Source organism: Hahella ganghwensis DSM 17046, assembly GCF_000376785.1.
Taxonomy (GTDB): domain Bacteria; phylum Pseudomonadota; class Gammaproteobacteria; order Pseudomonadales; family Oleiphilaceae; genus Hahella; species Hahella ganghwensis.
The window spans coordinates 1-57,671 of the sequence record NZ_AQXX01000103.1 but is presented as its reverse complement, the minus strand read 5'-3'; the positions used below and the strand labels follow the sequence as shown (position 1 = coordinate 57,671).

Sequence of the window (57,671 nt, the reverse complement as noted above, 5' to 3'; positions counted from 1 at the left end):
AGTTGAAAAGTGCTTTCAAGAAGTCGCGGAACAGTTTGGCCAGATTAATGCGTTAGTGAATAACGCTGGAATCGTTGCACCTTCAAGCCGCCTTGACAGTTTTACACCCGAAAGAATTGAGAAAGTCTTTGCCACGAATGTTTATGGCTCTATTTATTGCTGTCAGTGCGCGGTTCGACAAATGTCCAAAAAGTTTGGTGGTAGTGGCGGTGTGATCATCAATGTTTCCTCGGTGGCCTCTAAACATGGGTCCCCAGGTGAGTATATTGATTATGCTGCATCGAAAGGAGCCATAGATAGTTTAACTGTTGGGTTGGCCAAGGAGGTGGCAGAGGAAAATATTAGGGTCAATGCTGTCAGACCAGGAATTATCTATACAGAGATTCATAGGGATTCGGGAGATATCAATCGACCAGACAAACTCAGCCAGGGTATTCCAATGAAGCGTCCGGGAAACCCAGAGGAAGTTGCTCAGTCGATCATGTGGCTAGCCTCTGAAGAAGCTAGTTATGTCACTGGGGCTATTCTGGATGTTTCTGGAGGGCGTTAGTCATTTCGAATATATCATTAATTTCTTTTAACCTGATGAAGCGCTTGTAGGTTGTCGAGACAGGGTCTAGCATGATGGATCTTGACTGTTGACTGCAAAGCAGTTGTCGTACCGCAGACCAGTCTTTATCAAAGATTTGAAACTGGAGATGACTTTATGACTTTGCGTATTAATTCCGAGGCCCCTAACTTTACAGCCGAAACAACGCAGGGACGGATTAATTTTCATGAATGGATTGGTGACGGCTGGGCCATTCTGTTTTCTCATCCAAAAGATTTTACCCCAGTCTGTACGACTGAATTGGGCTATATGGCAGGACTTGAAGATGAGTTTACCAAGCGTAACTGCAAGATTATCGGTTTAAGTGTTGATCCTGTAGATAGCCATAAGGACTGGGAAAAAGATATCGAAGAAACTCAGGGGCATGCAGTTAAGTATCCCATGATTGGTGATACAGATCTTGCGGTCGCCAAACTCTACAATATGCTGCCTGAAGATGAAGCCGGAACCTCCGAAGGACGGACAGCAGCAACCAATGCCACTGTTCGTTCGGTGTTTGTGATCGGGCCGGATAAGAAAATTAAACTGATGATGACTTATCCGATGACAACCGGACGTAATTTCGACGAAATTTTACGGGCCTTGGATTCGATGCAACTTACGGCCAAGCATCAGGTTGCGACGCCTGTTAATTGGAAGAGTGGGGAGGATGTTATCATCGTTCCGGCAGTAAGTGACGAAGAGGCTGCCAAGAAGTATCCGGAAGGTTGGACGACAGTAAAACCCTATCTGAGAATAGTTCCTCAGCCCAAATAGCATTTCTTTATTGATATCTTTACAAGCTTATTGATCGATCCTTACCCAACACTGCCCAAGAGTGTTGGGTAAGTTTTTAGTGAAAATCCCTCGATCTTGATTCAAGACGCATAAGCTGATGTGTTAAGTCGAAAAGCTTATAGGCGACCACATGAATAACTTCGCCACCGGCATCTTTATCAACTTTTCCGTAGACTTTCAGTAACCGGGCTTTTACCAGGTCTTTCATTTGGTTCAGAGCTGTCTGTAGCCAGACAATGACATTAATGGAACCGGTTTCATCCTCCAGTGTGACAAACGTGACTCCAGCGGAAGTTCCGGGCCGTTGTCGGTTGATCACGACGCCGGCAACATAGATCTCCTTTTCAGGGGCAATATGGTAGAGATCCTCTGCTGATACACAGTCCTCCAGAATAGAATGCTCGCGTAAATAGGCCATGGGATGGTCATTCAGGATGACTCCGGTACTGCTATGCTCCTCGATGATTTCGTCCAATCTGTTTGGAGCAGAGAGAGGCTGGCTTGGTGGCTCAAGATTCATGAATAACTGATTATAAAAGTGATGAGCAGATGCCTCCCAGCGCTGTTGGTAGCGATGCTTTCCCAGTCCTTGAAAGGCATTGGCCGATGCAAGTGCTTCCAGGTCTTCGCGACTGATTCCCGGCAGGTTCATTACCTCATTCATTGTCTGATAACCCTGTTCGGGACGGTTGTAAGTCAGAGTATTGGCAGAATGTTGGCTTAAGCCTTTCACTGAGCGGAACCCGAGGCGTAGAGCTCCTTCCTCCGGGGAGTTCTGGTGAGGCTGTAATTGATGATCCCAATGGCTGTGATTGATATCTACCGGCATCACAATGACGCCATGGCGTTGGGCGTCCTGTACCAATTGCCAGGGACGATAAAAGCCCATTGGCTGGCTGTTGAGCAACCCGCAGAGAAATGCTGCAGGATAATAGTATTTAAGCCAGGCCGAGATATAAGCCAGCAGGGCAAAGCTCGCTGCATGGGATTCAGGAAATCCATACTCTCCGAAGCCTTCAATTTGCCGGCAGAGTCTGTCGATATAATCCTGATTCACCCCTTTGCCGAGTAGTCTCTCTGTTAATTTTGTACGCAGTTGATTCATGTGCCCTTGTTTTTTCCAACTGGCCATGGAACGACGCAGGTCCTCTGCCTCGTCGGCGGTAAAATCCGCACCTACCATAGCAATGGCAATCACTTGTTCCTGGAATATGGGCACGCCAAAGGTCCTTGCGAGAATAGGGGTGAGCTCCTTAAGCGGAACCTCCTGCTTTTTTCCTTCGTTTTTTCCCTTAAGATAGGGGTGGACCATATCGCCATGAATAGGGCCTGGACGTACGATGGCGACCTGTACAACCAGGTCATAGTATTTCTCTGGTCTCAGACGCGGAAGCATGTTCATCTGGGCGCGTGATTCCACCTGGAAAAGTCCCACGGTATCTGCTTTCTGCAGCATTCCGTAGACTTTATCGTCACCATCTTTTGGGATGTCGGCCATGGTAAAGTCATATCCTTTCCGCTCAGAAATGTATTCCAGAGTCTTACGAATGGCGGTTAGCATCCCCAGAGCCAAAACATCCACTTTCATCAGTTGCAGCGACTCCAGGTCTTCTTTGTCCCACTGGATCACCGTGCGGTTTTCCATGGCGGCATTTTCAATCGGAACAAGTTCAATCAGCGGTCCCTGGGAAATCACAAAGCCTCCCACGTGCTGAGACAGATGACGGGGAAAGCCAAGCAACTGGGGAAGCAAGGTACGCATACAGCTCAATGTGTGATTGTTCTGGGAAATCTGTGGCGTAATCACTTCATCTATCCAGTCCTTGCCACGATAACGCCAGCCATAGTTGGCAATGACATTTTCCAGTTGCATCAGGTCGACCCCAAGCGCCTTTCCTAAATCCCGGACAGCACTTTTGGCTCTATAGGTGATCACAGTGGCCGCAATAGCGCACCGATCCCGTCCGTAGCGTTCATAGATGTACTGAATTACTTCTTCCCGGCGGGCATTTTCGAAATCAACGTCTATATCTGGTGGTTCATTACGCCGTTTGGAAATAAAGCGCTCAAACAACAGGCTGGCCTTGGTGGGATCCACTTCGGTAATTCTCAGGCAATAACATACGACTGAGTTCGCTGCAGAGCCGCGTCCCTGGCACAAAATACCGATTGAGCGTGCATATTTGACGATGTCATAAATGGTCAGGAAGTAGTATTCGTAATTAAGCTCGTCAATGATGCGTAATTCTTTTTCTATCAGAGCTTTTACACTATCCGGGATAGCATCCGGGTAACGAGTGTGAGCTCCCTCGTAGGTGACTTTGCGCAAGTAAGATTTGGCGGTAAATCCTTGGGGAACGGATTCCTCTGGATACTGGTAGTGGAGTTCGCTTAATTCAAATGAGCACTGGTCAATAATGTTCAGCGACTCGGAAAGGTGTTCCGGTTTGTGGAGTGCCTTGAGTTTTTGCAATGATCTCAGATGGTGTTCCGCATTGGGTTTGAGGTGAGACGCGATCTGACTGACGGGGGAGTTGAGGCGTATTGCCGTCACTGCATCATGTAACATTTTCCGATCAGGGTGGTGCATGTGGGCATAGTTGCTGGCCACAATGGGGAGTTTGAGTTTTTGTGAGAGCGATTCCACCAGACAGAGTTGGGCAAAGTCCTGTTCGACCAAATGTTGTTCCAGCAATAACCAGAGTCGTTGCGAAAAATGCTTAATCAGAGCGGTCAGCTCATCAGGTATCTGTGACGGGGTGTCCGGCTTCGGATGCCACAGTAGCAGACAATGCTGAAGCTCCAGTAAGTCTTCTGGCTTGAAAATATATTGACCTTTTTCTGCGCGTCTGCGGCAGCCGGTGATCAGACGGCAGAGTTCCCCGTATCCCTTTCTGTTTTGGCAAAGAACGACAAAGCAATGGCCATTGCTTTGAAACTCACTTCCAATGATCAGTTTGAAATGTTTCAGACGATGCTTTTGTATCTCATTCCATGCTTTGACCACGCCGGCCACGGAGCATTCATCGGTAATGGCAATTCCGCGGTACCCCTCTTTGATGGCTTGTTGTACCAGTTCTTCGGGATGGGAGGCGCCACGTAGAAAGCTGAAGTTGCTGATGCAGTGGAGTTCGGCAAAACTCATGGGATGATTCCTGTCACCAGATCTGGTATTAGGTTCAGGCAAAAATGCCATGTAGGAACCACTGGCTTGGCGGGGTCTTGAACAACCAGTGCAGGGCTGCTGGGTTCTGCCCGGATGTTGCTGCAATATAATAATCCCGTGAAGCCGTTACACTGTCCCACCAGCCAGAATTCATACGTAAAGGACCGCGAATGACTTGGTATCGACGAATATTGATTTGCAGCGGGACCTGTAGCAACCATAGTGGGCTCTGGGCTGTCAGGTTATCGGGAAGTGCTTCTGGTGGTAGTGGCTGTGAACTGAACAGGGTTTGACGTTCCGGGCGGTAGTCATCGCTCAGACCGATAAAGTGAATCTGATCGGCACCAACGCGGGCCGCAAGCCGATTAAGAAGGTAGGCTTTTTTATCTTCATGGGTATTGGCTGAATCCTGGAACAGGACGAAAGATGTGGGAGGGATGTCCTCAAAATCTGAGGCTTTGAGCTCAAATCCGGTCACCGGAGCAGGCAATACCACTCTGTCTATCTGCATGCTCAGCATGTACACCCAGCTATCCACTCGGTTGTCGGCTGTGGCCAGATGGATTGAGAAAGTGGTTGCCGGGTGAGTCCGGTGAATCAGTCTTAAAATCAGTTGCTGACTGACAAGACAACGGTTTTGCATAAAACGACAAAACCTCTTAACGGCAGAGGCCATTGGGAACAGGAGGGGGTTGAGTGATTCAAATTCCTGTTCCACGTCGATTTTAAGGCGAAAACTCTCAGGAAGATGAAAAGGTTCCGGTTTCCAGTCGGATTGCCCCAATGCCTGAGCCAGGTTGGTGGCAAGCTCTTTGTCCACACGATAGCTGAGATCACCCGGGGGTAGATTGGCTACATCCTGTACTGATCTCATGCCTAATTTCTGTAGACGTATCAGAATAGGCGCGGGCAATTCGAGGCAATCTACGGGCATTTGTTTCAGTGCCTGTCTGAAACGTTGTTTATCGGCACAAAGTTCAATGCCGCTCCTGGCCAGTATACGGGCGGCTTTTGGTGTGGGGGCGGCCGCAATATGAAAGTCATACCCAAGTTCCCGAAACAATTCTTCAATACCGGCTTTCAATTGCGGTAGCCCGCCAAAAAACCTGCGCATTGAAGCGACTTCCAGATAAAGCCCGTCGGGTTCATCCAGGCCCACCCAGCCGGAAAAGCGGTAGGCAAATCTGGCAACCCGTTTCAGTGCCTGGATTTCCTTATGTGGGAGCATGATATGGATATCCATTTCCGGAACCAGACAGAAGGCTGTATTAACAAGCATGTTGCGCTCAATACCTTTAGCACGGGCAGAGTCATTGGCGTCAGCAACGCAGTTGTCCTGCTCTCTGGCCAGAATGACCGGATGTTCCCGCTCAAAAGGTGAGTGCCAGGTTTCCCCATACAGATGAGGGAAGTGCATATAAAACCACTGCATGATTGATCCATCCGTACCATCAGAAGCCAGCGCTAGCATGTAGCGCTGGCGGTAGAGGCGTTTTCTGATATCTGTAACGAGGGCAGGAGCGTATCTGTAATCTGAACGGTTCAGTCGGCCAGCCTCGTTTGCGTTTCAGTATCCTGACATCAATCCATTCATGATCTTGTGCCCGGATATGGATACGAAGAGCGCAAGGAGTGGCCGTAGCCCCGTTTTCCCGGAACAGGAAGCAGGGAGTCCGGTACTGGGCGGCGATAATCTGCAGTCTGCGTACCTGCTCTGGTTTGATCTGTTGTGGCCAGGCCAGAACGGCGCTGGCGGCACCGCTCTTGATCGCTTCTTCTGTACACCATAGGCAGTCCTGGGTTGCATGAGAACCGGGTTTTGGGGTCACAATCAGCAGTCGATGTGGATGAATACCTGCAGCTGCTAATGCGGGTGCATGAAGTATATGAGGCGGAGCAATCCAGGCTAGCCATTTATCCCTTTCACTGAGTTGCTGCAGCGCTGGCAAAAGTATACTGATCTCACCTGTCCCTTGACGGTCATGGAGTATTTCAATAACGCCATCGACCGGCCAGCCGTTATCAGCCAGCTTTTCATTCAGTAAAGGGAAACCGGTATCAATTCCCTGGAGCATATATCTGCCGGAGTTCAGCGATTGTTCCTGGTGCAGGGCGCTGGCACGCCAGATTGCAGGGTTGTCCAGAATATTATCTGCCATGTGAGGATTTCTGCCATGTGATGTTGGTCTCTGCTTGAATGTATACTGTATAAATAAACAGTATTTTTGTCAAAAGGCATGTGACAGGTTAAAGCGAAAAATAAGAGGTTCTTGTGCCTGTATTTTTTAGTTTATACAGATTTATGTGCGCCGATTCACAGATGTGAACAGGCGTAAAACCGACCCAGGAGTTGTCTGATAAAGCCCTTTCATCGCTCTGGTATTCGCGTCATTATGAGCCCACGTTGAATGATAAGAACGAAGACTTTTTATATAAAAAATAAATGTGCACATGGGGAAGGAAGCTGCAATGGAAGACAAGAAATATGATGTGATCCTGTTCGGCGCGACCAGCTTTGTCGGGCAGATACTCGCAAAGTACCTGACAGAGCAGTTTGGGGTCGACGGCGAGGTGAAATGGGCGGCAGCAGGCCGTTCTGGCTCCAAGTTGGATATGGTGAAAGATTCGTTGGGCCCGGCTGCAAGGGGGCTGCCGTTACTGATCGCCGATGCTCGGGATGAAAAGGCGTTGCTGGACTTATGCCGACAGACCAGAGTGATCGTCTCCACCGTGGGGCCATATGCGTTATATGGTGAGCCCATGGTAAAAGCCTGCGTTGAGTCCGGCACTGACTATTGTGATCTTACCGGCGAGGTCCCGTGGATCAAGCGGATGGTCTCTAAATATGAAAAGCAGGCCGAAGCTTCAGGTGCCAAAATCGTACATTGCTGTGGGTTTGATTCTATTCCTTCTGATCTGGGTGTGTATTTCCTGCAACAGCAGGCAAAGGAAAAGTTTGGTGAGCCCTGTGAGCATGTGAAAATGCGGGTCAGGAAAATCCGTGGAGAGTTTTCGGGCGGTACCGTTGCCAGCCTTCTGAATGTGGTGAAAGAAGTCAGGGAAAACCCTGCATTACGCAAGGAGTTGGCAAACCCTTATTCGATCTGCCCGGAGGGGCATGGCTTCTCGGCCCGTCAGGACAATATCAACAGCGCGAAGTTCGACCCTGATTTTCAATCCTGGATGGCCCCTTTCGTCATGGCTGGCATCAATACCCGGGTAGTACATCGTTCCAATGCGCTATCCGGTAACTCCTACGGCGATGCTTTCCGTTATGATGAGGCCGTTCTGACTGGCAAGGGAGTAAAGGGCGGTGCCGGAGCTTTCGGTATGATGGGCTTTATGGGAGGCTTTATGCTGGCGGCGGCTCTCAAACCCACCCGATGGGTATTGGAGCGTTATGTGGTTCCCAAGCCCGGTGAGGGGCCAAGCCCTGAATCCCAGAAAAAAGGCATGTATGACCTGCGCTTTTATGGGGAAACCGCCAGTGGACAATCCATTCGTTGCAAGGTGACCGGTGACGAAGATCCCGGATACGGTTCAACCGCTAAGATGCTGGGACAAGCCGCTGTCTGTCTGGCCAAAGACGTCGCGAAGATTGATAAGAAAGGTGGTTTCTGGACGCCCTCAACCGTTATGGGTGACAAGCTGATGAAACGCTTGGTCGCCAACTCCGGACTGATTTTCGATGTCATAGAGAATCAATAGTGTCGTAGAAATCCAATCTGTCTTGAAAGACAGGTTGGGGGTGAAGAAGCTGGTTTATCTACTTTACGCTATCCTGACTAATTGTGAGGCTTGAGACCTTGTCAGTTTTGAGACGGTGTCGTCTCGCTGCAGGAACGCTTTGGTGATAAATTGGCTTTTTTACACGGGCTTTAAAATATCTATGAGGAAGTACTGCCTGAGTGCTCTGCTCTTACTGGTATGTGGCATAGTGCGCGCAGAAGTCATGACTTGGTGTGCCTTTTATGATTGGCATCCCTGGATATATCCTGCCGATAATCAATACTCCGGTCTACTGATCGACCAGCTTTCGCTTTTTAAGAAACTGCATCCCGACGTGGACGTTCAACCAATCTTTGTGGACAACTGGAAGCGTTGTCAGGTGGAAGTCGCCAGAGGCAACGTCAGTATGATTCTGGGGGCCAATCGAACGCCGGCGAGGGAGCAAAGCCTGATATTTCTGGAACGCCCCAGCTTTATCAACTGGACCACTGTTGGCGCTTATGTAGCCGATAACAGCTCACTTAGGCCGGTGTCTTCTTTAGAAGAACTGCGTCAATATCGTATGGTCATGCTGCGTGGCAATACTTTTGGCCCCAAATTGGATCCTTTTATCAAAAGTCTGGAGCCTGAAACCCAAATACAGGAAGTCAGTTCGATGAACCAGCTGTTTCAGTTGGTTGGTATCGGCCGGTTTGATTACTTCTTCTCAATCAAGGAGACGTTGCCCAGTCTGTTGGCCAAACATGAAAAAGAATTTCCGCAATATGGCCATCTAAAATTTCGGGAAATCTATTCAGTAAAGAGGGAAACGCCCGTATTTATTGCCTTCGGCAGAAGCACGGAGAATTATTCGCGCTTTGCGGAGAAGTGGAAACACACACTGGAAGAATTCTATAAACAGCAGACCCAGGATGAGGCATTGGAGAAGTATTTGGTCGGGAAATGAAAGGCTATAGCCAAAAGTAGTTTGGGCGTTCTGGTTAAGTCATTTAACCGATAGGTTGTTTGAAGGCCCGTTGATAGTATCTCCTCCACATTTTTTCCTCAGGAGGCGGCAAGTTACGTCTGGATTTTATGGAAGCCGATCCGGAGAGTCTCTTCTTATTCAATTCAGAAGGCAATTTTTGTTATCGGGATATTTAATGTATGGCAAAGCCAACAGGCTCTGACAACGAGACCATTGAGCAGGTCAGAGAGAGACTAAGAAAATATGCTCGAAAAACGATGGATGGTTTTTTTAAACCTCTAACTGACGATGATTGGGATGAAAGGGGAATGGCATCTGGGAGTGAAGATTTGCTAGGCAAGTCCGATGCGGAATTCTTTCCCGGAGAGTTGGAAGAATACACGTCGGAAGAGCGTAAGCCACGTTTGGTTCATTCAAAGAAAAAATAATCTCCTACTGACGGAGCGGCAAGAACTGTTCCATTGTCATCCTTAAATTCACTACATATTTACCTGGGACAAAGTTCATAAAATTGGACTTATGTGCCGGTCGTTGTTATGTCGTTCAACGATACCTCAACGGTTGTTGAATGGTTTGGTAACCCTTCCGAAACTGTTTCTTATATATCCATTCATTGAAAGAGTCGTGCATTCTTTTGCACATTCTCTCAACGAATGGATGTTTCTCATAGGGAATGGGCTCTAACGACTGATTTGATTATTAATAAACGTAAATATACATTTGAAGTTACTGTTCAAAAGGTAGATAGCGTCTAGCGCGGTGGGCAAGAGGGGGTGGAGGCGCTCCCAAATAGTGATTACCTCGCAGCATCAGGCTTCTTTACAAAGGTGTCTAGAGGTGCATTTATGATTAATAGTGAGGGTACTCTCCACGAGTTTGACTTCAAATTAGATAAACCTGCAATAGGGCTAATAAGTCACGAAAAAAGTACTGGCATTCTTTACGCCAGAAACTGGCTTACCTCCACTCAATACATTGATTCCTCGGTTATTAGCGCTGTAAGGGACGCAAGATCACTTATCAAGAAAAACTCTAACCATATCGATGATGTGTCGATAAAGAATATTTGGTTAGAGATCGAGGATATTTGCCAACAATGGAGAATTGAGGCCAACATAGAGGTTAAAGAGGGGCAGCAGTTACTACCATTTGTGCCCAAAGTATTTGCAGGTCAAACCTTTATTTTTGAGTTAGCCAAAGATTCAGATCTGTTCTTCTACCTTCGCTCACCTGGTGATAAACGTACTTCTACTGAAGTGATGCGAAGGGTCGATGATCTGTTTGTCAAATATGGCGACAAAATCCTGCTCGCCATAGCGATACTGTATGAGCATCACATTGGCAGAATTAAGGATTTAATGAATAGTTATTCTTCTTTGCTTCAGTTGGAATTCAACGATTTAGCTCCAGATGCTATTCGAGGAAAAAAGGTGGCATTGGCAGCAAAAAAAGACATGAAGTTATTCATGGTACACAGGAAGAGAAAGCTGCTAAATGGAGCAAATACCAGCAAGAGGTTGATCGGCTACATAGTCAGAATAAATCGTTAAGTTGGAGTGATATTAAGAGAATAACTGCTCAAAACTTTGGAGTTAGCGTTAAAACAATTCAGCGTCACTGCACCAATCCCAAAAAAACAAAATAAGGTGTGGACAGTCCGGCCACTGTCCAAAATTTATATCCATATTCTAAGCATGTCTGAAACAACTGCAGTGGAGGTTATTAGACATGCGTCAATCATATGAACAGAAACCTCGAACACAACGCCAACACCGCTATCGCTATATAGTGCCCCGCTGTGGCGGTTGTGGCCGTGTATTACTCGACTATGAGCAAACTAAACATTGTTGGATTTGTGCTGGCCACATAGCTGTATACGGGAGAAAGGAGGCTGTAAATGCTTAACCTTCCCGAAAGTATAGAGGAGAGGATGCAATTACTCTTTATTGAAGAGTGTTTATCGCCACAGAAATCTAGGCTCTTAAAGTATTTGGCCAGTCATCCGGATGCTTGGACACATGAGCTGGCTCAAAAATGCGCTGTTGGATATCCGCCGAACAGGCTTGGTGAGCTTAACAAGGAGGTAATGCCCAGGTATGGGCTCTACTTGCATTGTCATATGCCTCAGAAGCCTTTGATGAACCGTTATGGTGAAAAGTCCTGGTTCATCAGTGGAGAATAGTAAAACCCTCCCAGAGCACTCGGAGGTCGCCTGAGTAAGTAAAATGGTGCCCCCGACACGATTCGAACGTGTGACCTTCCCCTTAGGAGGGGGACGCTCTATCCAGCTGAGCTACGGGGGCGCTGGAGATGGTAGTGTGAACAGACTACCGGCAAGGTTGAGGTCGGGATTATAGCGAAAGCTTTTGCTCAATATAACCCTTTGTTTTCAATCGTTGCCCTGGTTTTTAACGTATTGTTTAAACTGTGCTCAAATTTTGCGATGACTTGATCATTTTGCGGAAATGGTGAACAGTGATTGTTAAACAGAGAGAGTGTTCGGGAACTATATGGAGGATTGGATGTCCATAGCTCTTAGGTCTTGAATCATCTCAACTATCAATAGGACTGTTCATGCTTGATACTCGCCCGTTGCTCATGGTGTCAGATTTTCCGGAAATTCACCGGAAAACGCTGGATACCCTTCAGATTAATCTGGGTTATAAATGTAACCTGAGCTGCACTCATTGCCACGTTGCCGCTGGCCCCAATCGTAAAGAGCTGATGTCGAAGGAAGTGGTGGACGAGATTCTGCAGTATATGCAGTTAAAGTCCGTCGGCATCATAGATCTGACCGGCGGTGCGCCGGAAATGAATCCTCATTTTAAGTATTTGGTTAGAGAAGCCCGTAAGCTCGGGGCCAAGGTGATTGACCGTTGTAACCTGACCATTCTGCTGGAAGAAGGGTATGAGGATATGGCGGAATTCCTGGCCGAGCATCAGGTGGAAATCGTCGCGTCCTTACCTTGTTACGCTGAGCAAAATGTGGATAAGCAACGGGGTAAAGGGGTTTATCATGAGAGTATCGAAGCTCTGAAAAAACTGAATATACTCGGATATGGCAAAGAGGGCAGCGGATTAACGCTCAATCTGGTGTATAACCCGGGTGGTCCTTTTTTACCTCCTCCCCAGGAAGCCCTGGAGAACGATTACAAGCGCGAGCTATTCCAGCAGCACGGTATCGTTTTTAATCAATTGTTTGCTTTGACCAATATGCCGATCAGCCGGTTTGGCAGTTTTCTGATGTCCAAGGGGCAGTTTAACGAGTATATGGGAGTGCTCAAGGACTCCTATTCAGAGCACAACCTGGATGCGCTCATGTGTAAATCGCTGATCAGCATTGACTGGGAAGGCTATGTCTATGATTGTGATTTTAATCAGATGCTGCATATTCCACTGATTGCCTCAGACAAGCCTAAAGTCCGGCTGCATGAATTGTTTGACCTGGATCTCAATGGCAAACCTATCGCCGTGGCGGATCACTGTTACGGCTGTACTGCCGGGCAGGGGAGCAGTTGTGGGGGAGCGCTTGACTGAGACGTTGATATCCATAGTGGTACCCGTACTGAATGAAGAGGCGACCATCGCCTCTTTTTTACGTTTGCTGCAGCCGTTGCGGGATAAGCAGGTTGAGGTCATTCTCGTTGACGGAGGAAGCCAGGATCAAACAAAGAAGGTGGCTGAACCCTATTGTGACCGCATCATCGATAGTGACAAAGGACGAGCCCGACAGCAGAACGCCGGTGCAGAAGTCGCCAGTGGCGATCTACTTGTATTTCTTCATGCGGATACATTGTTGCCGGTCAGCTTTCTGGATGTCCTGAACAGATTTGAGAAGACAGGATATCAGTGGGGGCGCTTCAATGTGTCGTTAAGTGGCAGCAAGTGGATGTTCTCTGTAATCAGCTTCATGATTAACTGGCGTTCCAGAATTTCTGGAATTGCGACAGGGGATCAAGCCATATTTGTCAGGCGCTCTACATTTCATTTGGCCGGTAGATTTACAGACATTCCACTCATGGAGGATGTCGACCTATCCCGGAAACTGCTGAGAATCTCCAAGCCCTTTTGTGTCAGAGACCCTGTCATTACCTCCAGTCGTCGCTGGGAGGTTCATGGTACCTGGCGTACGATATTCCTGATGTGGAAGCTGCGTTGGAAATTTGCTCGTGGCGTGTCGCCGGAAGTACTGGTGAAAGAATATTATGGGTAAACTCCAAATGGATAAAACACAGGAATGGATGCATATGATGCATATAAGAACGAAGGGCGAGAAATGACAATGATCGATAAGGATGCATCAAAAGGCGAAAATATTGCTCTAATTCAGTTTGCCAAACGGCCAGTATCAGGTCTGGTTAAAACCCGCTTGATTCCAGAGTTGGGGGAGGCTGAGGCGACCAGGGTCCACGAAACTCTGTTGAAAAAAACGCTGGAGACGCTGGTTGATTCTGGTCTGGGTGAAGTGCAGCTATGGTGGGATAAGGCGTGGGATGATGAGGCTTATCTGCATCAATTGGACATGACAGGAAAAATCAAAGTATTCGCTCAGCATGGAAAAGACTTGGGCGAGCGGATGTATCATGCTCTTTCCTCACAATTAGAGCAGTTTGAGAAAGTGATTCTGGTAGGAAGTGACTGTCCTGTATTGTCGCCAGATTATTTGTGTTTGGCGACTGACCGGCTTGATTCGGCAGACATGGTATTAGGTCCCTCCGATGATGGTGGGTATGTCCTGATCGGGACAACGGAAATAGCGCCCGGGTGTCTCGAAAATGTTCAGTGGGGAACTGAATCGGTACTCGAGGCGACCGTAGCAAACATCAATTCCAGCGGACTCAAGGTGGCTCTGCTGAACGCACTTTGGGATGTTGATGTCGGCGACGACTATCGTCGATGGAAATCCCAGGCCTGATCTGAAGCTGATGGGAGGATAACCTGCTCTTTCAATCCCCTGTGAAATGGCTTTATCAGCAGCACCTGCCAGGGTTGGCTGCAAAATCAATCACCTGCGCTCAACGTCAAAATTTCAGCGCTTAGGTTGCCATATATCCCTATCTCTGTTTATTCCTACAAATTATTCAATATACATCAATATGTTATGGTGAATGGCGGGTATTTTGCTATATTGAATTTATCCGCTATGTTTGGATAGCTGTAAACCATCGCGCTACTTTCTGGGGGAGTTTCCATCATGTTTGATGGCAAATCGATTTTAATTACCGGCGGTACGGGGTCCTTCGGCCATTTATACACCCAGACGTTGCTCCAGCGATATAAGCCCAAGCGTCTGATTATTTATTCCCGGGATGAGCTTAAACAATACGAAATGCAGCAGAAATTCGGATTCGGCTGTATGCGGTATTTTATTGGCGATGTTCGGGATCGTGACCGGCTGACCTTTGCCATGCGGGATGTGGATTTTGTGATTCACGCTGCTGCTCTGAAACAGGTGCCGGCGGCTGAATATAACCCGATGGAATGTATCAAGACCAATATCCATGGTGCGGAGAACGTGGTGCATGCCTGCCTGGCCAACGAAGTTTCCAAAGTCATCGCGTTGTCTACTGATAAAGCGGCGAATCCGGTCAACTTGTATGGCGCCACCAAGCTGGCCTCAGATAAGCTGTTTGTGGCTGGTAATAACATGGCGGGGACCAAGAACACCCGGTTTTCTGTGGTCCGCTATGGCAATGTGGTAGGGTCGCGCGGGTCTGTCGTGCCCTTATTCAGAAAGCTGATTGATGAAGGCTCTGACCATTTGCCTATTACGCATGAGGAAATGACCCGGTTTTGGATAACGCTTCAGCAGGGCGTGGATTTTGTACTGAAGAATTTTTCCCGGATGCGAGGCGGTGAGATTTTCGTACCCAAAATTCCCAGTGTGCGAATTGTCGATGTGGCCGCGGCCATGGCGCCGGAATTGCCCCATAAAGTGGTTGGTATTCGCCCTGGGGAGAAAATGCACGAGACCATGTGTCCTCGGGATGACAGCCATATTACCGTTGAATTTGATGACCATTTTGTTATCAAACCCACGATTAAATTTTTTGGGGTGAAAGTGGATTACGCCAAGAACCCTTTGGGAGAAAAAGGTCAATCAGTAGAGCAGGGGTTTGCCTATAACTCGGGAAGAAATCCGCACTTTCTTACTGTAGAGGAAATTCGAAAGTTACATCTTGAGGCTGGTTTATGATTCCTTATGGTCGACAGGACCTGTCTGAGCAGGATATTGAGGCAGTCTGCCGGGTCCTCAAGTCTGACTATCTGACCCAGGGACCGGAAGTCCCCCTGTTTGAACAAGTCTTGGGAAATCTGGTCAAGGCGCGCCATGTCGTGGCGGTGAACAGCGGTACTTCAGCCTTGCATATTGCCTGTCTGGCACTGGATGTAGGGCCTGGTGACTATGTCTGGACCAGCCCCATCTCCTTTGTCGCTTCTTCCAACTGTGCTCTGTATTGTGGAGCATCTGTGGACTTTGTTGATGTGGAGCCCGATACCGGCAACATGTCTGTTGCGGCGCTGAAGGCCAGGCTGGAGGATGCTGAGGTCTCAGGAAAACTGCCGAAGGTGGTGATTCCTGTCCATTTCGCAGGGCAGCCCTGCGATATGAAAGAAATCTCTGAGCTGGCCTCCCGCTATGGTTTTCGCGTGATTGAAGATGCCTCCCATGGGCTGGGAGCCCGCTATTTTGATGAGCCTGTGGGAAGTTGTCGGTGGAGTGACATGACCGTGTTCAGTTTTCATCCGGTCAAAATGATAACGACCGGTGAGGGGGGCGCTGTCTCGACCAATCAGCCTGCGCTGGCGGAAAAACTGTCGCAGTTACGCAGCCATGGCATTACCCGGGATGATTCACAGTTCAAGGCTCTGAAAAATGATCCCTGGGTGTATGAGCAGCAGTCGCTTGGTTTTAATTATCGTATGACGGATCTGCAGGCGGCACTGGGCCGATCTCAGTCTGCGAGTCTGCCGGGATTTGTATCCCGGCGGCAAGTTCTGGCGGCAGCATACCAGAAGGCCTTTACTGATTCGGACGTTCAGGTGCTGACTCAGAAAGCGGAGCGCTCCAGTAGCTGGCATATTTTTGTCATTCAGGTACCCGAGGATTGTCGGCGTGCCATGTTTGATCTGCTAAGAGAATCCGGAATTGGGGTGAATGTTCATTATATTCCAATTTATCTTCAACCCTTTTACCAGCAATTAGGGTTCAGGTCTGGTTATTGTCCGCAAGCAGAACTTTTTTATCAGCAGGCACTCACGATTCCTTTGTATACCAGTTTATCAGAGGGGGAACTTCAGCAGGTTGCAGATAGTGTTATCCAGGCTCTGGAGACAACTTCATCCTCAATAAACAGTGCCTGAAATTAGAATGCATAACAGGCAAGTTGAATGACCAAACATGTGATGATTATCGGTGCAGGGCCCAATCAACTCCCTGCGATTAAAATGGCCAGAGAGCGTGGCTATCGTGTCACTGCGACCGATTACAACCCCCAGGCCGAAGGTTTTGCACTGGCGGATACTTACGGAGTGATCAGTACTCGTGACGCGGAAAGTAACGTGGAATTTGCGCGGCAGTTGCACGAGACGCATCCACTGGATGGTGTTATGACCATGGCCTCAGAAAGTGCGATGGCAGTGTCTAAAGTGGCTGCTGCACTCGGGCTTCCCGGCGTTTCTGTGGAAGCGGCCTGGTTGGCGACGCATAAGGTTGAAAGACAGAAAGCTTTCAGGGCCGCAGGTGTCCCCGCTCCACGTTTTATTGAGGCTCATGATCTGGAGCAGGCGCTAGCGGCGGCACAGGAACTGGGCTGGCCTGTGGTGGTCAAGCCAGTGGACAGCGCGGGCTCCCGGGGCGTTCAGAAAATCAACAATGCGGATGAAATGGCGGATGCCATCCGGGAAATCAGAGAGATTTCCAGGCAACCTGAAATTCTGGTGGAGGAGTTCCTGACTGGAACAGAGCACAGCATTGAAGGCGTGGTCATGGATGGGGTTGTGTATTGGGCCGCCATTTCAGACCGCAATTACGATAAAAAGGAAATTTATCCGCCTTATTTTCTGGAAGATGGAGATACCTTGCCGTCGTCACTATCAGAAGAACTCAAACATGAGGTTGAAACCTATTCCACACAGGCGGTGAAAGCTTTGGGGATTGAATGGGGTCCCGTGAAAGGCGATATTCTGATCAGCGATAACGGTGCCAGGATCCTGGAAATGGCGGCTCGTCTGTCGGGCGACTATTTCTGCTATGAAACCATTCCTCTGCATAACGGGATTAACTTGCTGGAAGTGGTCATGGATCTCTCTGTCGGCGAGTCGGTGTCACCTGATCAGATGAAGCCGTCGATGAATCGTGGTGTTGCTTTGCGCTATGTCTGGCCGAAACCTGGACAGGTGACGCAGATCAGTGGTGTTGAAGCGGCTTCTGCTCAGGAGGGTGTTCACTTTGTCAGGCTTGAACCTCGCTGGAAAGACCTCAGTATCGGCACCCTGTTACCACCGATGAAATCAATGGGCGAACGAGTAATGTCTGTGATGGCTGTTGGTGAAAATCGCCAGCAGGCCATTGCCCGGGTGGAAAAAGCGGTCTCCACGATCCTGATTCAGACTGACGGCATCGATCAGCCTGACACCAGGATATCTGAATAAAGCTGGATCATCATGGCTCCCAATCAGACAAAACAGAAGCAGGCCAATCATCAAGCAAGCGATAACACGTCTGTCCTGGTTGTATTTCGAGCTTCCTGTTCAGAGAAGATTGGCAGCGGGCATTTAAGGCGATGTTTCACTCTGGCCAGGCTTATGATGGATCAGGGGATCCAGGTGTCAGTGGTGACGGATGAGCAACCCTGTGCCAGATTAATCGCTGGTCTGCAGAATGATATCCCGGTCCGCTTCCTGTCTCCGGATATTCTGCTTGAAGATGGAGCCGCGATTCCTTCTCTTCTGGTGATCGACGCCCCTCTCAGTCAGCGGGAAGTATTGCAGAGTCCAACGGCTGTCAGGCTGATGGCGTCACTGGACCGGCAAGGTGTTTCTGTGGTGTGTCTGGGACATGGGGCGGTCAATAACTATTATGTTCGCGCCATGATTGACCTGTATCCGGCACAGAGAGTTCATTCCATCAATTACCTGGCCGGACCGGAGTATCTGATTATCCGGCCGCATTTTCGAGAGAAGAAAACAGAATCTCACAGCAATGCTCTGGAGAAAGTTGACCACCTGTTCGTGTCCATGGGAGGAACAGATCCATTTAACCTTACCCGAACCACATTGCGAATGCTGGGAGATATCCGTTTTCGGGGACAAATTCAACTGCTGCTCGGGGGCGCTTATTCGGGGAATCGGGTTGAACTGGAAGAGGAAGCCCGCTTATCAGCTCTGAATGTCGTGTTTCATGGCGAGTTGGATGCCTCGGAAATCTGTTCCATGATGGATCAGTGTCAGGCGGGGATTGTGGCCTTTGGAACGACAGCTTATGAAATGATGGTACTGGGTAAACCGGTGTTGTGTTTTACCCATTATCAATGGCAGGAATCCTCGGCACTACTGTTTACTGAGTTGGGGGCAATGTCCTATCTCGGGTGTGCGCAGGAAATGCCGGACAGACAAACGCTGACTGCGGTTGCTGGAACCTTTCTGGCGGACAGTCAACAACGCAAGATCATGGCCGAAATCGGCCCGGAAGTGGTGGATGGAAAAGGGGCAGAAAGAGTGACTGAGTTATTGCAATCCTATGCTGAGGAAGCTTCTTTACGCCAGCTCGACAGTTTGTTTGTTGTCGCGCATCCCGGCGATGAATTGTTTGGATGTGGTGGAATACTATTAAAACAAATCAAAGCCGGAAAAAAAGTAGGTGTGGTGGTGCTGGGAGAAGGCACAGAAAGTCGGTGGTCCGGTGAGGAGAATGAAGGCGAGAAACTGGGCGCCCAGCAGCAGATCAAAAGTACACTGCAGAAAGTTATGGAATCTCTGAAGGTCAGTGTCTGGTATTACTACCGTTTTGAAGACAACCGTTTTGACCGACACGACCTGCTTGATCTGGTGAAAGTGGTGGAACGGGTTATTGAGCGGCACCAACCTTCAGCCGTTTATACCCATCATCCGGCAGACCTGAATATTGATCATCGACGTACTTATGAAGCCACCTATACAGCGGCGCGGCCAACTGTCGAGAGCAGTGTGAAGGCTTTGTACAGTATTGAAGTGCCTTCGTCTTCCGATTGGGGGGCCGGGCTGGGGCATGGATCATTTTCGCCCAACTGGTTTGAAGATGTGGATGAGGTGCTGTCAGAGAAGCTGAAGCTGGTTGAGGCCTACGCCTCGGAAATCCGGAACGACCCTCATCCCCGGTCGAAAGAGGCGATTGAGGCCAGGGCCAGACATTGGGGGCGCCTGGCTGGATTGGATGCTGCGGAAGCGCTGGTGCTGCAACGTTGGGTCGCTTGCCCTGGCAGTTCGTGACAGAAAAATCTGTATATGACGGCACCTGTATGACAATGACTGTAAACACAAAGCATAAGGCGACGCTATGACGTCAAGTCTTGAAGACTGGTTAAAAGAACGCAGGCACAGCGATGAATTGAAACAATGGGCAGAAGGCCTGTTGTGGGAACTGTGTCTGGTGGATACCTCGTTGGGTAGCGACCTGGATCGCCTGAAAGCGGGGGAACGGGAGTGCTACAGAATTTTTGAAGAGGCCGTCAGGCCTTATCTTCCTGAAGAGGTTCTGATACGGGATTTGTCTGTTCCGGCGTCTATTGCCGATGACGACTATTACACGATTCCCTACTATGCCGGTGAGTTGAGCGGCGAACCGGAAAAGGTTTATGAGGGACGGGCAAACCTGTTGATCGACCCTTGCCCCGGGCAAGAGGGAGCCAACTGGTTGCTTAATGCACATATCGATACCGTCCCCCCTCACATTGAACCCAGCCGGCCTGAGCCGGGAAGAATTTCCGGGCGCGGGTCTGCAGACAACAAAAACGGTGTAGTGGCGGCAGGTCTGGTCGCACGCATGTTACATCAATGGCAAAGGGAAACCGGTCAGGAGCCCCAGGTTCCGGTCAGGTACATGGTGTCGATTGATGAAGAGATGGGGGGCAACGGTACACTGGGAGCGGTGACCCATCTGAACCTGGAAGACAGTCGGGTCGTGGTGATGGAGCCTTCCAATCAATTGCCATACCCCTCGAATCGGGGAGCTGTCTGGTTTGAGGTGACCCTGAATGCGAACTCCAGCAAAGCCAGGCGCCAGTACTACGGCTTATATGCTGACATTGCACGATCGCTCGCTGATGCTGGCCGCAGACTGAGAAGCAGTAGTCACCATCCTCTCTATCATGCCCAGAAAGATGCACAAACCTGCTTCGGAGTGTTGGGCGAATTTGGTCGGCATCCTTCGTCGGCCTGTGATCTCGTGAGCTTGTCCTGGCCAGTATCAGGGGCAGATGCACAAAGATGGTTGAAAAAGGCGCAGGAAACGGCTCAGAAACGGCTGGATGAGGCTGTGGCCGAAGGAAGGTTGACTCACTTGGCCCAGGACCCCGAGTGGTCTCTTGAGTCTGGAACGGATCCTCAGACGCAAACTCTGGTTCTGACCATCCATGCCCTGGGTGGTCATATGGGGTCTCATGAGAGAGATAGTGACGCATTGGCGAAAGCCGCAGAATTTATCGACGCCCTTTATGACGAAGGATTTGGTCTCCCCAAATGGCCGGAATCTCACAGTAGCATCTCGTTTGAAGGGGGGCAGGGGTTCCTTCCCGATAATCGTTTGGACAATGTTCAGGAGCTTTTGAGGCAGGCGTTTTCCGAGGGGGTATCCTCAGCATTAAATAAATATGATTTGAGCCAGGATGATATTCAGGGGCAGATCACTTTCGATAAATTACACAACGCTGCATTTTGCAGTGCCGATGATGCCCAGGGCGGTATCAAGCTGGCCAGGGCCATCGGTATTCTGAATGATTCGGAACCGCCGGAATTGAAAGGCTGGAAGGCCAGTTGTGATGCCCGTATATTTGCCCGTCAGAGCCGGGATGTAGTGACTTTTGGACCGGGCGCTCTGGAAGTAGCCCATAGTCCCCGGGAAACCATGCTGGTGGATGAAATTCTAGAGGCTGCGGTGATTGCTGTGCATGCCATATTGTCACCCGATTTGCCGATCATGGATTCTGCTGGCGAAGGTACATCAAACAGTGACGGAGTAACCTCATGAAGCTGGCGCTGGTGGGGCTGGGAACCTGGGCGGAGGCTGGCCACCTTCCGGTATATGCCGGCAAAAAACTTTCAGGTCAACTGGATGTCATCGCACTGTGCAGTCGTGATAAAGACAAGGCTAGCCAGTGGGCAAAACGTTTCCATATCGCCCATGCCTTTGATGATTTTGACAAGTTACTGGAACAATCCAGGCCTGATATTCTGGCAGTGACCACACCGGATTACGCTCATACGGAATTTGTGGTGAAAGCTCTGAACGCCGGATGCCATGTGGTTGTGGAAAAGCCATTGGCGACATCCCTTGAAGATTGCCAAAAGATACTGGAGGCGGCTGGCAAGGCTAACCGTCGGGTGATTACGCTGTATCACAAACGATCTGACCCATTATGGCAGGAAGCTGCCCGCAGAGTGCAGGAAGGCGTTTATGGTGAGCTGCAGGCGGGGTTCGCAACAATCCAGAACCCTGTGACTATACCGGCAGGAGGATATTTTGCCTCCGATTTTGCCAACCACAGTGACCCCAACTGGTTTCTGGGATCGCATTTTTACGACCTGATTCGTTATATCTCCGGTTTGAACCCTGTGGCGGTCAATGCCAGACGCTATGAGGGCACTCTGGCTGGAAAAGGCCTGAGCACAGTGGATGCCTACAAAGCCGATTTCATGTTCAGGAGAGCGGATGGGGAAGAGGCGTCGGTGTCATTTCTGTTGTCATGGAATCTGCCTGAACAGGCACCATCAATGACTAAACAATCCATGTTGCTACACTTTCAGTATGGAGAGTTGGATCTCGACGGCACACGCAGAGGATTCACGGAGCATGGGGCGGATGTCTATCGCTATGTAAACCCTTATTTTATGCGTCAAACCCCTGGTGGTTGGGCTGGGTATGGCGCCGAGTTTCTTGAGGAAGCGATCATGTCGATCGTTGACGAAAACTATCAGTGCTCTGTGTTACTGCCTTCTCTGGAGGATGCCTGGTGGGCATCTGCCATGGCGGAAGCGGTAGCCAAGTCTTGTGAGACGGAAAGCACGGAGCCTGTGAGACCACCACCTGGAGTTGCATTATGAAGTGGCAGTATAAAGGGGAGTTGAGTGTATAAATCCCAGTTTGACATTGGACAGCGTAGGGTCGGCACCGGGAAGCCCTGTTACGTGATAGCGGAAATAGGCTCCAATCATAACGGTCAGCTCGATACGGCAATAAAAATGGTGAAAGCCTGTGCTGAGGCTGGGGTGGATGCGGTCAAATTTCAGGATTTTTCCCGTGAGGATCTGTTTATTCCCCGGTTGCCGGAGGATGCTACGCCAGATTGGGGGCAACGGGAATCTCTACTGGAAAAGCGCTGGGATATTCTGCCGTTTTATAGTGCCGATCCGGATTGGTGGCCGATATTAGCGGAGCAGTGTAAAGAACTGGGGGTAGATTTTCTGTGTTCCCCGTTTAGTCTGGATGCCGTTGACCGTTTGGCTTCGATTCCGGTACCGGCGTTTAAGGTGGCATCGGGCGACATCACCTGGCTGGAACTGATCCGAAAAATAGCGGCCACGGGAATCCCTTTGATTCTCTCCACCGGCGCCTCAGATATTCATGACGTGGAAGCAGCGATCTCGGCAGCAACACAGGCTGGTTGTGAGCAATTGGTCCTGCTGCATTGCGTGTCCAATTATCCACCTAAATGGGAGGATGCGAACCTTCTGGCAATCAGGACATTGGCAGAAAGGTTTGGCGTACCGGTAGGGTTATCTGATCATACACCAGGTTCTACGTTGCCGGTTGCTTCGCTGTCGATGGGGTGTTGTGTTCTGGAGAAGCATGTCACCCTTGATCGAAGACAGGAAGGTCTGGATCATCACTTCGCGCTGGAGGTGCCAGAATTTAAGGTGCTGGTTGAAGATATCCGCAATGCAGAAAAAGCTCTTGGAAGTGGTGAGAAGAGCTGGGCCGCAAGTGAAGAAATAGAACGTTACTGGGTGCGTCGCGGGTTATGGGCGGCCAAAGATATTCGAGCGGGAGAAGTTATTCTCAGAGCTCACTTGCAGTGTGTACGCCCAGCCCAAGGATTGCCGGTTAATGCGCTTGATAGTGTTGTGGGAACCAAAGCAAAAAGCTTTATCAAAGCCGGGTATCCAATTCCCTTAGAACAGCTTGGCGGCGAAACGTCTGAGGATTAATCCATGGTTGCGGACAGCAGACACTTCAGTTTCAGAAGATTCCGTCATGCGGAAGATGCGGAGATGGTCTGTCGTTTTTTCCTTCAGATGCTCGACCAACAGTTTTCTTCCACATTTACCGCCCAGGCGTTGGATTCCTATCGCCGTAAATATTCCGAATCCAATATGTCTGAGCGAATTGCTCAGTCGAACGTCGTCATTGCCGGACTATTTGATGATGACAAATTGATTGGATTGGTCATCGGAGGTGCGCCCAATGGTGGTGTCGCCTCGCTTGATTGGGTGGTGGTGGCGCCGGATTATCAGGGGCAGGGACTTGGTCAGAAATTGATGCGATTCTGCTTCCATGAATATGCAGCCGTGGGAGCTCACAAAATTTTACTGTACACCGAAACGGAAAATGCCAAGCGATTTTATGAAAAGTGCGGCATGGCCCTGGAAGGGGTGCACCCGAATCACTGGTGGGGGCTGACCCATTACTGTCTGGCCATTCAAACGCGTTATCTTGACCCATTGAGTGAAAGCCCGGCCCAGGAGGAAGAGTCAGGGGATAACAAGGATGGTCCATTGCTATGACTAATTTGTTATGACCACTTTGCTATGACCCATAATAAATCCATGACAGGTATTGCTATCGTGGTCCAGGCCAGAATGGGGTCCAGTCGTTTGCCGGGCAAGATGCTGCTTCCCATTGCCGGCAAACCTATGGTCGACCTGGTGCTTGCACGATTAAGCCATTGTCTGAAGCCTGAAGGTCTGGCAGATCATCTAGTCCTGGCTACCAGCCAGCAACCGGCAGATGATTTGCTGGCTGCCCATGTCAAAGATCACTGGCCATCGGTGAGGGTGATCAGAGGTGCCGAAGAGGATGTGTTGAGCCGCTTTGTGATGGCTGCGGATGAAACCGGAGCAGACGTCATTGTGCGGGCCACTGGCGACTGTCCACTGGTCAATGCCGATGTTCTGCCCCGGATGATTGAATCGCATATCCATTCTGGTGCAGCCGTTACCAACTATCGACCCGGCTATGAGTACGTCGATAAAGGGCTGGAGGTCGTATCTGTCAGTTCGCTAAAACAGCTTTCGGCGGATAAGCGTGTCACGAAGAGAGATCGGGAGCACGTGACCACCATGTTCTATCAGCATCCAGAAGACTACCCAGTCAACTATATAGACAGTGAACCCTGGTTGAGGAGAGGGGATCTGCGTATCACTGTGGATGCCCCGGAAGATCTGGCGTTTTTTCAGGCATTGTCAGAAGCAATGCAAACCTCTCCTGATCAGATGGCGCTGAAACAGGTGGTGAACTTTCTCGACCAGCACCCGGATATTGTGGATATCAACACCGGCGCCGGGCGAAAGAGCACCATGCATGAACGAGTCCGAGTGGGATTCCGATGTGATGGCGGTGCCACTATAGGAATGGGACACGTGGTGGGGTGTTTGCGGATGGCGCAGCTGTTGTCGCAGAACCTGGCCTGGGGGATTGAATTTGTCTGTCGGGAAGAGTCGTCAGTAAAAAGGCTGGTGCAGAAGTGCGGTTACTCGGTTGAGATCTTACCTGAAGATATTTCACCGGAAGCAGACATTGAGCGCCTATTGGCAAAAGCCAAAGAGTCCGACTGGTCGGCATTGGTGATGAACTTATGCAAACGGGATTTGGAGCGCTATCAAATTTATTTCGAACGATTAAAATCTGATGGATTACGATTGGTATTTATGGATAACCCGTTGCCACCAGGATGGCGCAGTGGCGATCTGTTGATTAACGCTCTCCCACATCCCGATTATCCCGGTTATTGTCCTGAAGAACATGCCCATTGTCTGGACGGGCTGGAATACTTTCTACCCGGTGAGTACCTGTCGTCGCTTATCTCTTCGCCGTCTGTTTCTTCATTGCCTGCTTCGTCAAAACCTGCCCCGATTAAGAACATCCTGATTGCGATGGGAGGTGCTGATGAGCCTGATGTGTCTTCATTGGTTCTTAGAGGTCTGGCACAGGCTGGCTTCTCTGGACGTGTGGATATTGTGCTGGGGGCTGCCTGCCCGAATGTGGAGCAGGTGAAAGAAACGCTCACTGCCACCGGGTTAGACGGCGAAGTCAGTGTCAATGTCAGTGATTTACCAGAAAGAATGTGTCGGGCGGATCTCGGGGTTACAGCGGTTGGCCTGACGACATACGAAATGGCGGCTTTGGGATTGCCGGCACTGATTGTGGCGAACTCGGAGTTTAACGCTGAGGTTGCCAGGGAATATTGTCATCGTTATCCCATTGCGAGTCTGATCGGTCCCTGGAATCAGGTCACTGAACAGGATATTGCCCATCGCTTCCGGGAGGTGCAGACAGGTCAGGTTACCTGGATGGTAGAACAACAGGATATTCCGAAAGTGGGGTCCAGGCATAAAGACATACTCAAAGCATTTGAATCAATAGTATTCTCAAAATGAAACTCCTGCGTGTGCGTTACATGAAACGTCAACAAAGCCTAGAGGCGAGGCAGAATTAACCATGCAACATGTACTGCTAACCGGTGCCGGACAGGTCGGTGCTCAGATGATCAAGCTGTTACATCAGCACTATGGAGTGACTCCGGTGGTGATGGACATCCAGTTTAACTGGGAATACCTGGATACACTGGTTGAACGGGACTGGTTTATTCCGGTGGAAGGCTCCATCCTGGATACTGAGTTGGTGGAAGAAACTCTCCGCAAGTATCAAATTCGGCACATTTCCCATAGTGCTGCGGTGCTTCCCATGCGTGTGGGACATGACCCGCACCCGGGCTTTTTCGAAGTGAATGTACACGGGACTGCTGGTGTGATTTTTGCCGCCCTCAGACAAGGGGTGGAAAACTTCGTGATGTTCAGTACCAACGGGGTTTATCAGTTCCGGGAACACGGTGTTAGCGGTCCGGTCAACGAGGATTACCCGACAGGGTTGAGTGTTCACAATTCTTATGGCAACTCAAAAGCAACAGTAGAATACCTGCTGAAGGAATTGACTCTGGCCGGTCGGATTAACGGCCGTGTTCTGCGGCCTGGCGAGATTTACGGTCCTGTATTCAGTCGTCCCGGAGATACGGAAATTTATTGGAAGTCCATGTTTGATGCGGCCATACAGGGGCGTCCATTTACCTTGGAAGGCCATCCCGAACATCGGCTTGACTGGGTATATGGTAAAGATGTGGCTCAGGCGGCCACCACGTTATTGATGTCCGACGAGGTGCCCGGATTCGCCTACAATGTCACCTACGGCCAATGTATGGGGATATACGATATCAAAGATGCGCTGGACAAGCTGTATCCCGGCAATGAGGTTGTCCTGAAAGATTGTAGCCGCGGCGGATGGAACTATCCTTTGGATAATGGCCGGTTAAAAAAGGAACTTGGGGTGGTTCCGGCTTATGATCTTGAAGCGGGAATCAAGGATTATGCCGCCTGGCTGAATAGTCTGGAGAGCAAATGAAGATTACCGAAATCCGTCGACATTACATCTACGTTCCTTATAAGGCGCCCGTTGCTCCTTATTGGGGATGGAATGCTCCCTGCTACGGTGCCCATGCGGTAATCATCGAAATGCTGACAGATACGGGAATCGTTGGTATCGGTGAAACTGCCGGGAGAGAAACCGTTGAGTTTCACGCCCGTTGTGCAGAGGGACTGGAGGGACGTAATCCGCTGGCCATTAATGAAAACCTTGCGCTGTTGCGAGCAAGAGGCGAGAGGCCTGCTGCGATTTCCGGCCTGGAAATGGCAATGTGGGATATTCTTGGAAAAGCATCAGGAATGCCTCTCTATCAGCTACTGGGTGGAAAGTGCCGGGACAGAGTCAATCTTTGCGGTCTGATGGGAGTAAAGCCTCCGGAAGAGGCGGCAGATACAGCCGAACTCTATTATGACACCTGGGGATTTACCAGTATCAAGACCAAAGCTGGGAGAGCCATTGAAGAAGATGCAGCCATAGCATTGGCGATGCATGAGCGAGTAGGGAACAGGGTTAAACTGCGTTTTGACGCCAACCAGAACTATTCTCCTGCGGATGTCCTGGAACTCGCCAAAGTCTATCGCCAGGTGAATATTGAATATTTTGAGCAGCCTGTGCATCAGGATTTTCTGGATTCTTACGCATCTATGAGGGAGCCAGCCGGAATTCCGATCGCCCTGAATGAAAGTGTCGGTGATGCCCGTTCAGTGACGGGAATCATCAGGGCTAATGCCGCGGATGCACTGGTCGCAGACATTCCGGATGCTGGCGGTATTATGGAGGTATGTCGGTTGGCGGCTGTGGCAGATGCGGCTGATATTCCCTGTGCCTTTCACTGCTGGCACGATCTGGGGGTGAAAACGGCTGCGATGGCTCATCTGGTGTCGGCGCTTCCCGGATTTAGTCTCGCCAGTGATACGACTTACCACGGATTGGAAGAGGACATTATTTCCTCGCCGTTCAACATTACGGCTGGCGCAATATCTCCATCGGATCAGCCAGGGCTGGGCATTGAACTGAATCACGAGGTCATCGACCGTTATCGCAAAAAAGAAATCGATTAACCGTGTAAGGGGACAGGATTGGCAGAGAGCATGCAGCATACATTCAGTGAAAGTTTTCAGCACGGTGATCTGAAGGTCATTGACTGCAGAGACTGTGCCTTTAAGCATCTTTGGCCTTTACCCACAGAAGCGGAAATCAAGGAAACCTACGAAAAAAAATTCGGCGGTGAGGTCAGGTCCTATTTTCGTCAGCGAAAAGCTGAGGATGTAGAACACTGGCAGCGCGTATTTGCCCGTCGCGAAGCGGATTATGCAGACCTGTTACCAGGACTGGAAAACCCCCGTATTCTTGATGTGGGCAGTGGTGTCGGTGATTTTCCTGCTTATTTCAGGGAACGCGGATGGGACGCCTGGGGGGTGGAGCCCAGTCGTGCATTTCATGAGGATCTGCGGCAAAGGCAGATTAGTATCATCCCATCGATGATTGAGGATATCACTGAAGATGAGTGGCGTCGTATCGGCGAGTTTGATGTTATCAACATGTCGATGTTTCTGGAACATGTACTGGATCCGCAGGCGGTTGTTCATCAGGTGGTGAGAGCGCTTAAACCCGGTGGAATTCTCTCGGTGGAATGCCCCAATGATTTTAATCCCATGCAGATGGCGGCAGTCCAGAGTAATAAACTGCAAATGTGGTGGATCAACCGGCTGCACATAAACTACTTTGATTTTGAATCTCTGGAAAATCTTTGCCGTGCCGAAGGCTGCGAACCGGTACAGCGTTCCACTCAGTTTCCTCTGGAAAGCTTTCTGCTGTTCGGAGACAACTATGTCGGTGACGATGCTCTGGGCAGACAGGTTCACAAGAAACGCATGCGATTTGAAAAATCCCTGGTCGATTCCGGACAGGCCGTGATTCTTGCCAGTATGTATCAAGCTCTGGCGGCAACAGGTGTGGGGCGCCAGGCGATTGTATACACCAGAAAATCCCATGCAGAACAGGCGTGATAGAGACCCGTATGATGAAAAAGATTTTGATTTATGGATTCTTCGGCATTGAAAACGCCGGTAATGAGGCCATGCTGAAAGCATTTTGCGAGCCTATACGCACCGCTTTGGGGAATGATCAAGTGGAGTTTGTGGTGGCTTCCAGGCACCCCAATGCCAACTATGACAAGACTTACGGGGTTCGAACCATTCCCAATTTCGAGCACTCCAACCGGGAGTTGGCGGCCGGTCGCTGGCTGCGGAGCCTTAATCCGGACGATTCTGGGGAGTATCTGGCGTTTGTGAAAGAAGTGGCTTCATCGGATCTGGTTGTCCTTGGGCCTGGGCAGTTTTTGGTGGAAACAGGAACGGCCGGGATGTTAAAAGGCGCTTTGGGTCAGGCTTTGGCGGTTGTATCTGCCTGTCTGTTGACCCATACCCCGGTCTATGGTTTGGCGCTGGCCTGTGAAGACCTGAAGTCTCCCTGGGCCAAACTGGTTGTTCAGCGTCTGCTTCCGGCATTGTCCAGTCTGACATTCAGGGACCCTAAGTCACCCAAGAACCTGAATGATGCTGGTATCGCGATTCCTGAGCATGCGGTGCTGGGAGATCTGGCTCTGGCCGGGCAGCCCGCTGATGCTGACAAGGCCCTGGCATTATTTTCAGAAGAGAGGATTCCCGAAAGAAAAGGGCCGCGTCTGGCGGTCGCACTAAGAAATATCTATTGGCTGGGAATTGATCAGGATGCACACCGGCAAAAGGTTGCCGAGGTGTTGGCGGACTGGCTGGCTCAGGAAGATCGGGACGTCGTGATGATTCCCCAGAATGTATATGACGTTGACGGACGGCGGGATGATGACCGGCTGGAAGCGGAACTGACCTGCGCATTATTGCCGGAATCTCTGAAGTCTCGTGTGTACAGGGTGCAGGGTAAGCATGAGGCGGCAGCCATAGAAGCCATTTATGGCCAGTGTGATGTCACGCTGAGCACCAGATTGCATGGTTCTGTATTTTCCTGCAAACAAGGCACGCCGCCGGTGATGTTGACCTTTATGGATAAAACCCGTGGCTTCTTTTCACGGATTGAACATCCGGAGTGCATGCTGGGGCTGGAAAGTTCTGCCAACGATATCAGTACTCTACTGGAATCTTTTCTCCAGCGCCGTGATGCCCTTTCCCAGTCGTTACTTACCAAGGTGGCAGAGATCAGAAAAACCAGTTCTGAGTATTCACAACGGGCGCTGAAATTACTGGAACAGGAAAGTAGCGAGCGTAAAAATTGGGCGGCCGGATTGTTCTAGCGGGCTGTTGAAAAAGCGCGCTGTCGTCGTTTATTCATGGGCGAATCTTGAGCTTTCCAGGTCGTATAGTCTGATGATCTGGACGGATTCGTCTTCCCAGTGTTGTATACGCTGATATATTTCTTCCTGAAAAGCCCGGCTGGAAATCACCACGGCATCTGCCTGTCCTTTATCGTAATCCTCAGGATTCTGGACTTTAAAACCGAAGGCTGTGTCACCCCACTTTTTGGGATTGGAATCGACCAGTGCGACCAGATTCAGGTCGCTGAGCAAAGTGTTTCTTAATAGTATTTCAGTATGGCTGCCTGCGCCGTAGATCACCACTCTGGGTTTCGGGTCTCTCAAAAGCGGTTTCAGTTTCTGATTGATTTTTCCCCGCTCCGATTCAATCCGCCGGTTGTATTCCAGAATGCTGGCTTTGACTTGGTCTTTCTGGTTTTTCAGGTGAAAAGGGGCGGTTGAATCCTGGTGTTGAATTTTCCGGCCTATCGAAATAAACGACCGGGGAAATTTTTCATGAGCCGTGGTAGTCAGCGTTTCAAAGCCGGTCTTCTCAAACAGCATTCGCAGAGCGACGGAAGAGAAATTATGCAGGTGCTCTAAAATAAACAGATCGGCGGCGGTGTCGTACTCCAAGTCGTCCAGATTGGGGACTCGGACATAAAGATATCCCCCGATATTGAGCAACTGGTTTACCCGTAGTAGAAACTCGGTAGGGCTTCTGACATGTTCAAGTACTCCTCCCATGAATAACAGATCGTAGCGCTGGTCGGTCTCGTAATCTTCCAGCATGCATTCATGGACATGGAAACCGAATAGTTCTCGTGCAACCTGTGCTGAATCCGGGTTGGGTTCCAGGCCTTCCACATCCCAGCCTTCTTCTTTTAAGCGATGGGACATGTAACCCGTATAGCACCCAACCTCAAGTGCTCTTTTCCCATCGCCTTTACCCGCATGTGAAGTAAGCAGGGCAGCATCGGCGGCGTTCAGTCCTTTGCTTTCTCCCCGTGATACCTGAAAGGATTCCCGTTTCTGGCCTCGATAAAATTCACGGATTTCGTCGGCTGTCAGACTGGGATTGTTATAGACATGACCACAATCCTGACAGACACAGGTCAACACCGGATACCATTGAGAGAGGTTCGGGGACACCCAGCGGTCCTGTCGGACCACATCAAACTGCCGGCTGTGGCAGATATCGCAATTGACTGCTTCCATAATGATTCAAAAATGCCCCGAAAAGTTACTTCATAAGCTCGGCAACGCTGCTTTGTACTTGTTCCACGACATCTCCCTGAAGCAGGGACTGCTCTGCAGATGCGGCATTTGCAGTGATATGGTCAGGATTGGCAGAACCAAACAGCGCTACATCGACATTGGGATTGGTCAGAGAATACCGGATCAGAAACTCGGTGATATTGTCTGCCATTGCCGGAAGGCAACTGTTGTCCCATCGACTTTTCAATTTTTTGTATAACGCCCGGCTGGGATCACCGGCGATCGGTGCTCCTTCACCGAGGGTTCCTCGGGTTATGACCCCCACACCCATGGTTTTGGCACGTTGAATCGCCCGGGCATTCTCCGGCATTAAAGCGGAGTAGGGGACCTGGATGCTGTCAAAAATACCCAGATCCAGAAACTTGTCGATATGGGGAACGCCGCTGGACAAGCCGATATAGCGAAGCATTCCTCTGGAACGAAAACGTTCAAGGGCGTTGGTCATTGCCTCCCAGTCAACCTCTTCTGGACGGGGGTTGTGTAACTGAAGCAGGTCCACATGATCTGTATTCAGTCGCTTCAAGCTTTGCTCCAGGCAGGTGGTAACGGCTTCTACTGTCCAGCTGGATTGGTCTGATACGCCTCGATACAAATGGCCGGCTTTTGTGGCAAGTGTGTATTCCTCGCGGCGATGACTGATAAAGCGCCCGATGAATTCTTCACTGCGGCCGTAGGCCCAGGCGGTATCGATAAAACTGATCCCCGCGTCCAGCGCAGCGTTAAGTGCCTGTTCGGCTTGTTTTGGGTCCTTGAGTTTACCCGGGACAGCGCTGGAAGGATGACTTTTTTCTCCTTCCAGATCACGCAGCTCCATTGCCCCATAACCCAGACGGGAGATATGAAGATCGGTATTACCCAGTGTAGTTTTCGGAATCATATTGTTTTTCCTGATGCTCCTTGCGGGGCGCTCTCATAGGATTATCGTAGACCATATACTGAATGACATTCCGGCGGGTCTTTTCGGCCACATTCTCCTGTATGGGTTCGACGCCATGCCAGGAATTGCTGGTTTTGACAAACCCCAAGGCACTGTTGCGACGGTAAGGGGCAACTTTGATCTTTCTGAAGCCATCGAATTCATGATGCCGGTTACCCTCGCATTCGAGGCCGCTCTCATGTTCATACAATGCTGTCCCCAACTCTTCGTGGTCGTCATTTTCTGCCAGATAGAACAGAATATTCACTACCTTTGAAGGAATATCCGTATGCGGACCGATAAAGTAATCCGCCCGGTGACGAAGAAAGATGGCCTGGGGATAAACCTGCGGCCATCCGGAGCGATCTGAATGAAACCTTTTTGCCAGCGTATCCGAAAAAATCTGCATACTTTCCTGAGCAAACTCGTCGCTCAAAAACCAGGTGGTAAAATCCTGCCAGAAGATTTTCTGCTCTGATGGCAATTGCTGCAGCCAGGAATCTTCCAGGTATCCCTGATCCCGCTTGCTGTATTGCTCCAGCTTCACTTTTCCCACTTCTGTCCACTTGCGATAGAAGGAGTCATCAGGCAGATAGTGGAGCATGGCTTCAAAATAGTCCTCAGGAAAAACCTGATCGATGATGAAGTGAGGAAAAGGAGAGGTCAGAATATCTGCATTCCGGATTTTCTGCAGGAGATGAGATTTGGCAAATTGGTGGTCTGCTGCGTTCATGTTCTGGGTCCGGGCCGGTACTGTCTGGAATGTTTTCCCGAAGTATAGCTAAAACTTGCTTTTGGTGAGGTGAAATCGGATTGCGTGATAGGGAAAAATGGGGCCTTGGAAGACGTAGGCCCCGCTACACAAGCTTTACTTACTCTCTATCTGCTGTCTGCCAGCTCAAGTGAAGTGGCTGTTGATTTGACCTACTTTCGCCTTAAGCTACCTTGCAGAAAAGCGTAAGAGCCCGTGGAGGTTCTTTCACTAATGGCTGCGCCATTTCCCAGGTGGTCAGTCGATTAAGCTGACTGATCTTGCCATCTTCATGATCTACGATACCGAACAATTCTATTCCGGTATTGGCAAATGCCTCATCAATCTCAATGGCATTCAATGGACGTTTGGTGGCACCAAAGAAAAGCTCTTCGCAGCCGCCTGCATGATAAAAGTCATCCTGAGCAAGAATTTCTGTCCAGTCATTTTCATTGGCATCATCCATGATGACTTTTCGCAACTGGCGGATAGTGGATTTGTTGAATTCAAGATTGTTGGCCTGCACCAATTGCTTCAGCGTGTTCTCTGCATTTCTTTCGCGATTGATTTCAATGCGTACCTTGCATAGTCCGTGGGGGGCCATGAGCTTTTTGATATACGCTAACGTTTCCTGAAGATTGCTGCTGTTGTTAAGTGGGGAAGTCCATTCCACAATATCAAAACGCTGATTCAGGCAAGTGAGTTTATCTTCTGCGCACTGAACCCAGCGAACGCTGTCGATGTCGTGATTTCTGGCTTGGTACTCGGCAAATGCCAGTTTGGCAATATCGTGGTCGGCACCGGTCACCAGCACATCATTGAACTGGGATGCCTCCTGCAGCGCCGCCTGACCGGTCTTACAGCTGGTGACTAGCAAGCTCAGAGGGCGTTTTTTACCTGCTTTAAAAGGAATAGCATCGCCAAAGGTCTCTGTAAGCAAATGATTGGCTGATTGTTCTTCCGAGTCCCCCAGATGCGTCCATTTCGGGTACACCGTGGAAAGAGACCTTTCAAAAGTCTGCAGGCTCTGGGACGCGTAGATCACCTGCTTCAGTTCGACTTCCGTCATATGTAGCCGGCTGGGCTCATACAACGAAATCGCCATTAGAGGCTGCAGGCGTGACGGCCAGTCCTGGAGATCGAAAGCGAGAACCCGTGAGCTGAAGGAGGCACTGTAAAAATCTTCATACATACCGTAAAGCATCATGGCGCCAACAAGATCTTCACAGGAAGCTTTGTTACGGCATGACTGCTTGATGGCTTCTTCCAGTTGCTGAAGAACCTGCAGTTCATTGTGATTGTATGGCCAGCAATAACCGTAGTGTGCAGCGGCTTCACCCAGGCTGATAATCCACTGCTGAAGCTCATCCATAATGGCGCCGGACTCGGCAATCTGCAGTAGTAATGTCTCGCGAATCAGGGTCAGGAGTTGCTCCACTTCCACACTGCAAAGCAGACGTTCGTCGACCACTGCCTGGAGAAGGGAGTCGTTCAGTAGAAGCGCAAAGTCCAGTTTGGAATCCTGGTGATCCAGGGCATATTTGCTGATCAACAACGAGTTGATGAGTTTGGCAAAAGGTGCGGGATCAGTATTCGGCCAGGTCAGTGCCATGACCACAGTGTTCTCGAATTCCGCTGACCAGCGATCGCAGCAAACATAGGGAGCCACTGAGGACAGACCAGTGATTACGGTCTGATTCACGTAACCTTTATTGATCAGAGAGCTGTAGTGAAGAAATGCTCCGCCGTAGTCTTTTCTGCGTTGTTTGATTATCGCCAGACCCAGGAAGGCTTCGGCATTGCTTTTCGACTCCTGGAGAATGGCGGTGAACGCCTGCTCGGCCTTGTTGTAGTGACCCGCAGCCAGATCTATGTGCGCTTTTTGTAGCCTCAGGGCAATACTGGCGGTGTCTTCTTCCAGTGCCAACATCATATGCTTTTTCGCCCTGGAGGATTCACCCAGCAAGGTGTGGCTCAACGCCAGCATGTGATGGGCGTCCTTATTATCCGCGTCCAAAGACAGTACGTCCTCTGCAAACACTTTGACATGATTCAGTAAAGAGTTTTTGTCAGAGGGCGAAACATTTTTCTGAACGGAGGAGAACAGGGCGGATTGAGCTTCTTCCAGCAGATTTTCTATCTGGCTGTAATCGACAACAAGTGTGTTGTTTGGAGAGGCTTGTTTTGCGTTCAACATGGGTGTCACCTCAGTAGCCGCAAGTCAGAGAATGTGTGTGTCCGGGAGAAAAAAGCGTGCCGGTGAGGGCACGCTTATCGAGAATTAGCCTTGGAGAAGCTGCAGAACCTGCTGCGGTTGCGCGTTGGCCTGGGACAGGATGGACAAACCTGCGCTCTGCAGCACCTGCGAGCGGGAAAGTTCAGCTGTCTCAGCGGCAAAGTCCGCGTCTCTTATCCTTGAGTTGGCTGCCGTAAGGTTCTCTGAGGCAACACGCTGGTTATCAATGGTGGACTCAAACCGGTTCTGGATGGCACCAAGTTCAGCCCGCTGGAGGTTGATCAGGTTCAGAGCATTGTCCACGGCTGCCAGCGCTTCCAGTGCACCGTCTACAGTAGAGATGTCAACGTCTCTGATTAACTGGCCATCCTCCGAAGAACCGTAGGTCCCCACTTCGAAACCGGAGTTTTCAATGTCACCAGTGATGGTATCCAGTTCAATCTCACCGGCGGAGAGTAGGGTCACGGAACCGCGTTGAGTAATCGTGGCGGAAGCCGTCGTACCCTGACCGATATCTGAGGCGATAATGCTGCCGCCTGTGGTGGTGGAGGTGGTCAGGACGATGTTTCTGCCATCCTCAGCGATCAGACGATAAGTGTCGCCGAATGCTTCCGCTGTGATACCGGTTTGACCCGCCTTGTTGTTGACTGCCGTGGCGATTGCTCTCTGGCGATCGGCGAGGGAGTCAGAGGCGTTCCAGGAAACATTGATTTCCACACCATTCAGGGTGAATGAACCGGACTCATCCGCAGTGGTGGATGTCGATATAGTATCGGCCACCAAGATGCTGGAATTCACCTGTGCCGTGACGCCAGTCTGTTCAGAAACCTTATTGATTGCAGCCGCTTTTGCGATGGCACTTGATTCTTTACCAGTGCTTGATGCAGTGTCGTCAGAGGCCTGGGATGGGCCGATGGGAACACCGTTAATCACCAAGTCACCAGTGACCATGGCAAGATCATTCACCGTTTCACTGACCGCACCACTGTTGTTACCGCTAAAGGTGCCAACCTGTAGGCCTGCGTTTTCGATATTGCCGGTGGTCGTGTCCAGATCGATATCCGATCCGTCATCCGACACCAGGGTAAATGAGCCACTATAGGTAATTGAGCCGGTAGAGGCGCCGACCCCGGTAGCACTTGCCAAACCATAGTTGGAGGCGGTGATGGTCGAATCGCCACTGGTGGAATCAATTGTGATGTTACGGCCGTCATCAGCGACCAGCGTGATGCCTTTGTCAGGATTGCCGTCATAAACGGCTCTTACGCCAGTCTCACCAGACTTCTCATTGATCGAAGTGGCAATATTCTGCAGGTTGACCTGTTCAGACAGCGTGGTCGATATCGACAGGTTGATCGACACGTTGTTGATCACGATTGTGCCGGATGAGGACGTTGCCGTGGTTGCGCTAAAGAATGATCCGCCCAGAGAGTTGGAGTTGGCAAATGCCTTGATCCCGGTCTGGTCTGTCACCTTGTTGATGGCTGCGACTTTTGCGATAGCACTGGAGGAATTGTCCTCCGCTGAGAAAATATCGTCCACACCTGTTGATGCTGGAACGGCAATGCCATTAATGACCAGGTCGCCGGCTTCCATATCTGCCGTAGAGGGTTCTGAGCTGATACCGTCAGTCTGAGCGGTACCTAACTCATCTACAGTCGCGCCAGCAATACCGAAGGTAATGCTTTCACCTTTATTGGCACCGATCTGAAAAGTCACATCCTGAAATGTGCCGTCCAGGAGCTTGGTGCCGTTAAAGTTAGTTTGATCTGCCAGCCTCTGGATTTCTTCCTTGAGCTGTTGGACCTCTTCATTGAGTGCCTGCCGGTCTACATCGCTGTTAGTCGCGTTGGCTGATTGCAATGCCAGGTCACGGATACGCAGCAGGTTTTCAGTCATTGCCCCAAGTGCACCCTCGGCTGTCTGGGCCAGAGATACACCGTCACCAGCGTTACGTATGGCGACATTCAGACCGCGTACCTGTGAGGTGAAACGGGTGGAAATTGCAAGGCCGGCTGCGTCGTCTTTAGCGCTGTTAATCCGTAAACCAGAAGAAAGCCGTTGCAGTGCCGTCTGATTCGCAGATTGCGAATTATTCAAATTTCGCTGCGCATTTATCGAAGCGATATTTGTATTAATAATTTGAGGCATAACACTCTCCTAATACTCTTAACCTGCCGGACGCACCTTTTACAGGTTGCAGTGCTAAAAGCCGGCACTGACATTAAAATGATGAAACGCTTTTTTGCCGTTCCACGCATTTTTCCGTTGCAGATGCGAAGTCTGTGCCAAAAATGATCGGTTTTTATAAATACATGAAAAATAAGAATAAATATTTCTTACTTTGTAATGGATATAGCGGCAAGGTTTGTCGGGGAGGGAAGAGTGACGGCAATTTGGCAGTCATTTGCCGCCCGTGATTGCCGCCTTTTCCGGTGCAGAGGTTTGAAGGTTTTACTTATGTTGTGTTACAGGCTAAGGTTCTAAACGAGCCGTATTCCTGGCGCACAATAACTGAGTGCTTTAGGGTGTACTGCCTGATGCAGAAATTGTCTCAAGACCGTTTTCAGGGTGGTGTACTTGCTTAGGTGTAAATATTGCAGCGCTTATTGATGCTCCTACCAGGCATGGATTCACATCATCAGATAAAGCGAAGTCAAAGTATGCGACAAACCGGCGCTTCAAAAAATCCCGCGGAAGAGTTCCTTGAGAGAAGGCAGAAGAATCTCGAATATTTCAGACTCCATTACCCTTCTATCTATCAGCACTTCAAAAGTTATCAGCTGAAAAAGCTTAAGCTGAATATTCTCCCGGATACCGGAGAAGTCGATTTATGGCATGAAGGCCGGTCGATTTATCCCGGGGGAGCCAAAAAATTCTGTCGGGAGGAGGTGCAGGAGTTTCGTGGCATCATCGGCCCGGACACTTCTCTGAGAACCATTGACCCTCCGTTGGAAGGCGACTATCACCATCCCCGCTTTGCACATCGTGCCGTTGATAGCCTGATTAAAAAGTCCCCATTCCGTTGGCAGGGGTTCAAGGGCTATAAAGTGGAAAACTATTATCCACTCATGGTGTTTATGGGATGTGGCGTCGGTTACCACATTGAAGAGATGGTAGACAAATACAGCGTGCAGAATGCCTTGGTGCTTGAACCGGATCTGGATGCTTTTGCTGCCACCCTGTACTCCATAGACTGGGAAAATATTTGCCGCTCCTTTGATATCAAGAACGGTCGCAGAATTCATTTTCTGCTCGGCGTTGCCCGTGAGGAATTCATGGTATGGGGGGCATTATGGAATGAACTGGTGAAGCGTCCACCGGTTTTTCCGTTAATGACAACCTTCTACGTTCATCGTGGTGACGCTTTCATGAATAAAGTGGCTAACCGGGTCAATCAGGAGATGCACGTTTTCCTGAGCTCCTGGGGGCACTATGATGACGAAGTCAGGCAAATCAATAATGCACTGCATAACTTTCATGAACATGTTCCGGTTATTACCCCCAGAGCAGTGCAACAGACTGAGAAACCGGTCTTTGTTTTCGGTAGTGGGCCCTCTCTGGATAAGCGGATTGAGCAGGTCAAACAATACCGCGACCAGGCACTGGTCGTCAGCTGTGGTACGGCGTTGAGAGTGCTGTTGAAGCATGGTTTAACACCGGACTTTCATGTGGAGCTGGAATCCGATGCCAAGGTATACCGGGTTCTGATGGAGAGCTATGAGCCTGAAACCCTGGCGAAGATCAGGATTGTAGGGGCGTCTCACATTTGCCCGTTGATTTACCCTCTATTTAAAGACAGCCGTCTGTATTTCAAGAAAGAAAATACCATCGCACACATGTTCGGTACGCGGGACGAGACGATTGCTGATGCCACGCCGACCTGTACCAATGCGGCTTTTGCCATTCTGACACACTGTGGATTCAAGAATATCTATCTGTTTGGTATGGATTTCGGTTATTGGGACATTGAAAACCACCATGCCGCAGGGACGATCTATAACAGTCCGGATCACAAAGGACTTGGATCAAGCTATAAGGTCAAGCCCAACAGTGTCATTACGGCAAAAGCCTATAATGGCGAAACTGTTCGCACGACCCCGCTGCTGTATACCGCGAAACGTAAACTGGAGCAGGAAATTCGAGACCAACGCCATGCCTGGGGAGGACTCAATGTCTACTCCTGTTCCGATACGGCGGAAATTGAGCACTCGGAATGGTTGAGTCAGGATGATTTTGAACAGCGTTTTACCAATCTGGGAGATGTCCAATCAAACGATGAGGCGCTGTTAAGAATCTTTCAGGAAAATCCGCGTACGGTAGATCTGGCCATGATTGAAAAATCTCTGGACAAGGTAGACCGTGACCTACGGAAGACCTATCAGGATGTAAAAGGCTTTATGGACAGCATGAGGCTCAAGAACGGCATGGATATGACGGTTCTGTGCATGAGAATTTCCTACTATGTTGAAAGCCAGATGGAAAAGAAAAATCTGGGCTTTTACTTCCTCGTCAGGGGGACGATTCGACATTTCCTTTACGCTGGTTATTCTCACATGCTGGTGCTGGAAGATCATCAGCAGAGGGCTCAATGGTTTGAGGACTGGAAAGCCGATTTTCTGGCATTACTGGAAAAACTTCCTGAGCATTTCCGGTCGATTACCCGTAAGGAATACCGTCTGGACAACGATCCCTGGATGGAGCAGTCCATCAATGATCCTGAGGACTGATCTGTTACAGGACTTCTGAGCTTTCCTCAGGAATGGTCAGGCTTTTCCTGCCTGACCATTGATATTACAGCCGATGAGGCGCCAGGGAGGGTTTACAATCGGTTACATTTCGTTGCTTTTCTTCATTAAAGAACTCTAAGAAGTGGTCGTTAACCAGATTAACAGGGTTTGCGCATCCAAAAAGACACTGCAAGTGCGTTGCGTACGACCTCTGGTGCAATAGTCTGTAGACTGGCTTCACAGGAGCAACGATATGCCACAAATAATTAATACCAACATTGCGTCGTTAAACGCGCAGCGTAACTTGAACTCTTCGCAGCGGGCAGGCGACACCGCGTTGGAGCGTCTGTCTTCCGGTCTGCGGATCAATAGTGCAAAAGATGACGCTGCAGGTCTTGCGATCTCAACCCGTTTCGGAGTCCAGATCAGCGGTACCCAGGTAGCTATCCGTAACGCAGGTGATGGTATCTCCCTGGCGCAAACCGGTGAGAGTGCTCTTTCTTCTATCACTGACAGTCTTTCCCGAATCCGGGAACTGGCACTGCAGTCTGCCAACGATACTAACTCTGACGTTGACCGTGCAGCCCTCCAACAGGAGGTTGAGCAGCTGGTTGATGAAATCAGAAACGTTGCAGATACCACCAACTTCAACGGTAAGAAACTGTTGGATGGTTCATTCCAGAACTCAGTCTTCCAGACAGGGGCCAATGTTGGTGACACCATCAATGTCAGCATTAGCCAATTGGATGCAGAGACCCTGGGGAGTGCCGAAACAGCCGGTATTTCTTCACGTACCACTGTCAGCGCTGTGACCAGCTCTGCAACTTCTGAGTTGGCTGCAGGTGATTTGGTTATCAACGGTATTTCCGTTGGTGCATCTGTTGGTTCAGATGATGATTCTTCCACCTATCAGGCCGCTTCTTCCGCAATTGCCAAGGCAGCTGCGATTAATGAAGTGTCTGATCAGACCGGTGTTACTGCGGTTGTTGATGAGAACACAGCAGCAGGTACCATCGCGAACTACGACAGCACCGCTTCCGGTACCATCAACATCAACGGTGTTGATGTTAACCTGCAAAACAGCTCGACCCTGAGCGCCAGCCTCAACCTGCAGGCAGTTGCTGATGCAATTAACCTGAAGTCTGACGCCACTGGCGTAACTGCAACTTTCGTGAGCACCACTCAGGGTGTATCCCTGACTGCCGCTGACGGTCGTAACATCGTACTGACCACATCCACTGCCGGTGGTTCTACCAACTCTGCTGACGACTTCGGTCTGGCAGACAGCCGCACCAGTAACGGTAACGCTTATGTTGGTACCTTTACACTGGTCAGCGACGACGGTAGTGACATCAATATCACCACTGATACCGGAAACATTGATAACGCCGGTTTCGAGGAAGGTGTTTACAGCGGCATCAACGGTGGTGTGGTTGGTGATGCCAACACTGATACCACCCGTGCCGCACTGACCAATGGTGACCTGGTCATTAACGGTGTCAGTATCGGTGCAACTCAGGCAGAAGATGACACGGCTTCCACTTTAAGTGAAAGTGCCAGTGGTATTGCTCTGGCGGCAGCGATCAACCGTGTAGCTGATGAAACCGGTGTCTCTGCAACGGTTAACGAAAACAATGTCTACTCAGCCGCTATTACGGCTGCTGCAGGCTCCACTTCCAGCTTGACCATCAACGGCGTCTCTTTCAGTTACGCCGCAACTGGTGACACAGCGACTGACCTGGAAGGTGTGATCGATGCGATCAACGCCAAATCAGGCCAAACTGGTGTCACGGCAACAGCCCTTGACTCGGATCAGTACACGCTGACTGCTGCCGACGGCCGTAACATCGTGCTGACTGGTGGTTCGACTGTTGGTCTGACAGCAGATACCTACATTTCTGCAGTGACTCTTGAGTCTGGTGGTGCATTTGAGTTGAGTTCAGATACCGGTAATATTGCCCGTTCAGGCTTCCGTATCGGGGAGTTTGGTGGGGCTGAGACCGGAACCAAGCTGGACGATCTCGACATCTCCACAGTGGCTGGAGCCAATGCAGCAGTGACGGCGGTGGATAATGCGTTGCAAGCCATTACCTCCAAGCAGGCGGAACTTGGTGCGATTCAGAACCGTTTCCAGAACACCATTGCGAATCTGGAATCTCTGAATGAGAACCTAAGTGCTGCAAATTCACGTATACTGGACGCAGACTTTGCTGCAGAGACCGCATCACTGTCTCGTGCCCAGGTGCTGCAACAGGCTGGTATCTCGATCCTGGCTCAGGCCAACGCGAGACCGCAGCAGGTATTGTCGCTCCTGCAGTAATGGAGTGACCCGACGTGATGTTGCCGACCATGGTGATTAGCCAAGGTCGGCAAACGTTGGATCTAGCGGAGAGGTGGAAGATGAATGACCTGAAAGTAAATGACCTGAACGTTGCCGGTGCGGCAAAAGCTGCCGTACCGGTTGTTCGGTCCGGGACGTCATCACCTCTGACCGAGCCTGGCGCAAAGTCTGGAGGTGGGGCGGCATCACCTGTCGCAACGTCACCGAAACAGGCTGTTAAGAGTGACTCTGTATCTGCTGCTGAAGGTGTTTCCCAGAAGGAATCACAGAAGGGCGAGAACAAGCAGGGACAAGAGCAATTGAAGGAAGCTGTGTCGAAATTGAATGATTATATTCAATCTGTTCAACGGGACCTTCAATTTGAACTTGACGATGATTCCGGCAAAACCGTAGTCAGGGTTTTGGACCGTCAGACCCAGGAAGTGGTCAGACAAATTCCGGATGAGGTCGCACTTAAGCTGGCTCGAAACTTGCTGCAAGACGAACCAATCAGTCTCTTCGATGCCAAGGCTTAGGCCCTGGCATCAAGGATCAACGGTTCGGCAAGAATTTACGATCTGTAACAAAAAAAGGGGCAAAGTTTTGCCCCTTTTTGCCGATATAAAGAACATGTGATCGTACAATAATGTTGGCGTTTGTTTCTGGAGAGACGATCAATTAGTCGGAAATAAACACTGCGAGCGCTGCGAGGCGAAAGTTTATGGCAAATGTTTCTTCTATTGGTATCGGTTCAGGGGTTTTGACAAGCGATCTTATCGATAAGCTTGCCAATGCCGAGCGTGAACCCACAGAGAAGCGCCTTGACGCCAAGGAAGAAGTTGCAAGCGCCAAGCTTTCTGAAATTTCCCGTCTTAAAAGTGCGGTTACTGATTTACGGTTGTCAGCACGATTTCTTGCCAACTCAAGTCTGATGACATCTGCCAAAGTGACTTCGTCAAACTCGGCGGTCACGGCGACGGCAGGTGGCAGCGCCAAGCTAGGCAATTATCAGATCGATGTCACCAACCTGGCAACGGCACACACGTTGAATTCAGGTGTATTTGCCGATGATGACACCACAGCTGTCGGTACCGGGACTTTATCTATCACGGTGGCCGGTGTCACCAAAGATATCACAATTGATAGTAGTAACAGCGCCCTGCAGGGAATTGCGGATGAGATCAACAGCCAGTCCTCGCTTGGTGTGACGGCTACGGTGATCAATACAGGTAGCGGATATCAGCTGAGTCTGAGTTCTGACGAGACTGGCGCTGATAACAGTATTGAAATCAATGTCACTGACGATGACGGCAATGACACCGATACCTCTGGATTATCACAACTGGTATTCAACGGCACGACCCAGAATCTGTCGGAAGACATTGCTGCGGAAGACCTGGCGTTTACGCTTAACGGTATCAGCATTACCCGCTCCACGAATTCCGTCGATGATGTCCTGGACGGGGTTACTTTCGATTTTACAGCCGAAACCGGCGGAAGTCTGGCGACGGTAAAAGTGGAAAGGGACTTTGAGGCCATTACTGAAAAAGTTCAGGATCTGGTTGATAAGTACAACGCACTACAAGAGATTATTAAAGAAACCACCGCCTATGATACCGAGACTCAGGTCGCGGGCGTTTTGTTGGGCGAGTCTTCTGTCAGGACTGTTTCTTCACAACTAAGAAACGTGCTGTATTCGATCATTCCGGGTCTTGAAAACGCCAATGTCCGTAGCCTTGCCGAAGTTGGGATCAGTACTGACGAAGATAACGGTCAGCTTCTTTTTGATTCTTCTGTATTTCAGTCCAAGCTGAAGGACTACAGTGATGATGTGGCGGCATTGTTTGCTGATCAGGGCCGTACCAGTGATTCGCAGGTGGATTATATCCGGGCCGGTATCAATACCGAGGTCGGAAGCTACGATATCAACATTACCCAGGCGGCGACCCAGGCAGAATTGGTCGGCAGTGTTGCCTTGGGTGGCAGTACGGTGGTTGATGCGAACAATGATGAGTTTGTCATCAAAGTGGACGGTGTTGAGTCTGGTACCATCACGCTGACCCAGGATGCTATCGGGTATAGTAATGAAGACCTGGTAACAGAAATTCAGGCGCAGCTTAATGCAGATTCTGCATTGTCGGCAGCTGGTGTTTCTGTGGTGGTATCGCTGGATGCCAGCAATCAGCTGGTTTTCAATTCTTCCACCTATGGCAGCGATTCAACGATTGAGATCACTTCTGCTGATACCAACAGTGCGGCCACCCTGGGAATTGATGTTGCCACTGGTACTGACGGCCTGGATGTTGAAGGCACCATCAATGGTGAAGCGGCCACTGGCTCAGGGCAGCTGTTGACGGCTGATGAGGGCGGTAGTGCTGACGGAATCGTAGTAAAAGTATCCGGATCAGCAACTGGCGATAGAGGCACGGTCACCTATATTGAAGGTGTTGGTGATCAACTGGTGGATGTGATTACCGGGTTCATCGGCGTCAACGGAATACTGACATCGACTGAAAACCGGTTGAATACTGAGCTGACCAATATTCAGGAAGAAAGAGACAAGCTCGATGCGAGAATCAACAGTCTGACCGAAAGGCTGGCGAAGCAGTTTACGGCTGCCGATATTATTATTTCGCAGCTTAATAACACCCAGGATTTTATCACGGCCCAGCTGGCTTCGTTGGCTGGTACAAGTAATTCTGATAATTAATCGGGCTTTTATAAAAGTCCCTGAAGTACACGAGGTTGATGCAAATGAACGCACTTCACCAATATCAGAGCGTTAATCGCCAGACAAGTATTGTCGATGCGGATAATCATCGCTTGATCCAGTTACTGTTTGAGGGAGCTCTGGAGCGTATTTCCACCGCGAAAGGGCAGATTCAGGCCAAGAATTATGAGGGCAAGAATCGCCTGATCAACAAGGCTGTCGAAATTGTCGGTGGTCTTCGCGAGTTTCTGGATATGGAGCAGGGAGGGGAGCTGGCTGAAAGTCTGTCCTCGCTGTATGAATATATCGAACGTCGCTTATTTGAAGCCAATCTGAAAAATGACGTTGCTATTCTTGACGAGGTTGCCGGTCTTCTTAAAGAAGTCAAAGGCGGTTGGGATGGCATCAGGGATGAAGTGCTGGAAAAATCTCTCGTCTGAGATCTCGGGCAGTTTAGTTACTGTTAACTGCCGACATACTGCATCAACGCAATGAGGCCGCAGGGGAGGTGCCCTGCGGTACTCAGTTTCCGGTCAATCCTTCCAGGTGTGATTCAACACTGGCGGCCAACGCTTTCAGGTTATACCCTCCCTCCAGCATCGAAACCACTCTGCCGTTACTGTACATGCGGGCAACATCCATGATCATGCGGGTGACCCAGCGGTAGTCTTTTTCCTCAAACTCCAGATGGGCCAATGGGTCGTCCTTATGGGCATCAAATCCGGCGGAGATCAGTATCAACTGAGGTCTGTGTTCCTGCAGTCTGGCAAACCAGTCTCTTTCCACCGTTCTTCGGAATTGCAGGCCTTTTGAGTGGGCTTCCAGCGGGGAGTTGATAATATTGGGACGGTCCACATTGTGATGGCTGTAGGGATAAAGTGGATATTCAAAACTTGAGCACACCAGGACTCTGGGATCATCCTGGAAAATATCGATGGTTCCGTTGCCCTGGTGGACGTCGAAATCAATGATCGCTATTCGCTCAAGGTCATGAAAGCTCATCGCATGATGGGCGGCAATAGCAATGTTATTGAAAAAGCAGAAGCCCATGGTTTTACTGCGCTCGGCATGATGACCTGGTGGTCGAACGGCACAGAAGGCTGTATCCACCTGACCGGACATGACCGCGTCAGTGGATTCGACGGCGGCTCCGGCAGCCAGATAAGCAGCACGAATGGAATCTTTCATCAGTGCCGTGTCCGGGTCCACCATGATCCGGCCTTTACCGGGATCCATTTCTTCCAACTGTCTGACGTAGAGGTCCGGATGGACGTTGGTAATGTATTTGCGATCAGCTTCACTGGGTTGGAACTGCTGCATTTCACTCAGCATTCCCGCGTGTTCCAGGCGTTCGCGAATCGCTTCTATCCGGGCTGGGCTTTCCGGGTGACCACTCCCCATGTCATGAAGGGTGCAGTCCTGATGGTAGAAAAATGCTGTACTCATCGTTGTTATAATCCTTGTCTATAGGACTAGTCTAATTGATCGTGGCCCGTTAGAAAAACACCAAAATCATCACATAAATACCATGATGGGCTGACTTCGGTCAGTAGTTTGTTCATTCTAGCGTTATAAATTTAGGTAATGACGGCAGTTAACACCAATTACAAAGAATACGGGAGAATTAAAAGATTCTTCCGAATAGGAGAATACGCTTGAGTACCAGGCATCTTGAAGCGCTTTTAAAGCCAAAATCCATTGCTATTCTCGGCGCTTCGGAGCGATCCGATAGTTTGGGAGGAATGGTGCTGCGTAATCTGATGTCAACGGATTATGACGGGCAACTGGTGGTGGTGAATGAACGAGGTTACCACGATATTCATGGGATTCGCTGCGTAAAGAAAGTCGGCCAGCTTCCTTTCAGGCCTGATCTGGCCATCATCTGTACGCCGCCGGAAACCGTCCCCATGCTGGTCAGGCAACTGGCGCAGAAGCGTGTGAAGACAGCGATGATTCTGACAGGTGGTCTTTCCAGAACCCATAGCCGTAGCGGTCGGCCGTTAATGTATTCGGTGCAGGAAGTGGCAAAGGAAACCGGTATCCGCGTACTCGGGCCGGAAACCATTGGTATTATGGTGCCGCACAACAACATCAACGCCACATACATGCACATGGGTATTCTGCCTGGGAAAATTGCCTATATCGGTCAATCGGGGACTCTTGCCAGCGGTATTATTGACTGGGCCTTTAGCCGTGGTATTGGGTTTTCTTATCTCACCACGCTGGGGGACAGTATAGATATCGATCTGGATGATCTGAGCGATTATCTGGCGCAGGACCGCAAAACGAAGGCAATTTTGTTGCACATCGAGAATATCACTTCGCTACGCCGCTTTATCTCGGCGGTACGGGCAGTGTCACGGGGTAAACCGGTGATTGCGGTTAAAAGTGGTCGCACTCCTGCATCACAGTGGACGCCTATGGCATTGCCGCCGGGCATTGTGGATGGCGACAAAATCTATGATGCGGTGCTAAGGCGGGCCGGTGTGCTCAGGGTTAACGGCAGTGACGAGATGTTTGATGCTCTGGAAACTCTGACTCGCATGAAAACCGTTCGGGGTGAACCTCTGCATATCATTACCAATGGCACTGGGCCGGGTGTGCTGGCGGTGGATAGGCTGGCGTCACTGAAAGGCGAACTGGGGACACTGTCCCCAGAGACCGTCAGTGAATTGGCCCAACTGCTGCCGCCTTACTGGACACGCAAAAACCCGATAGATCTCAATTATGATGCCGGACCACTGCTGTATGAGCAGGTATTGGGAATCCTCAGTCGTGACCCTCATGTCTCCAATGTGCTGGTGCTGTTCGCACCATCGCTGACCGAGGATAGTCTTCAGGTGGCGGACGCGATCATCCAATTTTCGGCCAGGACTCACTTGAATATTTTTACTTGCTGGCTGGGGCACAGCACTGTGCAGGATGCCAGAGACGCTTTTTTTGATCGAGGCGTACCGACATTCTCAACGCCGGACAAGGCGGTGAAATCTTTCATGCATAGGGTGAACCACCAGCGCAGCCAGCGTGTTTTGCGAGAAACTCCTGAGTCCTATACGGATCCACAAATTGACCGAACCAGGGCCAGGAAGCCAATTCAGGCTATTTATGGTTCAGGCAGGAGAATCCTGACGAACGAAGAAGTTCGCGACCTGCTGCAGGCATATGGTGTCCCTATGCTGGAAGCCCATTATTGCGATACTGAGGAGCAGGTAGTGGAAATCGCCGGGGAATTGAATGTCCCCGTGGATGTCCGGATTCTTCACGAAGAGGCCTGCAAACCTTTTGCGATGGAAAATACCGGAAGGGGACGGATTCGTGGCAGAGTGAAAGGGCTCGTGGAGGAAAAATCGATTCGCGAATCCTGTCAGTTTCTACTGAAGAGCTATCGGGAGCATTTTCCTGAGAGCGGTTATATGGGATTTGCAGTCCACCCGAGTTTTCAGTCTGTGGGCGGTGTCGGGTTCAGTCTGGGTGTAACACGTGGCCCGGTGTTTGGGCCGCTGATGTTCTGTGGAGCCAGTGGGGCGACAATTAATGTTGTGGCGGACCGGCGCGTGGCCTTGCCGCCATTGAACATGGTTTTGGCAAGAGATCTTCTCAGTCAGACCTATATGTACAAGCTCCTGCTGGATTTCAGTTATCGCCCGGAGCAGGATATCAACAAGGTATGTGAAACCCTGGTCCTGTTGTCTCAGATCACCATGGATATCCCGGAAATCAAGACACTTGAGATTCTGCCGCTGTATTTTGACCGGTCTGGTGCGGTGGCGGTGAATGCCACCGCGGAATTGGGTGAGCCCATGAAACCGGCGATTCTCCCTTATCCACAGGAATTGAGGGAATGGATACTGCTGCCCAAATCCAAGCGTAAGGTGGAGTTACGGCCAGTCCGAGGAGAAGACGAGCCTAATCAGATTGATTTCCACTCCCGATTATCGCCGGAATCAATTCGCTATCGTTATTTTCACTACCGCAAGAGCTTCAGCCACGATGAAATGGTGCAGATGCTGCAGATAGATTACGACCGGGAAATGGCTTTCGTTGCAATGGCGCAGAATGATGATGGCTCTGAGGAGGCTTTGGGGATTGTCAGGGCCTGGACTGATCCGGACAACCTGTTCTCTGAGTTTGCCATTATTGTTCGAGACGATTTAAAAGGTGAGCGGCTTGGTTGGGTCATGATGAGAAAAATTATTGAGTACTGCACCGAGCGGGGCACAATTGAAATGATCGGTAGTGTGCTGCCGGAAAACCGGCCTATGCTGGCATTGGCTCAGAAATTGGGATTTGCTATTCGGTATGATGATGAGGAAGAAGTGATGGCATTAAGGCTGCCACTGAATACGCCTGATGAATGGCAGGCTGAACGTTTGAGAGTGTTAACGGGGCGCAAATAGTGCGCCCCGTGTAATGATTGCTCAGTCCTGAACAACCGCGGACATATCCTCGCCACCCAGGGCTGAGGTTAGGTCCGTAATCAGTTTGGAAAACTCCATAGTCATCAGGCTGAAGTCCGCTTCAAACCGTGCTGCGGCTTCCTCTTCACCACCTTCGCTCAGTTTTTCCTGGAAAGTGTCAAGATACTTGATGCGCTTGAGCTGGAAATCATCAACGGCCACCAGACTGATTTTTTCATCCCATTCAAGGGAAAGTTGAGTGACCTGCATACCGGCGTCAATGTGGCTGGAAATCACGTCTGTCAAAGATTCTGTACCTTTGCAGCGGATCACGGTATCAGTGCCGTCGCCAGAGCGTAACTCGCAATGATCACCCATCACAAATGGGGTAGGCGAATTGTCCGTCTGCACCCAGTTGGAGAAGTGAACAGCCGGTGCTTCGTTCAGTGCGATGAAACGAATCGGCAGTGTGCCCATAGTCTGGCGCAGGAAGGAGGTGAATTCATCTGCTTTGGTCCCGGATGAGGTATCGACGACCAATACGCCGTCTTCCAGGTCAATATAGGCTGACACTCGCTTGGATCGGGTGAAAGCCTTGGGCAGCAGTACAGCGACCACCTGCTCCTTGAGTTCCTGCTTTTCCTTCTTGCGCAGCTTGCGTTGTTCACGCGCTTCGATTTCCTGCGCTCTTTCTTCAATCTCTTCCTTGATGACACTGGCCGGAAGGATTTTCTCTTCCTTTTTCAGCGTCAGCAGCAGATAACGGCCGTTTTTATACACCAGTTCGTCACTGATCAGTGGTGCGGGGGCAACCCAGCCCAGACGATAGGTATCATTAGCCTGACAGGGAGTAAAACTGTGCTCTTCCAGGGCGGCGGCAAGATCATCCTCGGGCCAGGGTATGGCTTTGGTAAACCGGTAAATAATGGCGTTTTTGAATAACATCTGTAAGTGATTGGTCCTGATTAGAAAATTGAACAGGTATAGTTCCTGCTAACCCGGTCCATGCCGGTACAGGATGGTAAAGGGCTGGCATTATGGGGGATCAGGGTGGTCTTTGGAAGAGTTTAAACTCGGCCCACAAAGGACATTGAGGAAGATTAACCTACGCCTGCTGACAATGGTCCGACTTCTCCCTTAGTATTATATGCAACCATTTATGTGTTTCGCGGGCTACACTAGGACGAAAAATAGTTATAAATACGTATAAGAATCACAACAAAGAGAGAGGGAGAGATGAGTACACACGCAAAACACCCCGTACCTCAAGATATTGCTAATCAGGCTTGGGCAGACGATGCCACTTATCAGCGGATGTATCAGGAGTCCGTGGAAGATCCGGAGAATTTCTGGCGTCAGCATGGCACCAGAATTGACTGGATAAAACCTTATACCCAGGTCAAAGATGTCAGCTACGATCAGAATGACCTGCATATCAAATGGTTCCATGACGGCACCTTGAACGCCAGTTATAACTGCCTCGATCGCCATCTGCCTCACCGTGCAGACCAGACGGCCATCATCTGGGAAGGCGATGAGCCGGATCAGGATGCCACCATCACTTATCAGCAGCTTTATGATCAGGTATGCAAATGCGCCAACGCCCTGAAAGAGATGGGTGTGAGAAAAGGTGATGTGGTCACAATTTACATGCCCATGGTGCCCGAAGCAGCCGTGGCGATGCTGGCCTGTACTCGAATAGGTGCTCCTCATTCAGTTGTGTTTGGAGGTTTCTCTCCTGAAGCCCTGGCAGGCAGGATTGAAGATTGTAAATCCCGCTTTGTAATTACGGCTGATGAAGGTGTCAGGGGTGGCAGAATCGTACCTCTGAAGAAAAATGTCGATGCTGCGGTCAAGATTGTGGAAGGTGTCGGTGAAGCTGTAGATAAGGTGTTAGTGGTCAAGCGTACCGGTAATGATGTGAACTGGGAATACGGTCGCGATCTCTGGTATCACGAGGCAGTGGCAAATATGCCAGCAGAGTGTGTGCCGGAAGAAATGTCTGCCGAGGATCCTCTGTTTATCCTTTACACTTCAGGTTCTACCGGAAAGCCCAAGGGGGTATTGCACACCACCGGCGGGTACATGGTTTACGCTTCCATGACTCATCAGTATGTCTTTGACTACAAAGAAGGCGATATATACTGGTGTACGGCGGATGTGGGCTGGATAACCGGCCACAGCTATATTGTGTACGGTCCGCTGGCCAATGGTGCGATCACACTGATGTTTGAAGGGGTGCCCAATTACCCTGATGCGTCCCGCTGCTGGCAAGTGGTCGATAAGCACAAGGTTAATATTTTCTATACCGCGCCGACTGTCATTCGTGCTCTGATGAGATTGGGTGACGATCCGGTGAAGAAATCTTCCCGGTCTACCTTGAAACTGTTAGGCACTGTGGGTGAACCCATAAATCCGGAGGCCTGGGATTGGTACTACGATGTGGTCGGTGATAAGCGTTGTCCCATCGTTGATACCTGGTGGCAAACGGAAACCGGGGGCATTCTGATTACACCGCTTCCCGGCGCGACTGAATTGAAGCCAGGATCTGCCACTCGACCGTTTTTCGGTGTGAAGCCAGCGCTGGTCGATAACGAAGGCAATCGTCTGGAAGGTGCGACTGAAGGCAATCTGGTGATGCTGGATAGCTGGCCTGGGCAGATGAGAACCGTCTATGGAGATCATGAGCGGTTTATCCAGACCTATTTCTCCACTTATCCCGGAACCTATTTTACCGGAGATGGTGCGCGTCGGGACGAAGACGGCTATTACTGGATTACCGGAAGGGTCGATGACGTATTGAATGTCTCCGGACATCGTCTGGGTACAGCCGAAGTGGAAAGTGCGCTGGTTGAGCATGATGCCGTCGCTGAAGCCGCTGTGGTTGGTTTTCCGCATGATGTGAAAGGACAGGGGATCTATGCCTATGTCACTCTGACCGTTGGTTATGATGGCTCAGATGAGCTGCTGACCGAGCTTAAGCAGACGGTGCGCAATGAGATTGGACCCATTGCCACCCCGGACGTGATCCAGTTTGCTCCCGGTCTGCCGAAAACCCGGTCCGGTAAGATCATGCGCAGGATTTTGAGAAAAATTGCCGCGAACGAAACGGATGCCCTGGGAGATACTTCAACCCTGGCTGATCCGTCGGTGGTGGATGACCTGATTCACAATCGGGCGACCGACTAAAGCTGGCTGTCCTCTGATCCTAATGAAAAGGAGAGGTTTACCTCTCCTTTTACTTTTCTGTTGCCTGACCTTTACTCCCTTCCCGTATTCTCATTTTGCCGCTCTCAACTTTGATAAACCTCATGTCGGATGCAAAGGAGAATTGTGCTCATCGGTGAGCGCTCGTGAGTCGTTATGATCAAGAATTCTTATCGAAGTTAGGGATATTGGGAGAGATTCAGAGGAGGGTTGGGGTAATGAAAGAGGATATTAACAGGTAAATTATTTCCGCTATACGGTGAGAATTGTCGCGTAGGCGGCATTTGAATGCCGCCTCAAAAGAACGAATATTTGACCGTTTACGCTTGCGCCAACGACTGTTTGCCACCGTAGGCATCTGCTGCACCGTTCTTACCATAAAGCTGTGCTTGTTGGCTTTGTCCCCGAATAATCTGCATCAGACGGACGACTCGTTGCTGGGAGCGAGCAATGATCTGGCCGTTGACTTCATTCTTTTGTTTGATATCCAGCAACCGCTGTTCGCAGTCCCTAAACAGCATCATTACTGGAGGGGCTTTTTCTTCGAGAAGCTTGAACAGGCGTTTTTTGGGAAGTTTGGTGTTTTTGATCCAGTCAGTCCGCTCGCGGGCGTTGTTCTGGATTTGCAGGAGAAGGGGTTTTTTCTTTTCAAGCAGCTCATCCAACTCCTCCATCTGGTTGCGTTCCAGTGAAGCACGTTCTTGCGCAAGAAGGTCGTCAAGTTGGATGAGTGTATCGAGATTTTTTCTCAACAAGTCAGAGAATATTTTCAGGTCAGCGGACATATCGCCCTCGCAGTGCTTTTCAGAATTCCTGGTCTAAACCAAGCAATTTCTCTGCCACACTGCGTGAGTTTACACTATAACTGCCGTCTTCCAGTGCCTGCTTGATTTTAGCAACGCGTTCATTATCCACTTCAGGAAGCTTGGCCAGCTCTTGCTCGATTTTGCGGATACCCTGGGCTTCTGAGCTTAATTGCACAGTTTCACCGCTCTTGCTTGTCGCGGGGGCATCAGCTTTCGCCTGTTGCGGATTCTCCGCAGGCTTCTCTGTATTTTTTAAACTTTCCCTGGCCTTGAGATCGTTGACCGGGGGAGAGCCTACTCCTTTGATATTCATGGACTTGCACTCTTAAATCATGAATTTATAAATCTGCTTGATAATTTTATCGGCCCGTTCAGATAAAACTTTAGCATTTTTTTGCTTTAAACGCTCATTGTCTCACTCGGTGGGCTAAAGCGCTCATCCGGGCGACTACAGGGGAACCTTGACCAGTCCGTTAGCCACCACTTTGGCTCTGATCAGGCGCTGTGACTGCGTATTCTTGACCGGAATCTGCTGGCCCTTGCGTCCGTCTGCCATCGCCAGCCCCGGCATTTTAACACTGATTGAGTCGTTACTTGCTTCTATCAATACGGCATCCCCTTTATTTACCAGCTTCGGGGGGGACACCTGATTGGGGGCTAGCGGCTCGCCGGCATTGAGAGTGCGTCGGGCAATCATTCCAGCGGCATCTTCAAGGGTAGTGAAGTAGCCATATCCCAGCTCATCGATATTGGCCTTTTTCAATGTCAGGTCACCCTGACTGATGCTTGCCATCCGAGGTAATGTGTTACTGAGAAAGACCACCGGATGCATCCGCCTGATTTCTAAAGGGACGTAAAGGCTCCAGCGTTTTCCCGTCTCGCAGGAGACTTTCACCGTCAGTTTGCCTGCTCGTGCCTCTCTGTTGCTTTCCACGGTCGGTGTTTGCTGGCACGGAGGGAAGTTGAGCCGTGAATCCAGTGAGCCTATGCTGTATTCAATGTCGGTTTGCTGGCTTATTCTGGCCTGGGTTGACCAGGAGGACATAAATTCGTCCACAGCCACTGAAATCTGCTGCTGCCAGACCGGAAAAGATTGGGTTTTAGGTATTCCTGAAGCCTGCACCTGTACTGAGCCGAAAAAAATGGTCACCGAAAAAATAGTGGCTATGCGAAATTTCATTTTTTGTCCTATGCTTAGTAAAGCTTCGGAGCCCGCAACCGGGGTCAAATTTTTGGCGTTTTTTGGCATTCAAATGCTGTTTTACAAGAATGAATGCAATACGCGTGCCGTAGAATTTTCATTGAAGGTGGAGCATCTTTATGTCCGGGGTTTTAGATAGCGTTAATCAACGCACACAGCTGGTCGGCCAAAACCGTCTGGAATTGCTCTTATTTCGCTTACAGGGCGACCAGGTATACGGTATCAATGTATTCAAGGTGAAAGAGGTCTTGCAGTGCCCCAAACTCACGATGATGCCGCAGCGGCATCCAGTGGTGCGGGGTGTGGCACATATTCGGGGCGAAACTATCCCCATCATGGATATGGGGCTCGCGACCGGACAAAAACCTGTTCCCGAGAATGAAATTAATAATTCCTTTGTGATAATCACCGAGTACAACCGCAAGACTCAGGGATTCCTGGTCAGCGGGGTGGAGCGCATTGTGAATCTGAACTGGGAAGAGATGCACCCGCCACCCAAGGGGGCAGGAAAGGATAACTATCTGACAGCGGTGACCCGGTTGGAAGATCGGATGATCGAGGTGATCGATGTGGAGAAAATTCTGGCGGAAGTTGCTCCCTCAAGAGACACCGTGGACTCTGAGTACATCGATCCGGAAGTACATTCAAGAGCGCAGGAATATCGGGTGCTGGTAGTGGATGATTCCACTGTCGCCCGACGCCAGATTGTGCATTGTATGGAAGCGATCGGTGTGGATGTTGTAACGAAAAATGATGGCAAGCAGGCGCATGAATATCTAAAATCCCTTGTCGCTGACGGCAGCCGGATCAGAGACCACATCAGTTTGATGATCTCTGATGTGGAAATGCCGGAAATGGATGGTTATACGCTGACCTCTCAATGCAAGAATGACCCTGACCTGAAGGATCTCTATATCATGCTGCACACTTCCTTGAGTGGTGTGTTTAACAAAGCCATGGTCGCCAAGGTCGGGGCGGATGATTTTATGGCCAAGTTCAATCCTGACGAACTGGCGCAAAGAATATCAACCATTTTGAAGGATGTTGATGCAGCCCGTAGTGGCGGTTGATCGATCATCTGTGTGTTTTTATTCCGGTAAAGGAAGTATTCGCTCTGCTTAATAATACCGATTACGATAAATTTCGGGACTTTCTGAGAAAAGCTTGCGGCATTGTACTGGGCGACAATAAGCAATACCTGGTGCAAAGCCGCCTGCGTCGCATCATGGCCGATGAAAGTATCGCCACCGTCGGAGAGTTGGTCGACAAGATGAACCGGTCGATTCGGAATCCTCTGAGGGAGGCCGTTGTTGACGCCATGACAACGAACGAAACGCTCTGGTTTCGTGATGTCCACCCGTTCCGGATACTGGAAGAAAAGATCCTGCCTGAGCTGCTGAGTAATAAAGGAATGTCTCAGATCAGGCTCTGGTCTGCGGCATGCTCCACAGGCCAGGAGCCATACTCCATTTCGATGGTTTACGACGAATTCAAGCGCCGCAATCTGGGCGCGGCCAGAGTTCCCTTAAGTATCGTGGCCACTGATATTTCAGCAAGCGTGCTGGCCACGGCCCGAAAAGCCGAGTATGAAATGCTCGCTATTGGTCGCGGGCTCTCAAAAGAGAGGATGAATACCTATTTCACCAAAACACCGGATGGTTCATGGAAAGTGAAACCGGAAATCTGCCGGGGGGTGGAGTTTCGCTCATTAAATCTGATGGATTCTTACAGCCTTTTGGGGAAATTCGACATCATCTTCTGCCGTAATGTGCTGATATACTTCTCCGCAGAATCAAAGCTGGATATTCTCAAACGCATGCATGCCGCATTGAAGCCGGGTGGTTATCTGGTGTTGGGCGCGTCTGAGTCGCTCAGTGGTCTGCCGGATAAGTATGAAATGGTGCACTGCAATCCGGGAATCATCTATCGGGCCAAGTAATCGTTGCCATGGTGGATGCAAATCCCGGTGATGAATAGATCAGTTCGAATAAAGCCGGCCTTTTCTAATTTTTGATCAGGCGATAATGTGTATTGATACATTCTTACCCATAGGGATATTTGGGGGAATCGGCCTATTCGCCAGCAACAGAGCTTCGAGTGTCTTTTTAAAAGGTATTCTGCCAGAACCAACGGTAAAGGAAAGACAGCCGAGTATCTCCTGAAGCAATTGAGTGACCCCGGTAAATTGCATTTGCTGGATCTTGGTGCGGGCGATGGTCGACTCACACGAATGCTTGTACCTTGGTTTCGCCACATCACAGCCGTCGATAAGAAACCCCTTTTTGCCAATAAGCTGCAGGCTATCCCTGGCATAGAAGTGGTCCTGTTGTCCTTTGACTCTCTAGCACTAGAAAGACCTTTTGATGTGGGATTATTCTCTCACTCGCTTTCAGGTGTTCCACCAACCTTCCTCGATAGAACAATCGATGTAAGCGTCCGGTAACCCCATCTTGAGCGCGCTACCAACTGACTGGATAGTGTCCACTTATTTTTTAGTGGACACTTGTTATGATTGTCATAAGCGCACCTCGCTCCTCCAGAAAACGTCGCCAATATTCCGCAGAATTTAAAGCTAAGATTATTGCTGCCTGCCAACAGCCGGGGGTCTCTGTTTCTGCCATCGCTCTGGATAACGGGCTCAATGCCAATCTGGTTCGACGCTGGATCAGCGACGCGAAGAAACTCGGCTCT

46 protein-coding genes and 1 tRNA gene (1 of these 47 running past the window's edge) are annotated in these 57,671 nt (G+C 50.1%); 32 read left to right on the top strand and 15 right to left on the bottom strand.

Translation table 11 applies throughout. The annotated features are described in order from the left end of the window. Both F566_RS0110400 and F566_RS0110395 read left to right on the top strand, forming a co-directional pair. Window positions 1-550 carry the 3' portion of an SDR family oxidoreductase gene (locus F566_RS0110400; RefSeq protein ID WP_020406931.1) on the top strand. 197 nt of this gene lie to the left of the window's left edge, so the window shows 550 of its 747 coding nt (coding positions 198-747); its start codon lies off the left edge, out of view; its stop codon occupies window positions 548-550. A gap of 156 nt (window positions 551-706) precedes the next feature. After that, entirely contained in the window at window positions 707-1,366 is a 660-nt protein-coding gene (locus F566_RS0110395; protein ID WP_020406930.1) for a peroxiredoxin, read from the top strand. A 76-nt stretch (window positions 1,367-1,442) separates the two neighbouring features. Here F566_RS0110395 and F566_RS0110390 read toward each other — a convergent pair whose 3' ends face one another. Genes F566_RS0110390 through imuA form a run of 3 tightly spaced genes read right to left on the bottom strand, consistent with a single transcriptional unit; the run spans window position 1,443 to window position 6,712 of the window. Further along, window positions 1,443-4,532, bottom strand: coding sequence for an error-prone DNA polymerase (locus F566_RS0110390; RefSeq protein ID WP_020406929.1), 3,090 nt, complete (start codon window positions 4,530-4,532; stop codon window positions 1,443-1,445). Window positions 4,533-4,566: 34 nt separating this feature from the next. Beyond that, window positions 4,567-5,985: a Y-family DNA polymerase gene (locus F566_RS0110385; protein ID WP_157496731.1), complete on the bottom strand. Its 1,419-nt coding sequence runs from the start codon at window positions 5,983-5,985 to the stop codon at window positions 4,567-4,569. Between the two features lie 19 nt (window positions 5,986-6,004). Then, window positions 6,005-6,712, bottom strand: coding sequence for a translesion DNA synthesis-associated protein ImuA (gene imuA / locus F566_RS32545; protein WP_020406927.1), 708 nt, complete (start codon window positions 6,710-6,712; stop codon window positions 6,005-6,007). Window positions 6,713-7,022: 310 nt separating this feature from the next. Between imuA and F566_RS0110375 the strand changes: the two genes are divergently transcribed. From F566_RS0110375 to F566_RS0110360, 4 genes are all read left to right on the top strand, one after another. Continuing rightward, entirely contained in the window at window positions 7,023-8,261 is a 1,239-nt protein-coding gene (locus tag F566_RS0110375) for a saccharopine dehydrogenase family protein (RefSeq protein WP_020406926.1), read from the top strand. 244 nt (window positions 8,262-8,505) lie between these two features. Then, window positions 8,506-9,228 carry a substrate-binding periplasmic protein gene (locus F566_RS0110370; protein ID WP_020406925.1) on the top strand — a complete coding sequence of 241 codons (723 nt, stop codon included), beginning with the start codon at window positions 8,506-8,508 and terminating at the stop codon, window positions 9,226-9,228. A gap of 200 nt (window positions 9,229-9,428) precedes the next feature. Continuing rightward, window positions 9,429-9,677, top strand: a complete 249-nt coding sequence (locus tag F566_RS0110365) for a hypothetical protein (protein ID WP_020406924.1) — start codon at window positions 9,429-9,431, stop codon at window positions 9,675-9,677. 417 nt (window positions 9,678-10,094) lie between these two features. After that, window positions 10,095-10,799, top strand: coding sequence for a hypothetical protein (locus F566_RS0110360; RefSeq protein ID WP_020406923.1), 705 nt, complete (start codon window positions 10,095-10,097; stop codon window positions 10,797-10,799). A 676-nt stretch (window positions 10,800-11,475) separates the two neighbouring features. Here the strand turns inward: F566_RS0110360 and F566_RS0110350 are convergent. After that, window positions 11,476-11,552: transfer RNA gene (locus F566_RS0110350), tRNA-Arg, on the bottom strand. Window positions 11,553-11,823: 271 nt separating this feature from the next. Between F566_RS0110350 and arsS the strand changes: the two genes are divergently transcribed. The 16 genes from arsS (at window position 11,824) to F566_RS0110270 (ending at window position 30,428) form a co-directional block, all read left to right on the top strand. After that, window positions 11,824-12,786: an arsenosugar biosynthesis radical SAM (seleno)protein ArsS gene (gene arsS / locus F566_RS0110345; RefSeq protein WP_020406921.1), complete on the top strand. Its 963-nt coding sequence runs from the start codon at window positions 11,824-11,826 to the stop codon at window positions 12,784-12,786. Further along, the gene (locus tag F566_RS0110340; protein WP_245555216.1) at window positions 12,779-13,462 is read left to right on the top strand and encodes a TIGR04283 family arsenosugar biosynthesis glycosyltransferase; all 684 of its coding nucleotides are present in this window, start codon (window positions 12,779-12,781) and stop codon (window positions 13,460-13,462) included. The genes arsS and F566_RS0110340 overlap by 8 nt, the downstream gene beginning before the upstream one ends. Window positions 13,463-13,486: 24 nt before the next feature. Next, complete coding sequence (locus F566_RS0110335) at window positions 13,487-14,164, top strand: TIGR04282 family arsenosugar biosynthesis glycosyltransferase (RefSeq protein ID WP_020406919.1); 678 nt, start codon at window positions 13,487-13,489, stop codon at window positions 14,162-14,164. 279 nt (window positions 14,165-14,443) lie between these two features. Beyond that, window positions 14,444-15,445 carry a UDP-N-acetylglucosamine 4,6-dehydratase (inverting) gene (pseB, locus tag F566_RS0110330; RefSeq protein WP_020406918.1) on the top strand — a complete coding sequence of 334 codons (1,002 nt, stop codon included), beginning with the start codon at window positions 14,444-14,446 and terminating at the stop codon, window positions 15,443-15,445. Then, a complete protein-coding gene (gene pseC, locus F566_RS0110325; protein ID WP_020406917.1) occupies window positions 15,442-16,614 on the top strand; it encodes a UDP-4-amino-4,6-dideoxy-N-acetyl-beta-L-altrosamine transaminase in 1,173 nt (390 codons plus the stop codon). The genes pseB and pseC overlap by 4 nt, the downstream gene beginning before the upstream one ends. 27 nt (window positions 16,615-16,641) lie before the next feature. Further along, window positions 16,642-17,904, top strand: coding sequence for an ATP-grasp domain-containing protein (locus F566_RS0110320; RefSeq protein ID WP_020406916.1), 1,263 nt, complete (start codon window positions 16,642-16,644; stop codon window positions 17,902-17,904). A 12-nt stretch (window positions 17,905-17,916) separates the two neighbouring features. Further along, a complete protein-coding gene (locus tag F566_RS35395; RefSeq protein WP_020406915.1) occupies window positions 17,917-19,719 on the top strand; it encodes a PIG-L family deacetylase in 1,803 nt (600 codons plus the stop codon). A 67-nt stretch (window positions 19,720-19,786) separates the two neighbouring features. Then, window positions 19,787-21,475, top strand: a complete 1,689-nt coding sequence (locus F566_RS0110310) for a M20/M25/M40 family metallo-hydrolase (RefSeq protein ID WP_020406914.1) — start codon at window positions 19,787-19,789, stop codon at window positions 21,473-21,475. Continuing rightward, window positions 21,472-22,548 carry a Gfo/Idh/MocA family protein gene (locus F566_RS0110305; protein ID WP_020406913.1) on the top strand — a complete coding sequence of 359 codons (1,077 nt, stop codon included), beginning with the start codon at window positions 21,472-21,474 and terminating at the stop codon, window positions 22,546-22,548. Before F566_RS0110310 ends, F566_RS0110305 begins: the two co-directional genes overlap by 4 nt. Before the next feature lie 24 nt (window positions 22,549-22,572). Next, a complete protein-coding gene (locus F566_RS0110300) occupies window positions 22,573-23,652 on the top strand; it encodes an N-acetylneuraminate synthase family protein (RefSeq protein ID WP_020406912.1) in 1,080 nt (359 codons plus the stop codon). A 3-nt stretch (window positions 23,653-23,655) separates the two neighbouring features. Next, window positions 23,656-24,228, top strand: coding sequence for a GNAT family N-acetyltransferase (locus F566_RS0110295; RefSeq protein WP_020406911.1), 573 nt, complete (start codon window positions 23,656-23,658; stop codon window positions 24,226-24,228). Window positions 24,229-24,252: 24 nt separating this feature from the next. Next, window positions 24,253-26,100: a cytidylyltransferase domain-containing protein gene (locus F566_RS37700; RefSeq protein WP_157496730.1), complete on the top strand. Its 1,848-nt coding sequence runs from the start codon at window positions 24,253-24,255 to the stop codon at window positions 26,098-26,100. A 61-nt stretch (window positions 26,101-26,161) separates the two neighbouring features. Beyond that, window positions 26,162-27,118: an NAD-dependent epimerase/dehydratase family protein gene (locus tag F566_RS0110285; RefSeq protein ID WP_020406909.1), complete on the top strand. Its 957-nt coding sequence runs from the start codon at window positions 26,162-26,164 to the stop codon at window positions 27,116-27,118. Beyond that, complete coding sequence (locus F566_RS0110280) at window positions 27,115-28,200, top strand: mandelate racemase/muconate lactonizing enzyme family protein (protein WP_020406908.1); 1,086 nt, start codon at window positions 27,115-27,117, stop codon at window positions 28,198-28,200. Before F566_RS0110285 ends, F566_RS0110280 begins: the two co-directional genes overlap by 4 nt. A 30-nt stretch (window positions 28,201-28,230) precedes the next feature. Then, window positions 28,231-29,148 carry a class I SAM-dependent methyltransferase gene (locus tag F566_RS0110275; protein WP_020406907.1) on the top strand — a complete coding sequence of 306 codons (918 nt, stop codon included), beginning with the start codon at window positions 28,231-28,233 and terminating at the stop codon, window positions 29,146-29,148. 11 nt (window positions 29,149-29,159) lie between these two features. After that, complete coding sequence (locus tag F566_RS0110270) at window positions 29,160-30,428, top strand: polysaccharide pyruvyl transferase family protein (RefSeq protein WP_020406906.1); 1,269 nt, start codon at window positions 29,160-29,162, stop codon at window positions 30,426-30,428. Between the two features lie 30 nt (window positions 30,429-30,458). On the opposite strand, the gene F566_RS0110265 is transcribed toward F566_RS0110270, so the two are convergent. The 5 genes from F566_RS0110265 to F566_RS37920 all read right to left on the bottom strand — a co-directional run bounded on the left by F566_RS0110265 (window position 30,459) and on the right by F566_RS37920 (window position 37,760). Beyond that, window positions 30,459-31,646: a class I SAM-dependent methyltransferase gene (locus F566_RS0110265; protein ID WP_020406905.1), complete on the bottom strand. Its 1,188-nt coding sequence runs from the start codon at window positions 31,644-31,646 to the stop codon at window positions 30,459-30,461. A gap of 25 nt (window positions 31,647-31,671) precedes the next feature. Further along, a complete protein-coding gene (locus F566_RS0110260; RefSeq protein WP_020406904.1) occupies window positions 31,672-32,583 on the bottom strand; it encodes an aldo/keto reductase in 912 nt (303 codons plus the stop codon). Beyond that, window positions 32,558-33,355 carry a hypothetical protein gene (locus F566_RS0110255; protein WP_020406903.1) on the bottom strand — a complete coding sequence of 266 codons (798 nt, stop codon included), beginning with the start codon at window positions 33,353-33,355 and terminating at the stop codon, window positions 32,558-32,560. Before F566_RS0110255 ends, F566_RS0110260 begins: the two co-directional genes overlap by 26 nt. Window positions 33,356-33,557: 202 nt before the next feature. Further along, window positions 33,558-35,570, bottom strand: coding sequence for a tetratricopeptide repeat protein (locus F566_RS0110250; RefSeq protein ID WP_020406902.1), 2,013 nt, complete (start codon window positions 35,568-35,570; stop codon window positions 33,558-33,560). A gap of 84 nt (window positions 35,571-35,654) precedes the next feature. Then, a complete protein-coding gene (locus F566_RS37920) occupies window positions 35,655-37,760 on the bottom strand; it encodes a flagellin N-terminal helical domain-containing protein (RefSeq protein ID WP_020406901.1) in 2,106 nt (701 codons plus the stop codon). 512 nt (window positions 37,761-38,272) lie between these two features. Here F566_RS37920 and F566_RS0110240 point away from each other — a divergent pair. From F566_RS0110240 to fliS, 5 genes are all read left to right on the top strand, one after another. Next, the gene (locus F566_RS0110240) at window positions 38,273-40,339 is read left to right on the top strand and encodes a motility associated factor glycosyltransferase family protein (RefSeq protein WP_020406900.1); all 2,067 of its coding nucleotides are present in this window, start codon (window positions 38,273-38,275) and stop codon (window positions 40,337-40,339) included. 253 nt (window positions 40,340-40,592) lie between these two features. Then, a complete protein-coding gene (locus tag F566_RS0110235) occupies window positions 40,593-42,659 on the top strand; it encodes a flagellin N-terminal helical domain-containing protein (RefSeq protein WP_020406899.1) in 2,067 nt (688 codons plus the stop codon). An 80-nt stretch (window positions 42,660-42,739) separates the two neighbouring features. Then, window positions 42,740-43,195, top strand: a complete 456-nt coding sequence (locus F566_RS0110230) for a flagellar protein FlaG (RefSeq protein ID WP_026179901.1) — start codon at window positions 42,740-42,742, stop codon at window positions 43,193-43,195. Between the two features lie 185 nt (window positions 43,196-43,380). Further along, the gene (fliD, locus tag F566_RS0110225; protein ID WP_020406897.1) at window positions 43,381-45,369 is read left to right on the top strand and encodes a flagellar filament capping protein FliD; all 1,989 of its coding nucleotides are present in this window, start codon (window positions 43,381-43,383) and stop codon (window positions 45,367-45,369) included. A 44-nt stretch (window positions 45,370-45,413) separates the two neighbouring features. Continuing rightward, window positions 45,414-45,809, top strand: coding sequence for a flagellar export chaperone FliS (gene fliS, locus F566_RS0110220; RefSeq protein ID WP_020406896.1), 396 nt, complete (start codon window positions 45,414-45,416; stop codon window positions 45,807-45,809). Between the two features lie 82 nt (window positions 45,810-45,891). On the opposite strand, the gene F566_RS0110215 is transcribed toward fliS, so the two are convergent. Continuing rightward, entirely contained in the window at window positions 45,892-46,815 is a 924-nt protein-coding gene (locus F566_RS0110215) for a histone deacetylase family protein (RefSeq protein WP_020406895.1), read from the bottom strand. A gap of 209 nt (window positions 46,816-47,024) precedes the next feature. Between F566_RS0110215 and F566_RS0110210 the strand changes: the two genes are divergently transcribed. Continuing rightward, window positions 47,025-49,766: a bifunctional acetate--CoA ligase family protein/GNAT family N-acetyltransferase gene (locus F566_RS0110210; RefSeq protein WP_020406894.1), complete on the top strand. Its 2,742-nt coding sequence runs from the start codon at window positions 47,025-47,027 to the stop codon at window positions 49,764-49,766. Between the two features lie 21 nt (window positions 49,767-49,787). Here F566_RS0110210 and rdgC read toward each other — a convergent pair whose 3' ends face one another. Continuing rightward, entirely contained in the window at window positions 49,788-50,711 is a 924-nt protein-coding gene (gene rdgC, locus F566_RS0110205; protein ID WP_020406893.1) for a recombination-associated protein RdgC, read from the bottom strand. Window positions 50,712-51,002: 291 nt separating this feature from the next. Between rdgC and acs the strand changes: the two genes are divergently transcribed. After that, window positions 51,003-52,955 (top strand): acetate--CoA ligase, encoded by a 1,953-nt coding sequence (gene acs / locus F566_RS0110200; protein ID WP_020406892.1) that lies wholly within the window; start codon window positions 51,003-51,005, stop codon window positions 52,953-52,955. Window positions 52,956-53,293: 338 nt separating this feature from the next. On the opposite strand, the gene F566_RS0110195 is transcribed toward acs, so the two are convergent. From F566_RS0110195 to flgA, 3 genes are all read right to left on the bottom strand, one after another. Then, the gene (locus F566_RS0110195; RefSeq protein ID WP_020406891.1) at window positions 53,294-53,758 is read right to left on the bottom strand and encodes a flagella synthesis protein FlgN; all 465 of its coding nucleotides are present in this window, start codon (window positions 53,756-53,758) and stop codon (window positions 53,294-53,296) included. Window positions 53,759-53,777: 19 nt separating this feature from the next. Beyond that, window positions 53,778-54,092 (bottom strand): flagellar biosynthesis anti-sigma factor FlgM, encoded by a 315-nt coding sequence (flgM, locus tag F566_RS0110190; RefSeq protein WP_020406890.1) that lies wholly within the window; start codon window positions 54,090-54,092, stop codon window positions 53,778-53,780. A 135-nt stretch (window positions 54,093-54,227) separates the two neighbouring features. Continuing rightward, on the bottom strand, window positions 54,228-54,959 hold the full coding sequence (flgA, locus tag F566_RS32540; RefSeq protein WP_020406889.1) for a flagellar basal body P-ring formation chaperone FlgA: 732 nt from the start codon (window positions 54,957-54,959) through the stop codon (window positions 54,228-54,230). Between the two features lie 140 nt (window positions 54,960-55,099). On the opposite strand from flgA, the gene F566_RS0110180 reads away from it, so the two are divergent. Further along, on the top strand, window positions 55,100-56,050 hold the full coding sequence (locus F566_RS0110180) for a chemotaxis protein CheV (RefSeq protein ID WP_020406888.1): 951 nt from the start codon (window positions 55,100-55,102) through the stop codon (window positions 56,048-56,050). Next, window positions 56,047-56,919: a CheR family methyltransferase gene (locus F566_RS0110175; protein ID WP_020406887.1), complete on the top strand. Its 873-nt coding sequence runs from the start codon at window positions 56,047-56,049 to the stop codon at window positions 56,917-56,919. The genes F566_RS0110180 and F566_RS0110175 overlap by 4 nt, the downstream gene beginning before the upstream one ends. Before the next feature lie 75 nt (window positions 56,920-56,994). Here F566_RS0110175 and F566_RS36885 read toward each other — a convergent pair whose 3' ends face one another. Next, window positions 56,995-57,234, bottom strand: coding sequence for a hypothetical protein (locus F566_RS36885; protein WP_020406886.1), 240 nt, complete (start codon window positions 57,232-57,234; stop codon window positions 56,995-56,997). A gap of 254 nt (window positions 57,235-57,488) precedes the next feature. On the opposite strand from F566_RS36885, the gene F566_RS0110170 reads away from it, so the two are divergent. Then, window positions 57,489-57,671: transposase (locus F566_RS0110170; RefSeq protein WP_020405105.1), on the top strand; the 183-nt coding region annotated here is incomplete at its 3' end.

What these genes read in the sequence shown, in the direction of transcription:
- F566_RS0110395 (WP_020406930.1), top strand. Translation starts at nt 707, where the DNA reads ATGACTTTGCGTATTAATTCCGAGGCCCCTAACTTTACAGCCGAAACA.
- F566_RS0110390 (WP_020406929.1), bottom strand. Translation starts at nt 4,532, where the DNA reads ATGAGTTTTGCCGAACTCCACTGCATCAGCAACTTCAGCTTTCTACGT.
- F566_RS0110385 (WP_157496731.1), bottom strand. Translation starts at nt 5,985, where the DNA reads ATGCAGTGGTTTTATATGCACTTCCCTCATCTGTATGGGGAAACCTGG.
- imuA (WP_020406927.1), bottom strand. Translation starts at nt 6,712, where the DNA reads ATGGCAGATAATATTCTGGACAACCCTGCAATCTGGCGTGCCAGCGCC.
- F566_RS0110375 (WP_020406926.1), top strand. Translation starts at nt 7,023, where the DNA reads ATGGAAGACAAGAAATATGATGTGATCCTGTTCGGCGCGACCAGCTTT.
- F566_RS0110370 (WP_020406925.1), top strand. Translation starts at nt 8,506, where the DNA reads ATGACTTGGTGTGCCTTTTATGATTGGCATCCCTGGATATATCCTGCC.
- F566_RS0110365 (WP_020406924.1), top strand. Translation starts at nt 9,429, where the DNA reads ATGGCAAAGCCAACAGGCTCTGACAACGAGACCATTGAGCAGGTCAGA.
- F566_RS0110360 (WP_020406923.1), top strand. Translation starts at nt 10,095, where the DNA reads ATGATTAATAGTGAGGGTACTCTCCACGAGTTTGACTTCAAATTAGAT.
- arsS (WP_020406921.1), top strand. Translation starts at nt 11,824, where the DNA reads ATGCTTGATACTCGCCCGTTGCTCATGGTGTCAGATTTTCCGGAAATT.
- F566_RS0110335 (WP_020406919.1), top strand. Translation starts at nt 13,487, where the DNA reads ATGGATGCATATGATGCATATAAGAACGAAGGGCGAGAAATGACAATG.
- pseB (WP_020406918.1), top strand. Translation starts at nt 14,444, where the DNA reads ATGTTTGATGGCAAATCGATTTTAATTACCGGCGGTACGGGGTCCTTC.
- pseC (WP_020406917.1), top strand. Translation starts at nt 15,442, where the DNA reads ATGATTCCTTATGGTCGACAGGACCTGTCTGAGCAGGATATTGAGGCA.
- F566_RS0110320 (WP_020406916.1), top strand. Translation starts at nt 16,642, where the DNA reads ATGACCAAACATGTGATGATTATCGGTGCAGGGCCCAATCAACTCCCT.
- F566_RS35395 (WP_020406915.1), top strand. Translation starts at nt 17,917, where the DNA reads ATGGCTCCCAATCAGACAAAACAGAAGCAGGCCAATCATCAAGCAAGC.
- F566_RS0110310 (WP_020406914.1), top strand. Translation starts at nt 19,787, where the DNA reads ATGACGTCAAGTCTTGAAGACTGGTTAAAAGAACGCAGGCACAGCGAT.
- F566_RS0110305 (WP_020406913.1), top strand. Translation starts at nt 21,472, where the DNA reads ATGAAGCTGGCGCTGGTGGGGCTGGGAACCTGGGCGGAGGCTGGCCAC.
- F566_RS0110295 (WP_020406911.1), top strand. Translation starts at nt 23,656, where the DNA reads ATGGTTGCGGACAGCAGACACTTCAGTTTCAGAAGATTCCGTCATGCG.
- F566_RS37700 (WP_157496730.1), top strand. Translation starts at nt 24,253, where the DNA reads ATGACCCATAATAAATCCATGACAGGTATTGCTATCGTGGTCCAGGCC.
- F566_RS0110285 (WP_020406909.1), top strand. Translation starts at nt 26,162, where the DNA reads ATGCAACATGTACTGCTAACCGGTGCCGGACAGGTCGGTGCTCAGATG.
- F566_RS0110280 (WP_020406908.1), top strand. Translation starts at nt 27,115, where the DNA reads ATGAAGATTACCGAAATCCGTCGACATTACATCTACGTTCCTTATAAG.
- F566_RS0110275 (WP_020406907.1), top strand. Translation starts at nt 28,231, where the DNA reads ATGCAGCATACATTCAGTGAAAGTTTTCAGCACGGTGATCTGAAGGTC.
- F566_RS0110270 (WP_020406906.1), top strand. Translation starts at nt 29,160, where the DNA reads ATGATGAAAAAGATTTTGATTTATGGATTCTTCGGCATTGAAAACGCC.
- F566_RS0110265 (WP_020406905.1), bottom strand. Translation starts at nt 31,646, where the DNA reads ATGGAAGCAGTCAATTGCGATATCTGCCACAGCCGGCAGTTTGATGTG.
- F566_RS0110260 (WP_020406904.1), bottom strand. Translation starts at nt 32,583, where the DNA reads ATGATTCCGAAAACTACACTGGGTAATACCGATCTTCATATCTCCCGT.
- F566_RS0110255 (WP_020406903.1), bottom strand. Translation starts at nt 33,355, where the DNA reads ATGAACGCAGCAGACCACCAATTTGCCAAATCTCATCTCCTGCAGAAA.
- F566_RS0110250 (WP_020406902.1), bottom strand. Translation starts at nt 35,570, where the DNA reads ATGTTGAACGCAAAACAAGCCTCTCCAAACAACACACTTGTTGTCGAT.
- F566_RS37920 (WP_020406901.1), bottom strand. Translation starts at nt 37,760, where the DNA reads ATGCCTCAAATTATTAATACAAATATCGCTTCGATAAATGCGCAGCGA.
- F566_RS0110240 (WP_020406900.1), top strand. Translation starts at nt 38,273, where the DNA reads ATGCGACAAACCGGCGCTTCAAAAAATCCCGCGGAAGAGTTCCTTGAG.
- F566_RS0110235 (WP_020406899.1), top strand. Translation starts at nt 40,593, where the DNA reads ATGCCACAAATAATTAATACCAACATTGCGTCGTTAAACGCGCAGCGT.
- F566_RS0110230 (WP_026179901.1), top strand. Translation starts at nt 42,740, where the DNA reads ATGAATGACCTGAAAGTAAATGACCTGAACGTTGCCGGTGCGGCAAAA.
- fliD (WP_020406897.1), top strand. Translation starts at nt 43,381, where the DNA reads ATGGCAAATGTTTCTTCTATTGGTATCGGTTCAGGGGTTTTGACAAGC.
- fliS (WP_020406896.1), top strand. Translation starts at nt 45,414, where the DNA reads ATGAACGCACTTCACCAATATCAGAGCGTTAATCGCCAGACAAGTATT.
- F566_RS0110215 (WP_020406895.1), bottom strand. Translation starts at nt 46,815, where the DNA reads ATGAGTACAGCATTTTTCTACCATCAGGACTGCACCCTTCATGACATG.
- rdgC (WP_020406893.1), bottom strand. Translation starts at nt 50,711, where the DNA reads ATGTTATTCAAAAACGCCATTATTTACCGGTTTACCAAAGCCATACCC.
- acs (WP_020406892.1), top strand. Translation starts at nt 51,003, where the DNA reads ATGAGTACACACGCAAAACACCCCGTACCTCAAGATATTGCTAATCAG.
- F566_RS0110195 (WP_020406891.1), bottom strand. Translation starts at nt 53,758, where the DNA reads ATGTCCGCTGACCTGAAAATATTCTCTGACTTGTTGAGAAAAAATCTC.
- flgM (WP_020406890.1), bottom strand. Translation starts at nt 54,092, where the DNA reads ATGAATATCAAAGGAGTAGGCTCTCCCCCGGTCAACGATCTCAAGGCC.
- flgA (WP_020406889.1), bottom strand. Translation starts at nt 54,959, where the DNA reads ATGAAATTTCGCATAGCCACTATTTTTTCGGTGACCATTTTTTTCGGC.
- F566_RS0110180 (WP_020406888.1), top strand. Translation starts at nt 55,100, where the DNA reads ATGTCCGGGGTTTTAGATAGCGTTAATCAACGCACACAGCTGGTCGGC.